Source organism: Halopseudomonas maritima, from assembly GCF_021545785.1.
Classification (GTDB): Bacteria; Pseudomonadota; Gammaproteobacteria; order Pseudomonadales; family Pseudomonadaceae; genus Halopseudomonas; species Halopseudomonas maritima.
The window spans coordinates 517,204-574,874 of the sequence record NZ_CP079801.1; the positions used below are offsets into that span (position 1 = coordinate 517,204).

The 57,671-nt window shown below is 58.0% G+C and carries 50 protein-coding genes and 1 tRNA gene (2 of these 51 only partly in view); 34 read left to right on the plus strand and 17 right to left on the minus strand.

Features of this window, described 5'->3' with window-relative positions; all coding sequences use genetic code 11:
- Positions 1 to 98 carry the 5' end (the start) of an ATP-binding response regulator gene (locus HV822_RS02340; RefSeq protein ID WP_238872062.1) on the minus strand. Its footprint begins 1,696 nt before the window's first position, so the window shows 98 of its 1,794 coding nt (coding positions 1-98); it begins with the start codon at positions 96 to 98; the stop codon falls past the left edge of the window.
- 157 nt (positions 99 to 255) lie between these two features.
- On the opposite strand from HV822_RS02340, the gene HV822_RS02345 reads away from it, so the two are divergent.
- Both HV822_RS02345 and HV822_RS02350 read left to right on the plus strand, forming a co-directional pair.
- Positions 256 to 804 carry a hypothetical protein gene (locus HV822_RS02345; RefSeq protein WP_238872063.1) on the plus strand — a complete coding sequence of 183 codons (549 nt, stop codon included), beginning with the start codon at positions 256 to 258 and terminating at the stop codon, positions 802 to 804.
- Positions 805 to 911: 107 nt separating this feature from the next.
- Positions 912 to 1,946, plus strand: coding sequence for an NADP-dependent oxidoreductase (locus tag HV822_RS02350; RefSeq protein WP_238872064.1), 1,035 nt, complete (start codon positions 912 to 914; stop codon positions 1,944 to 1,946).
- 15 nt (positions 1,947 to 1,961) lie between these two features.
- Here the strand turns inward: HV822_RS02350 and glpD are convergent, their stop codons facing one another.
- On the minus strand, positions 1,962 to 3,506 hold the full coding sequence (gene glpD, locus HV822_RS02355; RefSeq protein ID WP_238872065.1) for a glycerol-3-phosphate dehydrogenase: 1,545 nt from the start codon (positions 3,504 to 3,506) through the stop codon (positions 1,962 to 1,964).
- Positions 3,507 to 3,874: 368 nt separating this feature from the next.
- Between glpD and ybaK the strand changes: the two genes are divergently transcribed.
- Both ybaK and glpK read left to right on the plus strand, forming a co-directional pair.
- Positions 3,875 to 4,345, plus strand: a complete 471-nt coding sequence (gene ybaK, locus HV822_RS02360; protein ID WP_238872066.1) for a Cys-tRNA(Pro) deacylase — start codon at positions 3,875 to 3,877, stop codon at positions 4,343 to 4,345.
- A gap of 35 nt (positions 4,346 to 4,380) precedes the next feature.
- The gene (gene glpK, locus HV822_RS02365; protein WP_238872067.1) at positions 4,381 to 5,862 is read left to right on the plus strand and encodes a glycerol kinase GlpK; all 1,482 of its coding nucleotides are present in this window, start codon (positions 4,381 to 4,383) and stop codon (positions 5,860 to 5,862) included.
- Between the two features lie 105 nt (positions 5,863 to 5,967).
- Here glpK and efeO read toward each other — a convergent pair whose 3' ends face one another.
- The 6 genes from efeO to moaB all read right to left on the minus strand — a co-directional run bounded on the left by efeO (position 5,968) and on the right by moaB (position 12,252).
- Positions 5,968 to 6,801 carry an iron uptake system protein EfeO gene (gene efeO, locus HV822_RS02370; RefSeq protein ID WP_238872068.1) on the minus strand — a complete coding sequence of 278 codons (834 nt, stop codon included), beginning with the start codon at positions 6,799 to 6,801 and terminating at the stop codon, positions 5,968 to 5,970.
- 32 nt (positions 6,802 to 6,833) lie between these two features.
- Positions 6,834 to 8,156: an iron uptake transporter deferrochelatase/peroxidase subunit gene (gene efeB / locus HV822_RS02375; RefSeq protein ID WP_238872069.1), complete on the minus strand. Its 1,323-nt coding sequence runs from the start codon at positions 8,154 to 8,156 to the stop codon at positions 6,834 to 6,836.
- Positions 8,157 to 8,167: 11 nt separating this feature from the next.
- Positions 8,168 to 9,295 carry a cupredoxin domain-containing protein gene (locus HV822_RS02380; RefSeq protein WP_238872070.1) on the minus strand — a complete coding sequence of 376 codons (1,128 nt, stop codon included), beginning with the start codon at positions 9,293 to 9,295 and terminating at the stop codon, positions 8,168 to 8,170.
- Positions 9,296 to 9,349: 54 nt separating this feature from the next.
- Complete coding sequence (efeU, locus tag HV822_RS02385; RefSeq protein ID WP_238872071.1) at positions 9,350 to 10,186, minus strand: iron uptake transporter permease EfeU; 837 nt, start codon at positions 10,184 to 10,186, stop codon at positions 9,350 to 9,352.
- Between the two features lie 324 nt (positions 10,187 to 10,510).
- Positions 10,511 to 11,716, minus strand: a complete 1,206-nt coding sequence (locus HV822_RS02390) for a molybdopterin molybdotransferase MoeA (protein ID WP_238872072.1) — start codon at positions 11,714 to 11,716, stop codon at positions 10,511 to 10,513.
- The gene (moaB, locus tag HV822_RS02395) at positions 11,713 to 12,252 is read right to left on the minus strand and encodes a molybdenum cofactor biosynthesis protein B (protein ID WP_238872073.1); all 540 of its coding nucleotides are present in this window, start codon (positions 12,250 to 12,252) and stop codon (positions 11,713 to 11,715) included. Before moaB ends, HV822_RS02390 begins: the two co-directional genes overlap by 4 nt.
- 106 nt (positions 12,253 to 12,358) lie before the next feature.
- On the opposite strand from moaB, the gene mobA reads away from it, so the two are divergent.
- Together mobA and HV822_RS02405 are read left to right on the plus strand one after the other, a co-directional pair.
- Entirely contained in the window at positions 12,359 to 12,949 is a 591-nt protein-coding gene (gene mobA, locus HV822_RS02400) for a molybdenum cofactor guanylyltransferase MobA (protein ID WP_238872074.1), read from the plus strand.
- Positions 12,950 to 13,123: 174 nt separating this feature from the next.
- Positions 13,124 to 13,200 (plus strand) — tRNA-Pro (locus HV822_RS02405).
- 94 nt (positions 13,201 to 13,294) lie between these two features.
- On the opposite strand, the gene acnA is transcribed toward HV822_RS02405, so the two are convergent.
- Complete coding sequence (gene acnA / locus HV822_RS02410) at positions 13,295 to 16,024, minus strand: aconitate hydratase AcnA (RefSeq protein WP_238872075.1); 2,730 nt, start codon at positions 16,022 to 16,024, stop codon at positions 13,295 to 13,297.
- Between the two features lie 327 nt (positions 16,025 to 16,351).
- Here acnA and HV822_RS02415 point away from each other — a divergent pair, with 327 nt between their 5' ends.
- The 15 genes from HV822_RS02415 (at position 16,352) to galE (ending at position 37,237) form a co-directional block, all read left to right on the plus strand.
- The gene (locus HV822_RS02415) at positions 16,352 to 17,911 is read left to right on the plus strand and encodes a methyl-accepting chemotaxis protein (protein WP_238872076.1); all 1,560 of its coding nucleotides are present in this window, start codon (positions 16,352 to 16,354) and stop codon (positions 17,909 to 17,911) included.
- Positions 17,912 to 18,309: 398 nt separating this feature from the next.
- The gene (glmS, locus tag HV822_RS02420; protein WP_238872077.1) at positions 18,310 to 20,136 is read left to right on the plus strand and encodes a glutamine--fructose-6-phosphate transaminase (isomerizing); all 1,827 of its coding nucleotides are present in this window, start codon (positions 18,310 to 18,312) and stop codon (positions 20,134 to 20,136) included.
- An 893-nt stretch (positions 20,137 to 21,029) separates the two neighbouring features.
- Positions 21,030 to 21,464, plus strand: coding sequence for a low molecular weight protein-tyrosine-phosphatase (locus tag HV822_RS02425; RefSeq protein WP_238872078.1), 435 nt, complete (start codon positions 21,030 to 21,032; stop codon positions 21,462 to 21,464).
- Positions 21,465 to 21,506: 42 nt separating this feature from the next.
- On the plus strand, positions 21,507 to 23,735 hold the full coding sequence (locus HV822_RS02430; protein WP_238872079.1) for a polysaccharide biosynthesis tyrosine autokinase: 2,229 nt from the start codon (positions 21,507 to 21,509) through the stop codon (positions 23,733 to 23,735).
- 37 nt (positions 23,736 to 23,772) lie between these two features.
- Positions 23,773 to 25,596: a glutamine--fructose-6-phosphate transaminase (isomerizing) gene (gene glmS, locus HV822_RS02435; RefSeq protein WP_238872080.1), complete on the plus strand. Its 1,824-nt coding sequence runs from the start codon at positions 23,773 to 23,775 to the stop codon at positions 25,594 to 25,596.
- Positions 25,597 to 25,639: 43 nt separating this feature from the next.
- On the plus strand, positions 25,640 to 26,791 hold the full coding sequence (wecB, locus tag HV822_RS02440) for a non-hydrolyzing UDP-N-acetylglucosamine 2-epimerase (RefSeq protein WP_238872081.1): 1,152 nt from the start codon (positions 25,640 to 25,642) through the stop codon (positions 26,789 to 26,791).
- Between the two features lie 9 nt (positions 26,792 to 26,800).
- Positions 26,801 to 28,087, plus strand: coding sequence for an oligosaccharide flippase family protein (locus HV822_RS02445; RefSeq protein WP_238872082.1), 1,287 nt, complete (start codon positions 26,801 to 26,803; stop codon positions 28,085 to 28,087).
- Positions 28,036 to 29,151 (plus strand): polysaccharide pyruvyl transferase family protein, encoded by a 1,116-nt coding sequence (locus HV822_RS02450; protein ID WP_238872083.1) that lies wholly within the window; start codon positions 28,036 to 28,038, stop codon positions 29,149 to 29,151. The genes HV822_RS02445 and HV822_RS02450 overlap by 52 nt, the downstream gene beginning before the upstream one ends.
- Positions 29,141 to 30,304: a hypothetical protein gene (locus HV822_RS02455; RefSeq protein ID WP_238872084.1), complete on the plus strand. Its 1,164-nt coding sequence runs from the start codon at positions 29,141 to 29,143 to the stop codon at positions 30,302 to 30,304. The genes HV822_RS02450 and HV822_RS02455 overlap by 11 nt, the downstream gene beginning before the upstream one ends.
- The gene (locus HV822_RS02460; RefSeq protein WP_238872085.1) at positions 30,282 to 31,298 is read left to right on the plus strand and encodes a glycosyltransferase family 4 protein; all 1,017 of its coding nucleotides are present in this window, start codon (positions 30,282 to 30,284) and stop codon (positions 31,296 to 31,298) included. Before HV822_RS02455 ends, HV822_RS02460 begins: the two co-directional genes overlap by 23 nt.
- Positions 31,291 to 32,040, plus strand: a complete 750-nt coding sequence (locus HV822_RS02465) for a WecB/TagA/CpsF family glycosyltransferase (RefSeq protein WP_238872086.1) — start codon at positions 31,291 to 31,293, stop codon at positions 32,038 to 32,040. The genes HV822_RS02460 and HV822_RS02465 overlap by 8 nt, the downstream gene beginning before the upstream one ends.
- Positions 32,033 to 33,124 (plus strand): UDP-N-acetylmuramate dehydrogenase, encoded by a 1,092-nt coding sequence (murB, locus tag HV822_RS02470; protein WP_238872087.1) that lies wholly within the window; start codon positions 32,033 to 32,035, stop codon positions 33,122 to 33,124. Before HV822_RS02465 ends, murB begins: the two co-directional genes overlap by 8 nt.
- A gap of 63 nt (positions 33,125 to 33,187) precedes the next feature.
- Entirely contained in the window at positions 33,188 to 34,588 is a 1,401-nt protein-coding gene (locus HV822_RS02475) for a phosphohexomutase domain-containing protein (RefSeq protein ID WP_238872088.1), read from the plus strand.
- A gap of 206 nt (positions 34,589 to 34,794) precedes the next feature.
- Positions 34,795 to 36,210 carry an undecaprenyl-phosphate glucose phosphotransferase gene (locus tag HV822_RS02480; protein ID WP_238872089.1) on the plus strand — a complete coding sequence of 472 codons (1,416 nt, stop codon included), beginning with the start codon at positions 34,795 to 34,797 and terminating at the stop codon, positions 36,208 to 36,210.
- Complete coding sequence (gene galE, locus HV822_RS02485) at positions 36,200 to 37,237, plus strand: UDP-glucose 4-epimerase GalE (protein ID WP_238872090.1); 1,038 nt, start codon at positions 36,200 to 36,202, stop codon at positions 37,235 to 37,237. The genes HV822_RS02480 and galE overlap by 11 nt, the downstream gene beginning before the upstream one ends.
- 92 nt (positions 37,238 to 37,329) lie before the next feature.
- Here the strand turns inward: galE and pgi are convergent, their stop codons facing one another.
- The 4 genes from pgi to rfaH all read right to left on the minus strand — a co-directional run bounded on the left by pgi (position 37,330) and on the right by rfaH (position 41,937).
- Entirely contained in the window at positions 37,330 to 38,994 is a 1,665-nt protein-coding gene (pgi, locus tag HV822_RS02490; RefSeq protein WP_238872091.1) for a glucose-6-phosphate isomerase, read from the minus strand.
- 18 nt (positions 38,995 to 39,012) lie between these two features.
- Positions 39,013 to 40,299 carry a nucleotide sugar dehydrogenase gene (locus HV822_RS02495; protein ID WP_238872092.1) on the minus strand — a complete coding sequence of 429 codons (1,287 nt, stop codon included), beginning with the start codon at positions 40,297 to 40,299 and terminating at the stop codon, positions 39,013 to 39,015.
- 15 nt (positions 40,300 to 40,314) lie between these two features.
- Positions 40,315 to 41,208 carry a UTP--glucose-1-phosphate uridylyltransferase GalU gene (gene galU / locus HV822_RS02500; protein ID WP_238872093.1) on the minus strand — a complete coding sequence of 298 codons (894 nt, stop codon included), beginning with the start codon at positions 41,206 to 41,208 and terminating at the stop codon, positions 40,315 to 40,317.
- An 87-nt stretch (positions 41,209 to 41,295) separates the two neighbouring features.
- Positions 41,296 to 41,937: a transcription/translation regulatory transformer protein RfaH gene (gene rfaH / locus HV822_RS02505; protein ID WP_396264979.1), complete on the minus strand. Its 642-nt coding sequence runs from the start codon at positions 41,935 to 41,937 to the stop codon at positions 41,296 to 41,298.
- 475 nt (positions 41,938 to 42,412) lie between these two features.
- Here rfaH and HV822_RS02510 point away from each other — a divergent pair, with 475 nt between their 5' ends.
- The 8 genes from HV822_RS02510 to cysQ all read left to right on the plus strand — a co-directional run bounded on the left by HV822_RS02510 (position 42,413) and on the right by cysQ (position 49,576).
- Positions 42,413 to 42,712, plus strand: a complete 300-nt coding sequence (locus tag HV822_RS02510) for a hypothetical protein (RefSeq protein WP_238872094.1) — start codon at positions 42,413 to 42,415, stop codon at positions 42,710 to 42,712.
- 188 nt (positions 42,713 to 42,900) lie between these two features.
- A complete protein-coding gene (locus HV822_RS02515) occupies positions 42,901 to 43,941 on the plus strand; it encodes a polysaccharide biosynthesis/export family protein (protein WP_238872095.1) in 1,041 nt (346 codons plus the stop codon).
- A gap of 74 nt (positions 43,942 to 44,015) precedes the next feature.
- Positions 44,016 to 44,609, plus strand: coding sequence for a YjbF family lipoprotein (locus HV822_RS02520; RefSeq protein WP_238872096.1), 594 nt, complete (start codon positions 44,016 to 44,018; stop codon positions 44,607 to 44,609).
- The gene (locus tag HV822_RS02525; RefSeq protein ID WP_238872097.1) at positions 44,606 to 45,376 is read left to right on the plus strand and encodes a capsule biosynthesis GfcC D2 domain-containing protein; all 771 of its coding nucleotides are present in this window, start codon (positions 44,606 to 44,608) and stop codon (positions 45,374 to 45,376) included. The genes HV822_RS02520 and HV822_RS02525 overlap by 4 nt, the downstream gene beginning before the upstream one ends.
- Positions 45,376 to 47,511: a YjbH domain-containing protein gene (locus HV822_RS02530; RefSeq protein ID WP_238872098.1), complete on the plus strand. Its 2,136-nt coding sequence runs from the start codon at positions 45,376 to 45,378 to the stop codon at positions 47,509 to 47,511. The genes HV822_RS02525 and HV822_RS02530 overlap by 1 nt, the downstream gene beginning before the upstream one ends.
- A gap of 5 nt (positions 47,512 to 47,516) precedes the next feature.
- Complete coding sequence (locus HV822_RS02535) at positions 47,517 to 47,897, plus strand: VanZ family protein (protein ID WP_238872099.1); 381 nt, start codon at positions 47,517 to 47,519, stop codon at positions 47,895 to 47,897.
- 221 nt (positions 47,898 to 48,118) lie between these two features.
- Positions 48,119 to 48,745, plus strand: coding sequence for a transposase (locus tag HV822_RS02540; RefSeq protein WP_238872100.1), 627 nt, complete (start codon positions 48,119 to 48,121; stop codon positions 48,743 to 48,745).
- Between the two features lie 48 nt (positions 48,746 to 48,793).
- Positions 48,794 to 49,576 (plus strand): 3'(2'),5'-bisphosphate nucleotidase CysQ, encoded by a 783-nt coding sequence (gene cysQ / locus HV822_RS02545; RefSeq protein WP_238872101.1) that lies wholly within the window; start codon positions 48,794 to 48,796, stop codon positions 49,574 to 49,576.
- Between the two features lie 104 nt (positions 49,577 to 49,680).
- Here cysQ and grxD read toward each other — a convergent pair whose 3' ends face one another.
- Positions 49,681 to 50,001, minus strand: a complete 321-nt coding sequence (gene grxD, locus HV822_RS02550; protein ID WP_238872102.1) for a Grx4 family monothiol glutaredoxin — start codon at positions 49,999 to 50,001, stop codon at positions 49,681 to 49,683.
- 231 nt (positions 50,002 to 50,232) lie between these two features.
- Here grxD and argF point away from each other — a divergent pair, with 231 nt between their 5' ends.
- Both argF and HV822_RS02560 read left to right on the plus strand, forming a co-directional pair.
- On the plus strand, positions 50,233 to 51,138 hold the full coding sequence (gene argF / locus HV822_RS02555) for an ornithine carbamoyltransferase (RefSeq protein ID WP_238872103.1): 906 nt from the start codon (positions 50,233 to 50,235) through the stop codon (positions 51,136 to 51,138).
- A 4-nt stretch (positions 51,139 to 51,142) separates the two neighbouring features.
- The gene (locus tag HV822_RS02560; protein WP_238872104.1) at positions 51,143 to 52,249 is read left to right on the plus strand and encodes an ABC transporter ATP-binding protein; all 1,107 of its coding nucleotides are present in this window, start codon (positions 51,143 to 51,145) and stop codon (positions 52,247 to 52,249) included.
- An 89-nt stretch (positions 52,250 to 52,338) separates the two neighbouring features.
- Here HV822_RS02560 and HV822_RS02565 read toward each other — a convergent pair whose 3' ends face one another.
- Positions 52,339 to 53,574, minus strand: a complete 1,236-nt coding sequence (locus HV822_RS02565) for a serine hydrolase domain-containing protein (RefSeq protein WP_238872105.1) — start codon at positions 53,572 to 53,574, stop codon at positions 52,339 to 52,341.
- A 303-nt stretch (positions 53,575 to 53,877) separates the two neighbouring features.
- On the opposite strand from HV822_RS02565, the gene msrB reads away from it, so the two are divergent.
- From msrB to HV822_RS02580, 3 genes are all read left to right on the plus strand, one after another.
- The gene (msrB, locus tag HV822_RS02570; protein WP_238872106.1) at positions 53,878 to 54,399 is read left to right on the plus strand and encodes a peptide-methionine (R)-S-oxide reductase MsrB; all 522 of its coding nucleotides are present in this window, start codon (positions 53,878 to 53,880) and stop codon (positions 54,397 to 54,399) included.
- The gene (msrA, locus tag HV822_RS02575; protein ID WP_238872107.1) at positions 54,396 to 55,007 is read left to right on the plus strand and encodes a peptide-methionine (S)-S-oxide reductase MsrA; all 612 of its coding nucleotides are present in this window, start codon (positions 54,396 to 54,398) and stop codon (positions 55,005 to 55,007) included. The genes msrB and msrA overlap by 4 nt, the downstream gene beginning before the upstream one ends.
- A gap of 119 nt (positions 55,008 to 55,126) precedes the next feature.
- Positions 55,127 to 55,606: an FKBP-type peptidyl-prolyl cis-trans isomerase gene (locus tag HV822_RS02580; RefSeq protein WP_238872108.1), complete on the plus strand. Its 480-nt coding sequence runs from the start codon at positions 55,127 to 55,129 to the stop codon at positions 55,604 to 55,606.
- Positions 55,607 to 55,671: 65 nt separating this feature from the next.
- Here HV822_RS02580 and HV822_RS02585 read toward each other — a convergent pair whose 3' ends face one another.
- On the minus strand, positions 55,672 to 57,549 hold the full coding sequence (locus HV822_RS02585; protein WP_238872109.1) for an MFS transporter: 1,878 nt from the start codon (positions 57,547 to 57,549) through the stop codon (positions 55,672 to 55,674).
- 111 nt (positions 57,550 to 57,660) lie between these two features.
- On the minus strand, positions 57,661 to 57,671 hold the 3' portion of the coding sequence (locus tag HV822_RS02590; RefSeq protein WP_238872110.1) for an MFS transporter. Its footprint extends 1,441 nt past the window's final position; the window shows 11 of its 1,452 coding nt (coding positions 1,442-1,452); its start codon lies off the right edge, out of view; its stop codon occupies positions 57,661 to 57,663.

The following is a 57,671-nucleotide window of genomic DNA, read 5'->3' on the forward strand; positions in this document are numbered from 1 at the left end:
AGCGGTGCTCTGAAGCGCAAACGGGCAAAGCCGCGCTGTTGCGCCAACAGCGCCGGCTCGTCAATGCCCGGTACAGCGGGCGGTATCTCTGAATTCATACGGATGTGGGCCCATTGTTGTTATGAGTGAGGCCAATATGCCGCGCAGTTATATAGTGAACCGCCTTCGGCCCTAAATATTTTAAAAACAAGGATTTACTTAAGTTAACTACAGCTATGCTTGAAAATAGGACGCTAATCGACAGGACGTACCCGCATGTCTGCCAACCTCGTCTGCCCCTTGATACATCCAGCGCCATCGCGCGCCAATGCCCCGCCCCCATCGTTCGACCAGCTGCTCAGTAATGCGCAAGGCCGCCTGCTACAGCCCGCCATGCAGTACCTGAACATCACCTGCCCACAGCTGCAGCAGCTACTGCTTGGCACGCTGCTGTGCACCACGGCCCTGCCCGCCAGCCGGCGCGCAGCTGAAGCCATCGGCCCCTTCGGCATTCCTCCGCGCCTGCACACCCTGATCTGGGATGACTATCTGGCCCTTCAGCCGGATCTGGCCAGCAAGGTACGCGGCCTGGCCAGTCAGCATTGCTTCCTGACCGATCCGCATGCCGAGCTGGGCTACAACCTCGGTTACGCGATGGCCATTGCCTGGCTCATCTACCAACGCCAGCACATGCTGCCCAGCCCCGACAACGACCTGGCTAGCCTAGCGCGAATCTGGGAAGCCTCCTACCCCCATCGGGGTGGTCGCGCACGGGACTATCAGCGTGCCTGGCGCGAGGCCCAGCGCAGCGCCGCAGCCAACTGAATACCCTACTATCAAACGCGCTGAGATCAGCTTGACCCCGCTCTGGGGCTGGCGCATTGTCCGACACACAGTCGTCGGCCGACGGCCCTGAGCAGAGGACAAGAACAATGCCGCAAACTTCCGCCATCAATCGCCAGATACTGCTGGAATCACGCCCGGTTGGCGCCCCCACGCAAGCCAACTTCCGCATGGTAGAAACGCCCGTCCCCACCGTGCAGGCCGGACAGATGCTGCTGCGCAACCGCTGGATGTCGCTGGACCCGTACATGCGCGGACGCATGAGCGACGCCAAGTCCTATGCCGATCCGGTACCGGTGGGTGGCGTGATGACCTGCGGCACCGTCAGTGAGGTTGTCAGTTCCGAGCTGGAAGGCTACGCACCGGGTGATCTGGTCATGTGCTTTGCCTCCGGCTGGCAGGATTACACCCTGTCCGATGGCAGCATGGTGTTTCGTCTGGACCGCAACATGCCAGAGCCTTCACAGGCCCTGGGCGTACTCGGCATGCCCGGCTTTACCGGGTACATGGGTCTGACCGACATTGGCCAGCCCAAGGTGGGTGAAACCGTCGTGGTAGGCGCCGCAACCGGCCCGGTCGGCACCGTCGTGGGCCAGGTGGCGAAAATCCTTGGCTGTCACGTCGTGGGTGTCGCCGGCGGCGCAGAGAAGTGTGAATACGCGGTCAAGGAACTGGGCTTTGACGCCTGCATCGACCACAAGGACCCGGCGCTGGCCGAGAAACTCGCCGCCGCTTGCCCCAAAGGCATCGACGTGTACTTCGAAAACGTCGGCGGTAAGGTATTCGACGCGGTTATGCCGCTGCTTAACGCCCACGCACGCGTTCCGCTGTGCGGCCTGATTGCGCAATACAACGCGACCAGCCTGCCGGAAGGCCCGGATCGCATGTCGCAACTGATGCGCCTGATGCTCAGCCAACGCATCCGCATGCAGGGCTTTATCATCTTCGACAACTACGGCCACTGCTTCCCCGAGTTTCTCAAGACCATGACGCCCTGGGTGGCAGAGGGCAAAGTGCGGGTGAAGGAAGATCGTGTAGACGGCCTGGAAAACGCGCCCGACGCCTTTATCGGCCTGCTCGAAGGTCAGAACTTCGGCAAGCTGGTGGTGAAGATCGCTGACTAACCCGGCGCGCGCCCGTCAAATGGCGGGCGCCGCCTCCCACTCTCGATTGCTCATATACGCCTTCACCCGCTCGCGTTGCGCGGCCGTCAGGTGCAACCCCAGCTTACTGCGACGCCACAGCAAGGCCTCGGCATCGCTGGCCCATTCGCGCTCGCGCAGATAGCGTATCTCGCGCTCGGTCAGCCCCGCGCCGAAGTCCTCGCCCATATCCGCCGCACAGTTCATCCCCCTGAGAAACACCTGGCACAAGGTGCCGTAGCTACGCGCATAGCGGGCACGCTGCTGCTCGCTCAGCCAGGGATAACTCTGCGCCAGCTCGGCCTGCAGCCCGGCTTGACTGTCAAAGTCGCCGCCGGCCAGAGCGTGCTCGGCCGTCCAGGCCGCGCCGGCGTTCGGAAACCAGGGCTGCAGACGGTCCAGTGACTGCTCGGCCAACTGGCGGTAGGTAGTCAGCTTGCCGCCAAATACCGCCAGTAGCGGCGCCTGACCTGGCTCGGCGTCCAGCGTCAGGCTGTAGTCACGGCTGACCTCGGCGGCGTTGGCAGTGGCGCTACTGATCAAAGGCCGCACGCCGGCAAACCGGTGCACGATATCTGAGGCACGCAGCTGGCGCTTGAAGTGCGCGTTGACCACCTCCAGCAGATAATCCACCTCGGCCTGCTCCGGCTCGACCGCCGCCGGGTCGCCCTGAAAATCCACATCGGTGGTGCCAATCAGGGAGAACTCCCCCTCGTAGGGCAACACAAAAACAATCCGCTGGTCTTCGTTCTGCAGGATGTAGGCCTCGCTACCACGATGCAGCTGCGGCACCACGATATGGCTGCCCTTGACCAGACGCACCCCATGCGGCGAACGGGTGTTCACCACCCGCTCCATCACCCGTGCCGCCCAAGGCCCGGCTGCGTTGACCAACGCCCGCGCCAGCACCGTGCGACGTACCCCGGCGGCGCTTTCCAGTTCGATTTCCCAGAGGTCATTGCGGCGCTGCGCAGAGATACAGCGGGTATGCAGACATATCTCGGCGCCCAGACTGGCCGCCTGTACGGCATTAAGGGCGACCAGACGTGCGTCGTCGGCCCAGCAATCGGAATACTCAAAGGCATAATCGATAACCGGGTTCAGCACGCCCTGCCCGTTCAGCGCCTTGCCGGTCGACCCCGGCAGAGTGCTGCGACGGTGCAGGTGGTCGTACAGAAACAGTCCGGCGCGCAACATCCAGCGCGGGCGCAGGTGTGGTCGGTGCGGCAGCACAAAGCGCAGCGGCCAGATCAGGTGCGGTGCCTTGGCCATCAGCACCTCGCGCTCGCCCAGTGCAGCACGCACCAGGCCAAATTCGTAGTGCTCCAAATAGCGCAAACCACCATGTACCAGCTTACTGCTGGCCGAGGAGGTGTGCGCCGCCAGATCATGCTGCTCGCACAGCAGCACTGACAATCCGCGGCCGGCGGCATCATTGGCAATGCCTGCACCGTTTATACCCCCGCCTATCACCACCAGATCCAGCACAGCTGCCGCGGGCGCGGCCGCGCGCGGGCGTTCATCGCGATGGGGTGAGAGCATGCGGATTCCTCGATGGTGTGCATTCCTTGACCGCACCAGTGTGCAACGAGCACTGTGTCAACGACAAGACATCTGCTGTGACCTCGCGCGCAGTCTGCACACAGCTCTTGGCCCCCGCCCGCCCGCGGTTTACCCTTAAGGAAGAACTGATCAATTCCACACGCCCTCTGCGAGTGCTCAAGCGTGCAGATGCAAGGCGCGATGTGCAGCCAATAGTGGTTCTATTGGCAAGCAGCGCAACACAGCAGATGCATGCTTGCGCGCTCGCCCTGCGGGGCGTACAGGCTGGGGCATGCGGAATTGATCAGTGCTTCCTTAACGGCAGCGCACACCGCTAGCCAGCTCTCGACACCTGCAGCGGACGCCACATGACCCCCGCAACAAAACTGCTCGACAAGGCCAAGGTCGCCTACCACCTGCACCGCTACAGCCACGACCCGCAGGCCGAATCATACGGCGGCGAGGCGGCCGACAAACTTGGCCTGGAGCACCGCCGCGTGTTCAAGACTCTGCTGGCCGCCACCGAGACCGGTGAGCTGCTGGTAGCTGTGGTGCCCGTGTCGGACAAACTGAATCTCAAGGCTCTGGCCGGCGCCGCCAAAGTAAAGAAAACCGCTATGGCCGATCCGGCAGCGGCGCAGCGCAGCACCGGCTACCTGGTGGGCGGCATCAGCCCACTCGGTCAGAAGAAACGCCTGCGTACCTTTATCGACAGCAGCGCCGCCGACTGGGACAGCATTTTTGTCAGCGGCGGCCGACGCGGGCTGGAAATCGAACTCAAGGCCAGTGACCTGCAGGCCCAGACCAACGCGCAGCTGTGCGAGCTGTGCCGCGATTGACCCACACCAACATCCACTTGATCAGGACACCCGACATGGCCAAGCCGATCCTCGCCATTGACCAGGGCACCACCAGCAGCCGCGCTATCCTGTTTGCCGCCGATGGCAGCCCGCAGCACAGCGCCCAGCAGGAGTTTGCCCAGCACTTCCCCGCCGACGGCTGGGTTGAGCACGACGGCGAAGACATCTGGCAGTCCACCCTCGCCGTGTGCCGTGAGGTACTCGACAAGGCCGATATCAGCGCCAGCGACGTGGCCGGCATCGGCATTACCAACCAGCGCGAAACCACCCTGCTGTGGGATGCCCAGAGCGGTGAGCTGCTGCACCGCGCCATCGTCTGGCAGGATCGCCGCACCGCGGAGTTCTGCGCCCGCCTCAAGGCCGACGGCCACGAGGCACTGATCAGCGAACGCACCGGGCTGCTGATCGACCCCTACTTTTCTGCCACCAAACTGCGCTGGCTGCTGGATGAGGTGCCCGAGGCCCGTCAGCGCGCCGAGCGCGGCGAGTTGCGCTTTGGCACCGTGGACTGCTTCCTGCTCTGGCGTCTGTCCGGCGGCCAGGTCCATCGCACCGATGCCACCAACGCCTCACGCACCCTGCTGTTCAACATCCATACCCAGCAGTGGGATGAAGAGTTGCTCAAGCTATTCGACATTCCGGCCAGTCTGCTGCCCGAAGTGATGGACAGCGCCGCCGACTTTGGTCAAACAGACGCCAACGTGCTGGGCGCCAGCGTGCCCGTGTGCGGTATCGCAGGTGACCAGCAGGCCGCGCTGATCGGCCAGGCGTGTTTCAGCCCCGGCATGGTCAAGAGCACCTACGGCACCGGCTGCTTTATGGTGATGAATACCGGCGACACACCCATCCGCTCGCAGAATCGGCTACTGACTACCGTTGGCTATCGCCTCAAGGGGCAGACCACCTATGCGCTGGAAGGCAGCATCTTTGTCGCCGGGGCTGCGATTCAGTGGCTGCGCGACGGCCTTAAGCTGATCCAGCACGCGGGCGAGACCGAAGCACTGGCGCGCCAGGCCGGCGATCATACTGGCGTCTATCTGGTACCCGCCTTCACCGGCCTTGGCGCGCCCTATTGGGACCCAACCGCCCGCGGCGCCATCTTCGGCCTGACCCGCGACACCGGCATCGCGCAGATCGTTGCCGCCGGCCTGCAGTCAGTCTGCTTCCAGACCCGCGACCTGCTCGACGCAATGCAGGCAGACGGCGCGCAAAACACCGCCGCCCTGCGCGTGGACGGCGGCATGGTCATTAATAACTGGGTTGTGCAGGAGCTGGCCAACATCCTGGGCGTGACCGTTGACCGCCCCCAAGTCACCGAAACCACCGCCCTGGGCGCCGCCTACCTGGCTGGCCTGCAGCTCGGCGTGTTCAACAACCTGGACGATATCGCCAGCCACTGGGCGTGCGAACGCACCTTCTCCCCGTTAATGGCCGAAGAGCAGCGCAGTGCACTCTACGAAGGCTGGCTGGATGCCATTCGGCGAGTGCGCGACTAACCTAAAATCGGGAAGGTTTGGTTCCACAAACCATAGTGCAGAGACAAGCCCCCGGTAGCTCCAGCTTTCGCGTGAACGACGGGGGCTAAGCGCACCGGGAGCGGGTTAATCCAGCCCCAGCATACCGCGCAGCGTGGACAGCTCTTCGGCCAGCACCGTGACCGGCCCAACCAGGGCGCGGCGGTCGCGTTCGCTGACCTTGTCGTAGGTCTGGAAGCCTTTGCTGGCGTCGCCTTGGCTCAGGTGGTAGTTGGCCAGGGTGTCATCAAGCGCGGCAAAGTTACTTTCAATACGCGCCACAAAGGCCGGAGCGTCCTGCTCTACCAGGGGTTTGACCAGCTCGAAGATCTTCTTGGCGCCATCCAGATTGCCCTGAAAATCCCACAGGTCGGTATGGCTGTAACGGTCTTCCTCGCCGGAGACCTTGGTTGCCGCCACTTCTTCCATCAGCGCAGCAGCGCCACCGACAACCGCTTCCGGCGGAAAGGTGAGGCCCTGCACGCGCTGCTCCAGATCATTCACATCGCTCATGAGGCGATCAGCATACGCATCCATACCGTCGGTGCTGCGCTCATGGAACAGGCCGTACTCCAGACGGTGAAAACCGGTAAAGGTCGGGTCTTGTACGCCGTGTTCATAGTCGTCTTCACGGGCGTCGATGCTGGCGTCCAGATCGGCGAACAGCTCGGCAATGGGCTCAATACGTTCGTAGTACACGCGGCTGGGGGCATACAGCGCCTGGGCGCGCGCGAGGTCACCGGCCTTGACCGCCTCAGCAAAGGCGCGGGTGTGCTCGGTGAACTGCTCAAGGTTATCGAGTACATAGAGTTTGTAATCGGTAATCGGCGCCACCAACGCCTGCGGCGCAACGGCAGCCTGGGCCTGCAGTGCGCCCAGACTCAGAGCGGCGGCAAGCAGCACACCACGGGAAATCAGCATATTGGTCTCCTGAAAGATCGGATGAATATCAGTCACGCACCACGGATTGCATCGGCAGCAGCCAGCATGCCGCTGCCCAGATAATCGCCAGCCTGCACGCCCGGCAGAGTGAAGAAGTAGCCACCGCCCACCGGCTTGATGTATTCCTCCAGCGGCTCGCCATCCAGGCGCTTCTGCACAGTGATAAAGCCCGCTTGCAGGTCAGCTTGATAGGCGATGAACAGCAGCCCCATGTCCAGCTGGCCGTTGGCTTCAACGCCATTGGAGTAGTTGAACGGGCGACGCAGGATCAGGTTGCGCTCGCTGCCGTGGGTACGCGGGTTGGCCAGACGGATATGCGAGTCCAGCGGCGTGATGCTGCCGTCCGGGTCACCGGCGTACTGCGGCAGGTCGTGCTCGACACCGCCGTGCATCGGCGAGCCGCTGTCACGGCGGCGGCCGAAGATCGCCTCCTGCTCCTGCAGGGGCGTGCGGTCCCAGCGCTCGACAAAGTTGCGGATCAGCCGCACCGCCTGATAACTGCCGTTGTGCGCCCAGGCCGGCTCGTCGTTGTTCCGGTCGACCCAGACCAGTTGCTGCATCAAGGCGCGGTCATCTGCGGGCGGGTTGGCGGTGCCATCGCGAAAGCCAAGAAAATTGCGCGCGCTCTCGGTCTCGCCGTCCGGACGCGGCGCCATCACCGGCACACTGCCCTCTTGCTTCCAGCGCACCATCAACAGGCCGGGGGTGTTCTTGATGATGTCGCGCAGCGCGTGAATGGTGGTGCCTTCGCTATTGGCGCAAAACTGCAGCGAGATATCGCCGTGGCAACGCGCGGCATCCAGCGCATCATTCGGAAACGCCGTCATGCGTTCCAGCTGCCGTGGTTTGACATCAGCCAGGCCAAAGCGCTCATCAAACAGCGAGGCGCCAACCGACAGGGTGATGGTCAGCCCATCGGGGTCGATGGTTGGGCCAAGAATGCCGGAGTCGACCGGCGGATAGCGCGGGTCACGCTGCTCGTAACTGCCACCCCGGGTGAGAAAGGCAATGCGTTCGCTCAGCGTGCGCAGCAGTTGCTCCAAGCCGGCGCGGTCACGCGCCAGCACATCAAAGGCCACCAGCATGCCCACCGCCGGGCGCGGGGTAGTGATGCCCTGCTGCTGCTCACCGTGCCAGGGATAGGTTTGGCCAGTGGTTGCGCTGGTCGGTGCATCCGCTACCTCGGCAACGTGTGCTGGCTGGCTCGCCAGCGCGCCACCGCTCAGGCCCGCAGCCGCAATACCGGCACCAGCGGTGCCAAGCCCCTGCAGAAAACGTCGACGATCCAGCCCGGCAAACGGGCAACCTTGGGATGAAGTGTCATGCTTACTCATGCAATACAGTCCTAATTGGCCGCCGCAAGCAGCGGGTTGACGTTGGCCAGCTGCGCAGCCAGCGCCTCAGTCAGCGGCAGCACGCTTGGTGCACTGCCCTCAGAAACCCCTGCGGCCAGCGCCTGATTGGCCTCGGCCAATTGCGCCGCCTGCTCGGGATGCGCCTGTTCAAGCACCGGCACCACCAAGCTGACGACCTTGTCCACGCCCTGCTGCAGGTTCATCAGGTCGGCCTGCGCCAGCTCACTCAGCTGCGCTTGCCCCTGCTGCTGGTCATGCCAGGCCTGCAGCACCCGCCCGGCACCACGCACCAGCTGCGGCGCCGGCACGCCCTCGGCGCGCAGTCCTGCGCGCAGATCAGCCACATCGCGATTGAGCTGTTCGGCTACCGGCAGCAGTCCGTCCAGGCTTTGCTGCTCAAACAGGCCATAAGCCAGGCGCTGAAAACCCATGAACTCAGGGTCCTGCTCGCGCTGGGCAAAGTAGTCGGCGCGGGCGTTGAGGCGCTGATCCAGGTCGCTGAACAGGCCAACGGCCAGGGCCATCTGCTGATCCGCCGCCCGAGCATCTCGATACGCCTGCTGAGCAGCCGCCAGATCACCATCGGCGATCTGCTGCTGCAGCTGCTCGGCAGCCTGCGTCAAAGCGCGGCCCCGCAAGGTCAGGTACACCCGGTATTCGGCAAGCGGCCCGATCAGTGCGCGGGCAGACACCTCGGTCATGCGCTCACTACCATCGCCCGCGGTAACCGTCAGCGTGCCGCGGGGGTTGCTCAGCAGGCCGCAAGTCATCGCGTACTCACCGGGTGTCAGCTGCGCGCTGAGCTGCTGGTGCATACCAGGCGCAATATTCTCGCGCTCCTCCAGCACCATCACACCATCAAGAATCTCCCACTCGATGGCCCGCTCCGAGCCGTTGATCACGGTGAAACGCCGTTTGCCCGCCGGCACCGAAATGGCATTGGGCTCGCAGCCCTTGGCGGTCACCGTCACCTCGGTGCTGTCGGCGGCCTGCGCAGCCGATTTGCCGCCCAGCGAGAAATAGAACAGTGCCAGCGCGCCCAGCATCAGCAGCGCGGCCGCCACCAGGCCGGCCCGCAAGGCCAGGCGACTGGGCGCGGAAACAGGAGATTCAGACATCAGAAGACACTCGCAAGCAGTTTAAAACCGCAGTTGAAAACAAAGCTCGGCCAATCAGCCCCGGGCCGCAGCTGGCGCCGGCAGCGCCTGGCCACGCGGCCAAAAGAAGGCGCCGAGCGCCACGGCCAGATACCCGAGGTACGCCACCAGTTCGCTCACGCTCGGCGTGGGGTAATAGCCAAAGATGCCGGCAAACAGACTGCCCAGTGCGGTATCCAGCGCCAGCCAGTCACTCAGATCAAAGACCACGGCCTGGGCGTGATTCCACAGGCCCGCTTCATGCAGCGCACGTACCGAACCCGCAAGCAGCCCGGCGGCCACCAGCAGGATGAACAGCCCGGTCAAACGGAAGAAGTGTTTGAGGTTCAGGCGCAGGCTGCCTCGGTAGAAGGCCCAGCCCGCCAGCGCCGCGCAGAGCACACCCAAGAGCGCACCTAGCGGCGCAGCATGGCTCTGGCTTTGCTGGAATACCGCCAGCAGGAAAAAGACTGACTCCAGCCCCTCGCGGGCCACCGCCAAAAACACCATGCCGATCAGCGCCCAGGTGTGCTGGCGGCCGTGGGAAAACGCCTGATCCAGCGCCCCGATCAGCTCGCCACGCAGCCCCTGGGCGGCGCGGCGCATCCAGAACACCATCCAGGTCAGCATCGCCACGGCAACAAAGCCCACCAGCGCTTCAAACAGCTCCTGCTGGCGTTGCGGAAACTCCGCGCTGACAAACTGCAAGCCGGCACCGGCCAGCAGCGCAAGGCTAACCGCCAGGAAAATACCGATCCACACCAAGGGCATCCAGCCAGCGCGGCCGGTCTGCCGCAGATAGGTCGCAATGATGCCAACAATCAGCGCGGCCTCAAGGCCTTCGCGCAGCATGATTAGAAAGGGAATCAGCATGAGATAAAGTCGCAGATGAGAATTAATCCGCAAGAATGATACATGTAACAAAATATGTAACAAGCCGTGATCGCGTATCCAAAATGGAAACACTGCTTTCTCGTCTGACGCCGCAAGGAAGACATACAGTAGTAGGGCTGACAAAGCCGCAGGCGTGTCCGCCGGTCAGCCTCAATGCCGACATGGATGGTTTGAGCGCGGCGCTGTTGGTGGACTAGCGCAGCGTGGTCCACCAGAGCCACACCGCATCACCCTGCCCAGCGGACACGCCTGCGGCGTTGTCCGCCCTACCCGCTAGAACAGCAACAGAGCGCGCCTGGCGCTCTATCCGAGCAGCCCGGAGAACGGTAGATAGCGCACCAAGTCCCCCGCCGCAAAGGTCTCTCCTGCCGGCACACACAGCAGCCCCGTGGCCTGACTGGCACTGCTGAGTACGCCGGAGCTTTGATTACCGGCCAGCTGCACCACACCCTGCTCAACCCGCGCGCGCAGATACTCATCACGCGTGCCGGCCTCGCCCCAGGCGAAGGCCGCCGGCAACGCAAAGTGCGCCGTGGCGGTGTCCAACGCCCCTAGCCGGGCCAGCAGATACGGGCGCACCAGCAATAAAAAGGTAACCAGGGTGGCCGCCGGGTTGCCCGGCAAACCGAGTACGGTGGTATCGGCGTAGGTGGCCAGGGTAAAGGGCTTGCCCGGCTTGATGGCCAGCTTCCACAGATCCACACTGCCGCCGTCTCGCAGCGCCTGCCCCAGACAATCAGCCTCGCCAACCGAAACACCACCGGAGGTGATGATCACATCGGCCTGCGCACTCAGCTCGCGCAGGCGCGCGTGGGTAGCAGCCAGGTCATCCGGCAGGATGCCGGCATCCAGCACGGTCTGGCCCATGCCCTTGAGCAGTCCGGTCAAGGTGAAGCGATTGCTGTTGTAAATTTGTCCCGGCGCCAGCGCAGCGCCCGGCTCCACCAACTCATCGCCGGTCGACACCACCGCCACCCGCAGCGGCTGGCGTACCGACACCTCGGCCAGGCCAACCGAGGCGATCACGCCCAGCTCTTGCGGGCGCAGGCGCACACCGGCGGCGATCACCTCTGCGCCAGCCACAATATCCTGCCCGCGGCGGCGCACGTTCTGGCCGGGCACCACAGGCTCCTGCAACTGCGCAACCGCTCCCTGCTGCGCCACGTTCTCCTGCATTTGCACCGCGTCGGCACCGGCCGGCAGCGGCGCGCCGGTAAAGATGCGGGCACAGCTGCCGGCTTGCAGCGGCAGTGGCGCCATGCCTGCGGTAATGCGTTGGCTGACCGGCAGGCCGGCAGCCATCGCCGCAGGTAGATCACTGCTGGCCAGCGCGTAGCCGTCCATTGCGCTGTTGTCCCAGGGCGGCACGTCCGCCACAGCAACAACCGGCTCGGCCAACACACAGCCCAAAGCGTCGGCCAGCGGCACCTTGGCAATCGCGGTCGGTGGATGTGCAGCAGCGCTGGCCAGCAAGCGCTGCAGGGCGGTGTCGACCGGCAGCAGACTCATGCGCGGCGACCACACTGCTCGGCACTACCCAGGTGCTGCACAAAGTTGCAGGGGCGTGTGCGACTATCGAGTTGCGGCTCAAGAATACGTGCCCAGGCGGTGCGACAGGCGTTGGTCGACCCCGGCATGCAGGCCACCAGCGTACGATTGGCCAGGCCCGCCAGTGCGCGGGATTGAATGGTCGAGGTACCGATATCTTCTACCGATACCTGGCGGAACAGCTCACCAAAGCCCTCCACCTGCTTGTCCAGCAAGGGGGCGACGGCCTCCGGCGTGCTGTCTCGCCCGGTAAAGCCGGTACCGCCGGTAATCAACACCACCTCTACCTGCGGATCGGCGATCCAGGCCGATACCACAGCGCGAATACGATACAGGTCATCGGGGTAGAGCTGGCGATCTGCCAGGCTGTGGCCCGCCGCCTGCAGGCTATCGACCAGCAACTGGCCGGAGCTGTCGGATTCCAGTGTGCGCGTATCGCTGACGGTGAGTACCGCGATATTGAGGGGGCTAAAGGGGGCGTCTGGCTTGCTGCTCATGGCGGGAATCCTTGTTGAAGAAAAATCATGAAAGCGCAGACAGACCTATTTGTCCGCAGCTTCCCGCGCTGTTATAACACAGGGTAGCGCAGCCCGGACTCCTCCCATGCCCCATCCTTTCACCCTTAGCACCCTGTTCCTGGCCGGCGGCCAAGGCAGCCGGCTGGGCGGTATCGACAAGGGTCTGATGCTGTTTCGCGGCGAGCCGGTGGCCGCGCGCTTGAGCCGCGTTTTGCAACAAGTGGGCAGTGAGGTGCTGATCAGTTGCAACCGCAATGCTGACCAGTACAGTCAATGGGCCAACCGCCTGGTAAGCGACCCACAACCCGCCTACCCCGGCCCGCTGCTCGGCGTGCTCAGCGCGCTGCGCGTCGCCAAGGGCAGCCACCTGCTGGTAGTGCCCTGTGATATGCCCTTGCTGGACGTGCCATTGTTACAGTCGTTGATCGCCCTGGCCCGTGAGCACCCCGAGCAAGCGGTTGCGCTGCAGAGCGGACAACAGCTGCAGCCGCTGGTCTGCGTGCTACCGCTCACCCTGCTCAACGCGCTGGAGCGCGCCTGGCAGGCCGGCCAACGCAGCCCCCGCCGCTGGTTGATCGAACAACAGGTGCTCACCCTGCGCATCGCCGAAGACGACCCGCGCCTGCTCAACGCCAACACCCCCGGCGAATGGGAAACCACCTCGACACCCTCGTAATCATCAAGCCCGCCACGCGAACAAGCCTGCGGCCTTGCCCGCCCTACGCGATACCACAGCAAGCGCGCGCTGGGCCTCGGCACGCGGGATCAATCGCTAACTCCGCGAAAAACGGCAATTTTTTTCGATTGCCTCTTGTGCCAACAGCTCGTTTAGGTAAAATGCCGCCCACAACGGAGCGTAGCGCAGCCTGGTAGCGCGTCTCGTTCGGGACGAGAAGGTCGCTGGTTCGATTCCAGTCGCTCCGACCAACAGCAAAAAACCCCTGACTCATTGAGTCAGGGGTTTTTCTTTATGTGCTCCCAAAAAAGCAGACGACCGGGCATTCACCCGGCCGCCGCTCCGTCAGTCCAGCATCTCGCGCAGCACGTGGTGCAGAATGCCACCCGCCTTGAAGTAGGCAATCTCGTTGGCGGTATCAATCCGGCACAGCACCTCAAACTCGACTACCTTGCCCTCCGGCGTCGTCGCCTTCACCTGCAGGCGCTGCCCCGGCTTGAGGTTGTCATCAATGCCGAGAATATCGACCTGCTCGTGCCCATCCAGCCCCAGCTCAGCGACATTCTTGCCATCGACAAACTGCAGCGGCAACACGCCCATACCGACCAGATTAGAGCGGTGAATACGCTCGAAGCTCTCGGCCAGCACCGCCTTGACACCCAACAGGTTGGTGCCCTTGGCGGCCCAGTCACGGCTTGAGCCGGTGCCGTACTCCTTGCCGGCCAGCACCACCAGCGGCGTACCTTCGCTCTGGTAGCGCATGGCGGCATCGTAGATCGACAGCCGATCGCCGGAGGGCACATGGATAGTCTCGCCACCCTCTTCGCCACCCAGCATGCGGTTGCGGATACGAATGTTGGCGAAGGTGCCGCGCATCATCACCTCGTGATTACCACGACGCGAGCCGTAGGAGTTGAAGTCGTCCGGCTCAACGCCTTGGGCTTGCAGGTATTCCCCGGCGGGCGAGCTGGCCTTGATGTTACCGGCCGGCGAGATATGGTCAGTGGTGATGGAATCACCGAACACCGCCAACACCCGCGCCTGCTCAACCGGCTGCAACGGCGCCAGCGGCTGGTCGATGGTTTCAAAGTACGGTGGATGCTTCACGTAGGTGGAGTCATCGTTCCAGGCGTAGGTTTTGCCCTCGCCCACGGCTATCGAGCGCCAGTGCTCATCGCCGGTAAACACGTCGGCATAGCGGCTGCGGAACATGTCGTCTTCCACCAGCGCGACCGCCTCGGCGATATCCTGATTGCTCGGCCAGATGTCCTTGAGAAACACCGGACGGTTGTCAGCGTCCAGCCCCAGCGGCTCTTCGCGCAGGTTGATACGTGTATTGCCGGCCAGCGCGTAGGCTACCACCAGCGGCGGCGACGCCAGCCAGTTGGCCTTGACCTGCGGATGCACGCGGCCTTCAAAGTTACGGTTGCCCGAGAGCACCGCCGATACCGCCAGATCGTGTTCGCTGACCACCTTGGACACGGCATCGGGTAGCGGGCCGGAGTTACCGATACAGGTGGTACAACCATAACCCACCAGGTTGAAGCCCAGCTGGTCCAGGCTGTCGGTCAGGCCGGCCTTCTCCAGATAATCGGTCACCACCTTGGAGCCCGGCGCCAGCGACGACTTGACCCAGGGCTTGCGCATCAGGCCGCGCTCAACGGCGTTTTTGGCCAGCAGGCCGGCGGCCATCATCACGCTGGGGTTGGAGGTGTTGGTGCAGGAGGTGATAGCGGCAATCACCACTGCGCCGTGATCCAGCACGTGCTCTTGGCCATCTACCACGATAGATGCCTGCGCGTTGGGGCCACCCACCGCAGTGCCGCCACCGCCCTCGCCTTCCAGGCGGGCCTGCTCGTTGTCAGCTGGTGTCACCTGCAACGCCAGCAGCTCTTCAAAGGCGGCAGGCACATCCGGCAACGCGACCCGGTCCTGCGGGCGACGCGGGCCTGCCAGACTGGCCTCTACCTCGCCCATGTCCAAGTGCAGGGTATCGGTAAATTCCGGCTCGTCACCCGGCTCACGCCACAGGCCCTGCGCCTTGCAGTAAGCCTCAACGCGAGCAACCACCTCATCCGGGCGGCCACTCAGGCGCATGTAGCGCAGGGTTTCCTCATCCACCGGGAAGAAGCCGCAGGTCGCGCCGTATTCAGGTGCCATATTGGCGATGGTAGCGCGGTCAGCCAATGGCAGATCCGCCAGGCCATCACCATAAAACTCGACAAACTTGCCGACCACGCCCTTGGCGCGCAGCATCTGGGTCACGGTCAGTACCAGGTCGGTGGCGGTCATGCCTTCACGCAACCGGCCGGTCAGCTTGAAGCCGATCACCTCGGGAATCAGCATCGACACCGGCTGCCCCAGCATGGCGGCCTCTGCCTCAATGCCACCCACACCCCAGCCCAGCACCCCCAGGCCGTTGATCATGGTGGTGTGGGAGTCGGTACCCACCAGCGTATCGGGCCAGGCCCACTGCTCACCATCCACCTCAGCGGCCCAGACGGTCTGCGCCAGATACTCCAGATTGACCTGGTGGCAGATACCGGTACCCGGCGGCACCACGCGGAAGTTGTTGAAGGCCTTCTGCCCCCAACGCAGAAACTCATACCGCTCGCCGTTGCGCTGCATCTCGATCTCGACGTTCTGCGCAAAGGCCTCATCGCTGGCGAAGCGGTCAACCATCACCGAATGGTCAATCACCAGATCGACGGGCGAGAGCGGGTTGATCTGCTCCGGATCGCCGTTAGCGCGCGCCACCGCATCGCGCATGGCAGCCAGATCAACAACCGCCGGCACGCCGGTAAAGTCCTGCATCAGCACCCGGGCCGGACGATACTGAATCTCCCGATCAGAGCGGCGTTGCTTGAGCCAGGCTGCCATCGCCCGGATGTCCTCAAGCCCAACGGTGTCCCCGTCCTCGTTGCGCAGCAGGTTTTCCAGCAGCACCTTGAGCGACTTGGGCAGGCGGCTAATCTCCGGCAACTGCTCGGCCGCCTGCGGCAATGAATGGTAGTGGTAGGTCTGTTCGCCTACGCTGAGCTGCGCGCGGGAATTCAGGCTGTCAATCACGGACATCTTACTCTCCTTAAGTCTAACGCTGGCCGCGATTCTGGTTGCTATAATGGCGCGGTTCCAGCACGTGCAAACGGTCCTAGGGCTTAACGGCTCTTACCGAATCAGGTCATCCCTCCGTAGCGGACTAACTTACAACCCAAAAACAAGGGCTTACCCTTCGATAAGCGCCATTCGTGCCGAGAGCGTTTTCTGCGCTCCCTGTTCGGAGGACCACCCTGCGACGAGAACGTTCATGCGATAGGCGGCAACACTGCGTTCGCCCTCGTTGACAGCATAGCCAAGTCGCCCCACTTACACCGCCGAACGCCAACCAGCTAAGAGTCACACATGCGTAACAACCAGCCCGCGAGCCAGCGCGAGCGCACCTTCTCCGAAACCCAGCGCCTGATCTCCACAACCGATCTCAAGGGCATCATTACCTACTGCAATGACGCTTTTGTGGAAGTCAGCGGCTTTACCCGCGATGAGCTGATCGGTAGCCCACACAACCTGGTACGGCATCAGGACACTCCGTCTGCCGTGTTTGCACATATGTGGAACGACCTCAAGCGCGGACGCGCGTGGATGGGGATCATCAAAAACCGCTGCCAGAACGGTGATCACTACTGGGTGAACGCCTTTGTCACGCCGATTTATGACGGCGGCCAGGTGCAGGGCTACGAATCGGTGCGGATCAAAACCACCGCCGGCCAAGTAGCGCGTGCCGAAGCGCTGTATCAACGCATCAACCGTGGCGGGGCTGCACAGCAGCACGACTGGACCGGCATCGCCCTGCACCTGGCCCCCAGCACACTCATGCTCGCCGTTGGCGCGGCCTCTGGCGCCCTGCTCGGCCTGCCCGGTATCGCCCTCGGGGCAGCCCTGGGCATACCCGCAGGCCTTGGCCTCAAGGCGCTGCTGGATCGGCGCCTCAGCCGCATCCTCAACGCCGCAGAGAGCACTATCAGCGACCCGCTGCTGGCCCAGATGTACACCCCCTTTCAGGGCACCCTGGGGCAAATTGAAATGGCCATTCACAGCCAGCAGGCCCGTCTGCAAACGTGTCTGACGCGCCTGGGAGACAGCGCCGAACAGCTGCGAGCGCAAGCCGGCGAAGCCAGCACTATCGCCAGCCACAGCAGCGACCGCCTGGCCCGCCAACGGGCAGAGACCGATCAGGTTGCCACTGCCATCAACGAGATGGCAGCCGCTACGCTGCAGGTGTCCGGCAACGTACAGAGTGCGGCGCAGGCGACCCACGACGCGGCAGAGCTGGCCACGCAAGGCAAGCGCCTCGCAAGCCACGCCCGCCAGGCCATTGAAAGCCTGTCCGGCGCAGTAGACTCCGCCAGCACGGTCACCCACCAGCTGGCCAGCGATGCGCGTGAGATTGGCAGCGTGGTGGATGTCATCAAGGGTATCGCCGAACAAACCAACCTGCTGGCGCTAAACGCCGCCATCGAAGCCGCCCGCGCTGGCGAGCAAGGTCGCGGGTTTGCCGTGGTTGCTGATGAGGTACGTGCCCTGGCAGGCCGCACCGCCGGCGCCACCGAGCAGATACACAAGCTGATTGCCAACTTGCAGCACGCCGCACAAAGCTCCGTCGACAGCATGCGTTCGGGCAGCGAGCAGGCCGAGCAAGGCGTTAGCCGAGTGACGGAGGTTGACGACGCCTTGGACGGGATTCGCCAGGCTATCGAGCAGGTCAATGAGATGGCAGGCCAGATCGCCAGCGCCGCCGAGCAGCAAAGCAGCGTTGCCGAGGAAATCAGCCGCAACGTCACCAACATCGCTGACCTGGCCGATGGCACCGCTGACGAAGCGCGCCGCAGCGCCGAGCTAAGCGGCGAGCTGGCCGGCACCGCGCAGCATCAGGTCAACTTGGTTGAACGATTCAATCGGCGCTAGCGGCAGCCGCAACACTGTGGCACCGGCAGAAAACGCCTGTGGCTGCTGCAAGGCACGCTCCATCGCCAGCCACCTGCCCTGAGCATCACCTGCCGGGGCATTCCCGACATGCAGCCGGCCAAACGCGGCCAGCGCTACAGCCATGGCTGCGCGCCGCTCAGCACGCCCTACCTGTTTTATGCTGTATTGGGACAACCGCTTGTTGAACGGCAGCTTGCATAACACGTGACTACCCCAGGGGACGCAAGCCAAACAAAAGTACGTGGCTGATCCGCTGCACAACAACATCAAACAGTCGTTTTCAGGCCACCTCCGCGGGCAAACCCATCGTTCCGACTGCCCGCAGCGGCAACGCAGTGATAAACTGCCGTCTTTGTTTGTCAGCCAAGGACACCATCATGTGCGGAATTGTCGGCGCCACCGCCCAACGCGATATCACCCCCATCCTGCTTGAGGGCCTCCGCCGCCTTGAATACCGGGGCTACGATTCGGCCGGCGTGGCGGTTTTACGTGCAGGCAACGGCGTTCAGCGTGTGCGCGCGGTCGGCAAGGTTGCCGAGCTGGAAAGCGCACTGCAAACCACGCCCGTCGACGGCACTCTCGGCATCGCCCACACCCGCTGGGCCACCCACGGCAAACCTGCCGAGCGCAACGCCCACCCGCATATTTCCAACGGCCTGGCCGTGGTGCACAACGGCATCATCGAAAACCACGCGCCACTGCGCAAACGCCTGCAAGAGCTGGGCTTTGAGTTCACCTCCGAAACCGACACCGAGGTGGTCGCCCATCTGCTGGCGCACCATTACGCCGACAGCCAGAACGTACTTGCGGCCTTCCGCGCTACCCTGGCAGACATCCACGGCGCCTACGCGCTCGCGGTGATCCATGAGTCCGAGCCAAACACCCTGTACTGCTCGCGCATGGGCAGCCCACTGGTCGTCGGCGAAGGTAGCGGCGAACACTACCTGGCGTCCGACCCGCTGGCCCTGCTGCAAGTCACCGACCGCTTCCGCTATCTAGAAGAAGGTGATTACGCCCGCGTTAGCCGCGAACAATGCGAGATCTGGGATCGCGAGCACAACAGCGTCGACCGCCCAATAGCACGCTATGAGCACGCCGCCCACAGCCTGGACAAGGGCGAGTATCGCCACTTCATGCTGAAAGAAATCTTCGAGCAGCCCCAAGCCATCAGCGACACCCTGGCCGGCACCCTGGGCGATGATCATGTGCTCACCGCCATCCTCGGTCCCGAGGCAGAAACCCGCCTGACCGATATCGCCAATATCCATATCGTCGCCTGTGGCACCAGCTACCACGCCGGCCTGGTTGCCCGTTACTGGATCGAAGAGCAAGCCGGCCTGCCGTGCCAGGTAGAAGTGGCCAGCGAATACCGCTACCGCACCGTGGTCGTGCCCGCCAACACCCTGCTTATTACCATCTCGCAGTCTGGCGAAACCGCAGACACGTTGGCTGCCCTGCGCTACGCCAAAGACCAGGGCTACCTGGCCACGCTGGCCATCTGCAACGTCGCCGGCAGCTCGCTGGTACGCGAAGCAGACTGGCGCCTGCTGACCCACGCCGGCCCCGAGATCGGCGTAGCCTCTACCAAGGCCTTCACCACCCAGCTGGTTGCCCTGCTGTGGCTGACCACCGCCCTGGCGCAAACACGTGGTCGCACCGACTTTGTCGCGCGCAACGTCGATGCCCTGCGTGCCCTGCCGGGTCAGGTCAAGGCAGTACTCAGCCTGGAGCCCGCCATTACCGAACTGGCCCAACGCTTTGCCAACAAGCACCACGCCCTGTTCCTCGGTCGCGGCCCACACTACCCCATTGCGATGGAAGGCGCGCTCAAGCTCAAGGAAATTTCTTACATCCACGCAGAAGCTTATGCCGCTGGCGAGCTCAAGCACGGTCCACTAGCCCTGGTAGATGAAGACATGCCCGTGGTCAGCGTCGCGCCCAGCGACAGCCTGCTGGAAAAACTGCGCTCCAACCTGGAAGAAGTCCGCGCCCGTGGCGGCCAGCTAATTAACTTCGCCTGCGAAACCATCGAGCCCAGCGGCGACGCCAGCGTGCAGACCGTCGGCCTGCCGTGGGTGGAAGAATGCGTCTCCCCGGTACTGTATACCCTGCCCCTGCAACTGCTCAGCTATCACGTTGCACTGGTCAAAGGGACAGACGTGGACAAACCCCGTAACCTGGCAAAGTCAGTGACCGTCGAATAGGTACGCTTCTTGCCTTACCCAAATGAGTGCAGCGTGTGCGGTTAGCAACAGGCCAGCTAGCCACCTGCACGGCCACTGCCTGACTCTCGACGGTCAAAAACAGTGCCTAACAAGGTACACTGTGCACCGCCGTGGAATCAGGCAATCGAGCAATAAGCATGTTGCCCCGCAACAACAGGGCAATGTCAGAAGATTCGGAACCAATCCGGACACCCCCTTTCAAAGCCAAATCTGCGCAGCCCATGCCGAGCTGCACGGCATCATTTTGTGCTTTCAAAGGGTCAGTTACACACAGGCAAGGTCACAGAAACTTAACCTTACCTAAACATACTAAGTCGGCTTAAAATGTGGCACGGTGCCACGCAAGGCACCTAGGGTCTGTACGAATAGTCGCTGCGCGAAGGTCAGGCAAGGCAAAAACAGGCGAAGAAGCGGAGTCTACGGGTTGTAAATGCGCACTCTGAGGCTGTTTTTAACGCAGCATAACCGATGATGCTCAGGCACTTTTCGTACAGAGCCTGGGCAAGACCAGCTAGTACTTAAGCAGTCATCCCCGCGCAGGCGGGGCCGTGTACCTCAAAGCATCGAGGCACGTGGACTCCCGCTTTTGCGGGAACGGCGCAAGGCAACAACCTGCTCAGGTAACGGCCATTGCGTCCAAGCCATGATGGCACAGGCAAAGTCCTCAGGATGAAGACTGTAAATCCTGGGGCGGTAGCGTGCCTGAGCACCCCATCTTGTTGGAGCAATACACACGTCATATTGACGTCATTTAACAGTCACCCCGAACTTGACCCCCACCCAGGGCATGGATACAGTCAAAACGCCTCCGCTGAGGCACCACCAGCGTATCAGCGGCCAGGCGCAGCAACTCAAGGCAGAGACAGCACTACATGTTCAACTCCATTCTTATCGTCTGCGTGGGCAACATCTGCCGCAGCCCCATGGCCGAAGCCATGCTACGTGCACAGCTCGCAGGCAAGAACATCCACGTCGCCTCCGCCGGCGTCGGCGCCCTGGTAGACAAGCCCATGGACGCCACTGCTCTCGAAGTACTGCGCGACCACGGCGGCGACCACGCCGAGCATAAAGCGCAACAACTTACCCGCGAGATGGCCCATCAGTACGACCTGATCCTGACCATGGAGCCTCGCCACGTACAGGACATCCTCAAGATAGCGCCCGAAGCACGCGGCAAGACCTTCTTACTTGGCAAATGGCAAGGCGATCAAAAGATCCCCGACCCCTACCGCCAGCAGCGCCCAGCCTTTGAGCACGTTTATCAGCTAGTCCAGCAGGGTGTCACCAGCTGGGCTAAGCACCTATAAGCCGCACAGAAGAAACCAACTCCTGATTTCCGAAGGGACTACATGCAGAACAATACCCCCACCACTGCAGCACAACACGACAGCGACGAGATTGATCTACTGGCTCTACTCGGCGCATTAATAGATGGCAAGTGGGTAATCATTGGTTTTACCTTCTGTTTCGCATTGATCGGTGTTGCTTATGCACTGCTGGCAACGCCGATCTACCAAGCAAATGCGCTGATACAAATTGAAGAGAAATCAGGCAGCACACTCTCTGGGCTTGGTGAACTGTCAGATATGCTCGGCAGCACGCCGGAGGCCGTAACGGAAATCGAACTGCTGAAATCCCGCGCTGTCATCGGGCAGGCGGTAGAAAACCTCAAGCTTGATATTATTGTAGAGCCCAACTACTTCCCCGTTATTGGTCGCTGGATGGCCCGACGCTTCGAGTCAGAAACCAGCAATGAAGTGGCCTCGCCGCTGCTCGGCTTCGACAGTTACGCCTGGGGGGGAGAACGCGTCGACATCTTCCAGCTTGAGGTGCCGGGCAAGTACCTGAGTGAGCCCTTGGAGCTAGTTACCGGCGAGAACAACACCTACACCCTGTATAACGAAGACGGCGACGTATTGCTGCAAGGAGCAGTGGGTGAGCAAGCCAGCGGCAATGGCTTTACCATGCAACTCAAGACGCTCAACGCCCGTCCAGAAACCCGCTTTGATGTCACCAAGCAACGCCGACTCAACACCATCCTCGATTATCAGCAACAGTTGGGCGCTTCGGAGCGCGGCAAGGACTCCGGCATTATCAGCCTCAGCATGCAGCATGAGGAGCCGCAGTACGCAATTAACATTCTCGATGAGGTAAGCCGCCTCTATGTACGCCAAAACGTAGAGCGCAACTCTGCCGAAGCCGCCCAGAGCCTTGAATTTCTGAAAGAACAGCTGCCGCAGGTACGTAAAGAGCTGGAGCGTTATGAACAAGCGCTCAACGAGTATCAAACCAGCACAAAGTCCGTTGATATCACTATCGAGACGCAGGCCATTCTGGACCAGATCGTCGAACTGGACACCCTCATCTCAGAGCAGAACCTCAAACGGGCCGAAATGGAGCGACGCTTCACCCGCCAGCACCCGTCTTATCAGGCCTTGCTGGACCAAATGGAGCAACTCAAGCGCCAAAAGGCAGAGCTAACCAGCAAAGTTGAGTCGCTGCCAGCCACCCAGCAAGAACTCTTGCGCCTCACCCGTGACGTGGCCGTCACCACCGAGGTGTATACCGCGATGCTGAACAGCACCCAAGAGCTGGACGTACTGCGCGCAGGCACTGTAGGGAATGTCCGCGTAATCGACACTGCAGACGTTAATGTTGAGGAGCCGGTCCAACCCAAGAAAGCACTGATCGCGATCATCGCCACCCTGCTCGGCGGATTCATCGGCGTAGCCTTGGTACTGCTGCGCAAAGCGCTTAATCGTGGCGTGGAGGATCCAGACGTCATTGAGCAACTCGGACTGCCCGTTTATGCCAGCATCCCCTTTAGCCGAGACCAGGAAGTAGTGGAAGGAGCCCCCAAAAGCCGCCGCCCTGCGGGAGGCCACGCGTCCTCTGCCCTACTGGCGGTCACCAACCCTGCAGACCTGGCCATCGAAGCCCTCCGCAGCCTGCGTACCAGCCTCCACTTTGCCCGGCTGGAAGCAAAAAACAACATCTTGATGATTTCCGGCCCCAGCCCGGGCGTGGGCAAGTCATTCGTCTCTGCCAACCTTGGCGCCATCATGGCCCAAGCGGGTCAACGCGTACTGCTAATTGATGCAGACATGCGCAAGGGCTACCTGAACAAGCTATTCAAATTACCCGCTGAAAATGGTTTGTCAGAACTTTTGGCCACACGCATCACCAGTAGCGACGCAATCTATAAAACAGAGGTAGAGGGGCTCGACATTGTCCCCAGAGGCCAAATTCCTCCTAACCCCTCTGAGCTGCTGATGCACGCCAACTTCACCAGTTTTTTGGACAACGTCAAAGACGAATATGACATTGTAATTGTGGATACACCGCCCATCCTCGCCGTAACCGATGCCGCCATCGTGGGCCGTCAGGTCGGCATGAGCCTGATTGTGACTCGCTTTGCCGTAAATGCAGCCAAAGAAATTGAAGTGGCCATGCGACGCTTTGAGCAAAACGATATTCAGCTTAAAGGAGCAATCTTTAATGCTGTGGAGAAAAAAGCCTCTGCGTATGGATATGGAAATTACGGCTACTACAACTATGAATACAAATCAGACAAATAACCCTCAAGCCCAACCAGGCAAAGGATTGCCCTAAATTATGTGCGGAATCGTCGGTGCCACAAGCAATAGAAACGTTGTCCCTATTCTTCTTGAGGGGCTCAAAAGACTTGAATATCGCGGATACGACTCCGCGGGCATTGGCATTATCAAGGGTGAAACAATTCACAGCTGGAAAGCCACTGGAAAGGTCAAGGAACTGGAAGCTTGTATTGCCGAGACGCCCCTCACAGCTCAAACAGGTATCGCACACACTCGCTGGGCGACGCATGGCAAACCGCTCAAGCACAACGCACACCCCCACTGCTCAGAAAGGCTCGCCGTGGTGCACAACGGCATCATTGAAAACCATTCGGGCTTGCGCGAGAAGCTACAAGCGCAAGGATATGAATTCAACTCAGACACCGATACCGAGGTAGTCGCTCACTTACTTGCCAGTCAATATCGTAAAAGCGGCGACTTACTCACCGCATTGCGCAATACGCTCAACCAATTGCGCGGTGCCTACGCCATAGGGGTGATTCACGAAGACCACCCACAGATGCTCTACTGCGCCCGCCAAGGCAGCCCTTTGGTCATCGGGGTTGGCAGTGAAGAACACTTTATAGCCTCCGACCCACTCGCCTTGCTTCAGGTGACCGATACCTTTGTCTATCTAGAGGAAGGTGATCACGCTGTTATTAGCCCGTACGGTATTAAGCAATGGGACGCAAGTAACAACCTTAAACAAGTAAATAGTCAACGCTACGAGCATGCTGAACACAGCATGGAGAAGGGCGAATACCGACATTACATGTTGAAGGAAATACACGAACAACCCACGGCGCTACGCGACACTTTGACAGGCCTGTTTACCGAAGATCGCGTTTTGACCGCCACCCTTGGGCCTGAAGCAGAAAAGCGATTACCCGAAGTACAGAATATTCATATTGTCGCCTGCGGTACTAGTTATCATGCTGGCCTTGTCGCCCGCTACTGGATTGAAGACATTGCGGGGCTCACCTGTAATGTTGAGATCGCCAGCGAGTTTCGTTACCGCCGCGTCGCTGTACCTGCCAATACATTAATGGTCTGTATTTCTCAGTCCGGCGAAACAGCAGATACCCTGGCCGCATTGCGCCACGCCAGGCACGGTTACTTGGCTACCCTAGCCGTTTGCAACGTACCTGGCAGCTCGTTAGCCCGGGAGGCAGATTGGCGACTGCTGACCAAAGCTGGCCCGGAAATTGGCGTGGCGTCGACCAAGGCATTTACTACTCAGCTTTCCGCCTTGCTATGGCTAGCCGCCGCTCTCGCCCAGACCCACGGAGCGCCGCCAGAAATCACCGGTGAAGTTGTACGCGCCTTGCACGGCCTGCCAGCCCAAGTCGAACAAGCGCTCCAACAGGATGCGGAGATTCGCTGCCTGGCAGAGCGCTTTGCAAATAAACAACACACTCTTTTTCTGGGCCGCGGCCCCCTGTACCCCATCGCCATGGAGGGTGCACTCAAGTTAAAAGAAATAAGCTATATCCATGCTGAGGCTTATGCTGCTGGCGAACTGAAACATGGCCCGCTGGCATTAGTTGACGAAAGCATGCCGGTTGTATCTGTCGCGCCCAACTGTCAACTACTGGAGAAACTGAAGTCCAACTTGGAAGAGGTGCGGGCTCGCGGTGGCCAGTTGATTAACTTCGCCTGCGAGACAGCAGACATGCAAGACCAACATGGCATCACTCACATCCACATGCCTTGGGTGAATAGCTGCATCGCTCCTATTCTTTACACTCTTCCGCTGCAACTACTCAGCTACTATGTAGCCCTAGTCAAGGGCACAGACGTCGACAGGCCACGCAATCTTGCAAAGTCAGTAACTGTTGAATAGTTAGCACCCACACGCACCAACTCATTCCCGGCTATCAAAAGACATGACTCAACTGAAAACCCTTTGCGTATTCGGTACGCGTCCCGAAGCTATTAAAATGGCGCCGCTAGCACTGCAACTTGCGGAAGACCCGCTAGTTGACGCCAAGGTGTGCGTCACAGGTCAGCACCGCGAAATGCTAGATCAAGTGTTAGGTTTGTTCGACCTAAAGCCTGACTTTGACCTCAATATCATGAAGCCAGGGCAAGACCTAACCGATGTCACGTCTGCCATCCTACAAGGTATGAAAAAGGTATTGACCACCTGCAGGCCCGACATCGTATTGGTCCACGGGGACACTGCAACCACATTCGCCACGGCCTTGGCTGCATACTATCAACAAATTCCGGTAGCCCATGTGGAAGCAGGCTTGCGCACCGGTAATCTCTACTCTCCTTGGCCGGAAGAGGCCAACCGCTCACTTACCGGCGTGTTAACTGCACTGCATTTCGCCCCGACCGAAAGCTCGCAGGAGAACTTACTCCGTGAAGCAGTTCCAGCAGCCAACATCCACATTACCGGCAACACCGTGATCGACGCGCTGCTGCAGGTGGTTGAAAAACTAAAACAACCCGAACTACAAAACCAGTTTGACCAACAATTCGACTTCCTCGACTCCGGCAAAAAACTGATTCTGGTGACCGGTCATCGACGAGAGAGTTTTGGTGGAGGTTTTGAGCGTATTTGCCAAGCCCTAGTAAACACGGCCGCGAAGCATCCCGATGTACAAATTGTCTACCCCGTGCATCTGAACCCAAACGTGCGAGAGCCAGTCAACCGTCTGCTGAATGGTCAGCCAAATATCAAGTTAATTGAACCTCAGGATTACTTACCCTTCGTTTACCTGATGAACCGCGCCCACATCATTCTCACCGATTCGGGCGGAATTCAGGAAGAGGCTCCATCACTCGGCAAACCAGTTTTGGTGATGCGTGATACCACCGAACGACCAGAAGCGGTCGAAGCTGGAACAGTTCGCTTAGTAGGCACAGATAGCGAGCAGATATACCAAGAACTCAAACTATTATTAGATGATGCCGAAGCGTACAGAAAGATGGCCTTGGCACACAACCCGTACGGCGATGGAGCAGCCTGCAAGCGTATCATTCGAGAGATTAAGTTATGGCATCAAGAAAACCACAACTCATATAAATAGCAGCCCAGAATGCGTGACATTTTAAGCAACATATTAACCCCAAGGCGAAAAAACCAACTCAGCTCTGCCATAGCGAAAGGGTTAGAGCTATCAAAAGTACTAGCCCTGAATGTTATCGCTGCAAGAACACTTCAAATCGAACAATATGGCCTACTAAATCTTATTATATCGATAGGCGCAATACTGGGTGTAATTGCAGAATTCCGAGTACAAGAGATTGTAGTTAGAAAAATAGCTAGCGGCGCCGATCAAAGTCGAGTAATTTGCGAAGGCTTAGCAGTAGGATTATTCTTTAGCACAAGTGTAACACTCACGGTCCTAATTAGCGCTTCATTCCTAGCAGACAGCTTCAACTGGATACACTACGCAACCATATACTCACTTATACACATAACCTCGGCAGCAAAAATATTCAAATATGCGCTGCTCGCCAACAGCAAAAACTTCGACATCGCCATATCAGAGATTGCCTCAGCAATACTTCTAGTCGCATTTTTGTTATTCGCGATAATGCAAAGCTTCTCAATATCCAGCTATATCTACGCCCGCGTTATCGACATAGGCGCAAGCAGCCTAGTCGCACTAGCGTTATACAACAAAAGACATAAATTCAATCTTCAGGCCCCAAGCCTCAAGAAAACAGTCTCATTGTGCGTAGAGTGCTTTCCGTTAGTCATTTCCGGAGCCCTGATAATTTTTCTACAAAGAGCCGACCATCTAATGGTCAGCTACCTTCGAGGAAACCAAGAACTAGGAATATACAGTGCCGCAACCACAATCCTAACACTTTTCTGCGTTGCACCTATACTCCTTAGCCAAACAAATGCTCCAGAAATATTCAAGCTCAGAGGAACAGATGACGAAATAGTGGCCGGAAGAGTGGCATATCTAAAAGAAAACATCAGAATTGGCCTAACTCTATCTGCACTCTTAGGTATCTTGAGTGGGGTTTTGCCCAGTTTTTTGTTTGGTGAGGACTATGCCGACGCGTCTTCCATACTCGCTGCGTCATTCATAACCCCTCTCATAGTATCTATAGGCGCGGCAAGTAGCCAAATAATCATAGCAGACCGAAAAGGCAGCATTATATTTTACAAATCCCTATTGGCGATAGCTATCAATATCGCGATGAACGCAGCATTGATACCAGCATATGGCGGTTTAGGAGCCGCCATAGCGACGATAACAGCTCTATTCATTACCAACATACTCTCCAACCTAGTTATTCCAAAGTACAGATACATATGGAAAATCCAAATAAAGGCACTTACACCCCTAAACCAAAGAACGCCATGAAGAACAATATAGTTTACACGATAACGTTTCACTCAGTACTTAACCACGGCGCCGTCCTACAAGCTTATGCCCTGCAGGAATACCTAAGAAAATTAAACTACCAGCCCGTAATAGCAAATTACACTCCACCATACTTTATGGCCCAGGTACTCAGACCCGCAAAAGGAATTGGGAAAACCGCTCTCAAATACAAGAGACTTTATCTCTTCAAAAAATTCTCAGAGCAGCACCTCGTAAAAAGCACGCGCTATATATCGAGAAAAAAGCTAACCCAACTTCCTATCGCGCATGCAGCGATATGCGGTAGCGACCAAATATGGAACAAGCTTTTAACGAACGGAGCGCCAGACAAAGCATACTACCTCTCCTTTATTAAAGAAGGCACAAAGAAAATAGCCTACGGTGCTAGCGCTGGCGGCCACACGCTGGAGAGCTCAGAGCACGGGGCACTAGATTTGCTGAAAGACTTTGACGCTATCGGAGTGAGGGAAAACCACCTGTGTGAGAACTTAAAAAACCAACACACCTTAAAAAATGTACAGATGGTATCAGACCCGTCATTGCTTATATCCGACTACAACAACATAATGGACCATAGCAAAACACCCAAATCAAAATACATTGTCAGTTATGAGGTGAGCAGTGATGCCACTAGGGCCGAGTACAGCAAATACCTGAAAAAAGCACAAGAGCTTACGAAATTACCTGTCTATCATATCGGAGACAAGTTCTTAGAAGCTGCTGACCACAACATACTTGCAATCTCACCATCACAATGGCTCTCATTAATCAGCTCTTCCGAGTACGTGGTAACCAACTCGTTTCACGGCGCCATGTTCTCGATGAACTTCAAAAAGAAATTCTCATTTATAAAACACCTAGAAGAAGAAAAAAACGCGAGAACAATGAGTCTACTCAAGAAAGTACGCCTAGAGGAAAAAGCGGCAACAACGACAGACCAGCTAAGTGAAATATTCAAAGACTACCACACAGGAGAGCTACAAAAATTCATAAAAGAGTCTCAAAATTTTCTGATCTCAGCCCTAGAAAACAATGAAAAATAGCACGATACAAGCCGGAAAAATAATAGCCCTCGCCTCAATATTAATATGCTTTGACAGCCTGCTAAAAATAAACCTAGGGGCATTCCACCTACAACTTGGGATCGCAATCATTCTATTGGCCTCACCTTTAATCCTTCTGAGCCTGAGAAGCGAGCCAAAAATATTTGACGCCACGTACTTCGCCCTCCTAATCTACATACTTCTAAATTTTTTCCTCGCAATAAACAAAGACGTTTTTTTTGCAGGACTATCATATGTACTAATTTTCACCATAGCGTACAAAACAATCGGCAGAGTTAGTAGATTCGTAAACTGGGGCAAGATATCAACAATTGCACTACTAATATTAATCATCACAGGCTTCTTTCAGTACACACTAATAAACCTATTTGACTACCAACTTGAGCTCAGAGGAATAGACTCCAGCTATTATCAAAACAAGGGAAACCTTGGCTACCGGATGCGCGGATTCTTTTTGGAGCCAAACTGGTTCGGCCTAACACTATTCTCATGGTCTTTTTTATTTATATACAAAAAGAAATCCTTTTCGAACGTAGATTTTCTAATCTTATTTCTTACCGCAATATGTATATACCTTAGCGAAAACAGACTAATTTACATCCTCTATCTATACATAATAATCATGTTCTTTTTTTCAAAAAAAACAGAACGCCTTTCCAAGATAGTTCCGGTTTTTTCGGTTTCGTTCGCGATACTAATTTATATATTTATGTCGATAAGCGGTCTAGACCTAACAGATCGCTCCGCTGCCGCGAGAACCTATACGATGGCCCAGACGTGGAGTGTTTGGATTGAGAGCAGCCCACTAGAAAAGGTCTTCGGTTATGGGTTCTCTAATTGGGGTTACTATTCAAATCTATGGGAGCTAAGCTGGAGCAACTACAGGTTCGACCAAGCACTAACGAGGCGTGACAATGCGGAAGTTTATGTCTTCTTATTCGAGATGGGCTTGGCATCAATTATTCTTTTCATGATCGACCTGTTTTTCATCGGGCAAAAATCAAAAAACCCTATATTGCCGATATTTATTAGCTCAATTTATATCTCCAGCTTCTTCTACCCAATATTTAACTTTATGTTTTACCTGATACCGATGATGGTTGTACGCCATGAAATTCTTAAAAAAACCTAATCGCCGAATAACACACCTAATAAGAGACGCTAGGCGTCAGAGCGGCGGCGCTCAGACAATACTTCACCAAATACACGAGCACCAACAAAGAAACTTTTACAGCAGAATAATCTCCTTTACGAAAAACACCTCACCCCAAACAAACAGCGGTATTTTCTTCATAACAATAAAAACACTCGCAACCTTAATACTCAACAAGCATGACATATATATCATACACGACCGAATTCTATTGATACCCTTTTTATTCATAAGAAACCGGAAGGCTATCTTTGTATGCCATAGCACCTTCCCTGACAAGAACTACATCTTTAGATTTTCTTCGCACCTTCGGTTTATTGCGGTATCTGAAGCAAGTTTTTTGTTTTTAAAATCAGTCAACCCCAAAATTCTGCCAAGGCTAATACCGAATGGCATCCCCACCCCGCCTAAAGAAGAAATGCGAAGAAAAGCACCAAGCACCGAAATAAACCTAGGCTATGTTGGACGACTTTCCGAAGAAAAAGGTATTCTTGATTTAATAAATGCGTTTTCCAAAGTGGCTTTTTCGAACCAGACCGTAAAGCTTCACTTAGTGGGCGAAGGCCCGCTTCGCGAATTTATTGAGACCAGCATATCAGCCTCAAATCTTAGCGAACGGATTATTCTACATGGGCATCACCCTTTTCCCTTTTCCGTTCTCCAAAACATCAATGCATTAGTGGTGCCTTCTCATTACGAAGGATTTGGCCTGGTATACTACGAAGCTTTGGCACGTAATCACGTTGTAATCGCGTCACACCTACCCTCGTTTAAGGTCCTTCCCAAAGAAAAGAAAGTTTTCTTCTTTCCTGCAGGAGACACACTTCAGCTAGAAACCTTAATAAATCGATTTATTGAGGACTCTATAAAAATCGACACAATTGAGAGCATATCACCTAGACACACCTATTCGAGCGCAACGAAGATGGCCTCGAAATATTATGATTTCATAGGGGAAATCGAAAATGCCTAATATTTTGGGTCTAAACTATGACAACCTTAACCGAGAGCAGACCCTAGCAAAGATCTGCGGTCATATTGACAGGGGCGACAAGATCATCAGGGCGGACATAAATGTCGGCACTATCACGTCTAGTCAGAACGATAGAAAGCTACTAGACTTCATCAACGCCTGCGACATCGTGAATATGGATGGTGCCGGTGCCTTGATGGGAGCAGCTTTCCTCGGGCTACCGAAACCAGAAAGGGTCACAGGCGTCGATTTATTCTTAGAGCTTTTAAAGGTCTCAGAAAAAAACTCATACCCGGTCTATTTTTTGGGCGCGACAAAAGACACCCTAGATCTACTCGTAAAAAAAACAAAATCAAAATTCCCTAATCTCGATATTTGTGGTTGCCATGATGGCTACTTCTGGGGGTCAGAGTCTAAAGTAATCGAAGACATAAACAGCTCTCAACCCAAGATACTATTCATAGGAATAAAATCCCCAGAAAAGGAGTACTTCCAGACCGACTACAGGCAGGCGATCAACGCCAACCTCATCATGGGTGTAGGCGGCAGCTTCGATGTTGTATCAGGAAAAATCCGAAGAGCACCAGCACTTATACAAAGACTTGGTTTAGAGTGGCTTTATCGTATTTACCAAGAACCTCGAAGACTATGGAAGAGATACTTGAAATCCAACTCAAAATTTGCACTCCTGCTTGCAAGAGAAAAAATCAAACGACTTAACAATGGTGGGAAAAATGATTAACGCAAATCATCCAATTAAGAATTCCTTCGGCGTAAAGTCAAACTGCAAAAATCTCGTCTTCATCGAAAACGAATCCATGCTATCAGAATTGTGGGCCAACCACGTTTTTGAAGGCCCTATCATGGTGCTAGGCGCTGGTTATAACATAATTCCACCGTCTTTTTTCGATGGAGTTGTAGTCACCTCATCCATGACGTCTATATCGCATAAATCCGAACTAGACGATTCATCTCTAATCACAGTTGAGGCAGGTCTTTCGTGGGACGATTTTGTAGACTATGCCGTACAAAATTCTTACACAGGCTTGGAAAACTTATCACTGATACCGGGTACTGTTGGCGCGGCTCCCATAAATAACATTGGCGCCTATGGTGCAGAGATCTCTGAGCATGTTGAATCTGTGCACTGCTTCAACACAAAAACCGGGAAGTTCGAATCCCTCAATAACAATGACTGCAAGTTCAGCTATAGAAACAGCATATTCAAAGAACGCCAAGAACTATTCATCATCAGTGTAACATTTAACTTACAAAAAAAAGGAGCAGACAAAACACCACTTATCAGCAGGTCCAGAGATCTGGTGCGCGCAGCGATACTAGCACTTTCCTCAATACGCATTAAAAAGCACCCCAAGCTAAAACTTACAATCAGCTTTGATAAAATTCGCGAATTCTTAAACATTCGAAGCGTGCCAACCAAAGCCAAACGCGAAATTGTCAAGGCAATAAGAAAAAAAACACTAAACGACCCTAAAATCACCGGCAATTCAGGTTGTTTTTTTAAGTGCCCAATCATTCCCTCCGAAGAATTTGACAAGCTAAAACTAAAATTCCCGGATATTGAGTATTTTGATCACACACCCAGCGAAAAAAAGATATCTGCCTGCTGGCTAATTCGCTCAACAGGCTTTGCAGGAAACATATTCCAAGGTGTTACCTGTGATATAAACAGGCCCGTCGTACTTCTCAACGTCGACAATGCTTCCGCTGAAACTGTATTCCATCATGCCCTATCGATCAAAAGCGCAGTTAGGGAAAAATTTGGGATAAATCTTGAGGAAGAGGTCACTTTATTCTCCCCGTAATTTATCACCTTCTATTATAGAGCGCCCCCCCGAAGCTTTTAACCACAACAACCACTATTTTTCATGTATAAACTTACCGCCTTCAAGCCGTACGATATCCGCGGCCAACTCGGCACAGAGCTGAATGAAGATATCGCCTATCGTATCGCCCGCGCCTTCGCGCAATTCCTAAAGCCCAAACGCATCGTTCTGGGTGGAGACGTCCGTGCCACCTCCCCTGCGCTTAAGGCAGCGCTTGCCAACGGGCTGCGTGATGAAGGGGTAAACGTTCTTGACCTCGGCTTGGCAGGCACTGAAGAAGTTTATTTCGCCACGTTCCACCTGGGCGTAGATGGCGGTATTGAAGTGACCGCATCGCACAACCCCATCGACTACAACGGCTTCAAACTAGTGCGCGAAGGGGCTCGCCCCATCTCTGCAGACACTGGCCTTGCTGCCATTCGCGAAATGGCCGAGGCAAGTACTTACCAGTTGGTGGACGGTAAAGACCCGACAGTGGCTGAAGCAGCCCGTGGTAACTATGAGCTGGTAGATACCCGCGCAGACTTCGTGAAGCATTTGATGGGCTATATCGATGCCACCGCTTTTGACCGGCCGCTCAAGCTGGTCGTCAACGGGGGCAACGGCGCTGCGGGTCCTACAGTTGATGCGATTGAAGCGGCCTTCGCCGTCGCTGGCCTGCCCGTTACCTTTATCAAAATCTGCCACGAGCCAGACGGCACCTTTCCCAACGGCATTCCCAACCCCATTCTGGTCGAGAACCGTGACATTACACGTGACGCCGTGTTGGAGCATGGGGCGGACGCCGGTATCGCCTGGGACGGCGACTTTGACCGCTGCTTCCTGTTTGATGAGCAAGGCCGCTTTATTGAGGGCTACTACATCGTTGGTCTGCTTGCCGAGGCGTTTCTGCAGAAAGAACAAGGCGCTCGCATCATTCACGACCCGCGCCTGGTCTGGAACACCGTTGAGCAAGTAGAGAGTAACGGCGGGGTTGCGGTACAAACCAAAGCCGGTCACGCGTTTATCAAAGAGCGCATGCGCAATGAGGATGCCATTTACGGAGGCGAAATGAGTGCGCACCACTACTTCCGTGAGTTCGCCTACTGTGACAGCGGCATGATCCCTTGGCTGCTGATTGCTGAGCTGATGTGCCGCAAGGGGCTACCTCTGTCAGCCTTGGTCGGCGAACGCATTGCGCGCTTCCCGTCCTCTGGCGAAATCAACCTGAAGGTGAACAACGCTCCGGCCGTGCTTAAGGCCATTGAGTCCCAATACGCCAAAGACGCTTTAAGTGTTGATCACACCGATGGGGTAAGCATCGAGTTTGCTGAATGGCGCTTCAACCTGCGCGCCTCCAATACCGAACCGGTTATTCGCCTAAACGTAGAGAGCCGCGCTGACCAAGCCTTGATGGAGCAGCAGACCAAGCAACTTCTGGACGACATCAACGCGTTATCCTGATCCACCGACGCACTTCCGCCAGGGCAGGGATCGGCGCCACGCGAGGGTCGATCTCTGCGATACTATGTGACTTGTGTCACAGGCACGCCGTATTGCTTTGAACTGCTAGTCCTAATCCGTATCGAGTGAATCACTGCACTCCACCGCCCCCAAGCAGATCATGCCCGACAGTGTCTCAAGACGTTTTGCATTCCCAGGAATAGATCATGCCGCCTAACCAGAACGGAATCATCCGCTCCCACGAACCGATGCTCGCGGTCATGCACCGCTGGTTGGATCTCATCGTCATCGCCAGTGCACTCTTCCTGGTGCTCTGGTTTCAGGAAACCACCCTGCATCGAGATCACTGGATCAGTCTGCTGATCACACTCTTTCTGTTTTACCTCATCAACGACTTTAGCCATCTTTACGGCTCATGGCGCGGTGAACACTCCCTGCGCGAGCTGCGCCAGGTCGGCAGCAACTGGGCAGCAGCGTTTGCCGCAGCCTTTGTTACCGACTACTTCTTTTTCCAGAACACCCGACTGCCGGACATGGATAAACTGGCGTGGTTGGCACTGGGCCTAGTCAGTCTTTGGGGCTACCGGGTGCTGCTGCGCCGTATCATGCGTCACCTGCGCAGTCACGGCTATAACACGCGCTCGGTCGCTATCGTTGGCGCCGGTGAGCTGGGGCAGCGCTTGGCCAACAACATCGTCAGCACGCCCTGGATGGGCCTGAATCTGATGGGTTTTTATGATGACAAAACCAGCAGCCCAATCGCCTTGGCCGGCACCAGCATCGCCATGCCGATCAATGGCGACATGCAAACCCTGATCGACGATGCCAAGGGCGGCCTGATCGACAAGATCTATATCACCCTGCCGATGCGTGCAGAGCTGAAAATCAAGTGGCTGCTGGACGAGCTGAGCGACAGTACCGCGTCGGTTTATTTGATACCCGACGTATTCGTCTTCGACCTGCTGCACGCGCGCAGTGAGTCCATCAATGGCCTGCCCAGCATCAGTATCTTTGACACGCCAATGGATGGTGCCAACCGGATCGTTAAGCGCATCGAGGATATTGTTCTTTCAACCCTGATCCTCACGCTTATTGCCATCCCTATGCTGATGATCGCCTTCTGCGTGCGCATGACCTCACCCGGCCCGGCGCTGTTCCGCCAGAAGCGCTACGGCATCGACGGCAAGTCCATCGAGGTTTGGAAGTTCCGCAGCATGAGGGTGATGGAGAACGGCTCCAAGGTCACCCAGGCAACCCGCGGTGATAGCCGCATAACGCCCTTTGGCGCCTTTCTGCGTCGCACCTCGCTGGATGAACTGCCGCAATTCATCAATGTGCTGCGTGGCGAAATGTCCATCGTCGGCCCACGCCCGCACGCTATTGCGCACAATGAGGAGTACCGCAAGATCATCAGCGGCTACATGCTGCGCCACAAGGTCAAACCGGGTATTACAGGCTGGGCGCAGATCAACGGGTGGCGCGGAGAAACAGACACCGTCGACAAGATGGAGAAGCGCATCGAGTATGATCTGGACTACATTCGTAATTGGTCGCTATTTCTGGATTTGAAAATCGTCTTCCTGACCGTATTCAAAGGATTTATCAACAAGAATGCTTACTGACGCTTCCTCCCCTGCCCGCATTCTCGTCACCGGCGGCGCTGGTTATATTGGCACCCATACCTGCATTCAATTGCTGGATGCCGGCTATCAACTACTGGTGCTGGATAACTTCAGCAATAGCTCACCTGAGGCGTTGCGCCGCGTAAAGGCGATCACAGGTATTGAGGTGCCTTGCGTCCAAGGCGATATCAATGATGCTGCGCTGCTGGATAGCCTCTTTACGCAGCACACCATTGATGCGGTGATTCACTTTGCCGGCCTAAAAGCCGTGGGTGAGTCGGTTGCGCAACCTTTGCGTTACTACCACAACAACGTAAGCGGCACCGTTACCCTGTGCCAGGCGATGCAACGTGCAGGCGTATTCAACCTGGTGTTCAGCTCGTCCGCCACCGTTTACGGCGATCCAGCCTCGCTCCCCATTCGCGAAGACTTCCCTACCAGTGCGACCAACCCCTATGGTCGCTCCAAACTGATCATTGAAGAGATTCTGGGCGATCTGTACACCTCCGACCCGCGCTGGAACATCGCGTTGCTGCGCTACTTCAACCCGGTTGGCGCCCATCCAAGCGGGCTAATTGGTGAAGACCCAAGCGATATCCCCAACAACCTGATGCCCTACATTGCGCAGGTCGCTGTTGGACGTCGTGAGCAGTTGAGTGTGTTCGGTAGCGACTACCCAACCCTGGATGGCACAGGCGTGCGTGACTATATCCATGTGATGGACTTGGCAGATGGGCACGTCAAGGCCCTGACTTGGCTAAAACAAAGTCTGGGTATCAAAGCCTTTAACCTGGGTACGGGGCGCGGTTATTCCGTGCTGGAAATGCTCAAGGCTTTTGAACAGGCTTGTGGCAAGACGTTGGCATATGAGTTGGTAGCCCGGCGCCCAGGTGACGTAGCCAGCTGCTATGCGGACCCGGCGCTAGCCAAGCAGGAGCTGGGTTGGACAGCCACCTTGGGTATTGAAGCCATGTGCACCGACAGCTGGCGCTGGCAGTCACAAAACCCGGATGGGTATAGAAGCTGACCCTCAGAAGCCCAGTCCAGGGCTTACTAGCCCTCTAGCCACGATTGCGCCCGGCAGGGTGAAAAAACAACTTTTCACCCTAGCACGCGCCCCTATTGAGCCTTGATAAAATCGATCAGCCCGAGAGTGGAGCTATCCAGCGCCCCTGGGCCATCTTCTCCGCGAATAACGCTCAAGGTTTCAGTGGCGATCTTTTTACCCATCTCAACGCCCCACTGATCGAAGGGGTTGATGCCCCAGATCACCGCCTGAGCAAATACCTTGTTCTCATAGGCGGCAATCATGGCGCCAAGGCTTACGGGGCTCAGCTCTTTCAGCAGCAAGGTGGAACTCGGCTGATTACCGCGATAACGCTTGTAATGCGGTAACTCGCCCTCGCCTTCCAATGCCGCCTCGCCCAGGGCCAGCAGGCGCGACTGCGCCAGACAGTTGGCCAGGGCCAGCTCGTGCTGCCTGACCAGCTCCTCGGCATCTGCCGTGTGCCGCGCCTCATGGTAGCGCAGAGCTGGCGCAATAAAGTCGCAGGTTACGACCTCGGTCCCTTGATGCAGCAACTGGTAAAACGCGTGCTGCGCATTTGGGCCAACCTCGCCCCAGAGTACCGGACAGGTGTGCAACTGCACCTGCTCACCATCACGGTTGACCGACTTGCCGTTGGATTCCATTTCCAGCTGTTCAAGGTAGGCAGGCAGTTTTTCCAGACGCCCATCGTAGGGCAATATGGCGTGGGCGTTGATGCCCAGGCAGTTGGTGTTCCACACACCAATCAGCGCCATCAATACGGGCAAGTTGCTTTCCCAGGGCGCCGCGCGGAAGTGTTCATCCATCAGGTGGGCGCCGGCCAGCAATTGGCGGAAGCCCTTCATACCTATGCGTAGCGCGATCGGCAAACCGATGCACGACCATAACGAGTAACGCCCGCCCACCCAGTCCCATATCTGCAGCTGGTTCTCCCGGTGGATGCCCCACTCGCTCATTTTGTCCGGCTTGGACGAGACACCGATAAAGTGGCAGTGCATCAGGCCTGCGCACTTGCCCAGCGAGCGCTCCAGCCAAGCCAGCGCCGTATTGGCGTTGTACAAGGTATCGACAGTGGTAAAAGATTTGGAGGAGACGATAAACAGGGTGTTCTGCGGGCGCAGTTGCTGCAGCAGTTGCGCCATCTGGCTGCCGTCCATGGAAGACGCAAAGTGGATACCCAGAAACCCTGCCTTTTTCAGCGCAAAGTCGTTCAGCGCACGGCTAACCATCAGCGGGCCAAGGTCAGAGCCGCCAACCCCGATGTTGACCACATCGGTGATCACCTCACCCGTCATACCCCGCCATTGGCCACTATGGATCTTGTCTACCATGGCAGCCATGCGGTCGAGCTGGGATTGCACATCGGAATAAACGCCCTCAACGGGCTCTTTCAGCTCCGTGTCCGCGGGTACCCGCAGCGCCCAGTGCATGGCGGACCGTTGCTCGGTATTGTTAACCGTCTCAGCATTGAACAGCCGACCAATCCAGCCACGCAGATCAGCGCTATCAGCAAGGGCAAACAGCTTCTCCAGCGCCAGGGCATCTACACGTTGCTTGCTGTAATCCAGCAATAGGGGGCCTGCTGCGACGTTAAAGCCAGCAAAGCGCTGATCATCGGTACGAAACAACTCCGCCAGGTGCAGTGGACGCAGGCGCTCTGCCTGCGTATTCAGCTCGGCCCAAGCCTGTTGCTCAGCCTCTGTACCCGTATCGGGAATGGCTTTAAAAGCGTTCATATTGGCATCCCTGCGGGCTTAACGCCCCACTCCGTAATAGGTAAAACCGTGCTCGCGCATATAGGCCGGATCATACATATTGCGGCCGTCAAAAATGACCGGTTGCTTCATGCCTTTACGCAGACGGTCCAGGTCAGGACTCCAGTAGGCCTTCCATTGAGTGAGCACCAAGAGGGCATCTGCACCATCCACCGCCGCATAGGGATGGCTCGCGTAGTGCAAGCCGGGGTGATGCCCAAAGCGCTCCAGCAGTGCCGGCAGCGCTTCTGGGTCGTGCACGCGCGCCTTGGCTCCCTGCGCCCAGAGCGCTTCGAGAATGCGAATAATGGGAGCGTTATCGATGCGCCCGGTTTCCGGTTTGAAGGCAGCCCCCCAGATGGCGATAGTGCGGCCCTTGAGGTCTGTTTGATAGTGCTGCCAAAGTCGACGGAACAGGTATTCCTTTTGGCGCTCGTTGATCTCGATGACCTGGTTCAGCAACGATGAGCCAACACCAGAGGCGTTCAGGGTATCTACCAGGTTGATCACGTTGGTCGAGAACCCTGGGCCGCCAAAGCCGACACCGGGATAGAGGTAGGCAGGGCCAATGCGCGGATCGGCAGCCACACCCTGGCGTACGTTCTCGATATCAATGCCCAGCGAGTCGGCCAGGTTGGCCATGTCGTTCATAAAGCTGATACGCGTAACCAGCATCCCGGTGATGGCCAGTTTGGTAAATTCTGCCTCGCGAGGACTCATTACCAGAAAGTGATCGCGGTCACGATTGAACGGACGAAAAATCTCTTTTACCAGCAACTCGGCGTGCCCGTCGCTGCAGCCGAGGATAATCTGCGGCGGCTTGAGCATGCCATCGAGCGCCGTCCCCTCTTGCAGAAAGTCAGGCAGCGCAACCACTGAGCGCCGGGCAGTCCCGCCATTAGTGCGCAGCAGCGTTTCCAGATGCTCGGTAAAACCCACAGCAAAGGGGCTTTGGTTGACCACCAGCCATGCGCGCTCCGGAATCTGCGCCAGGCGACCGACAATCTTCTCCGCCAAAGCCGCTTCACTGGTATCCAACGCCAGGAACACTGCCCGGCTTTCGGCGCCGGGTAATCCCTCAAAATCGCCGTAAACAAGGCGCCCAGAGGTGTGGCAATCGCTGATCAGGCGCCGCAGCCCCGGCTCACTGTAGGCGGCCTTGTTGGCGATAATTTGCTGCCGCACACGCCCGTGCGGCATACGCAGCACAACGTTATGCCCAGTCGAGGCAAAGCTGCTTGCTGTCACCAACGCAGAAAGTGTGTCGCCATAAAGATCGATATGCACCAGAGCTGCTCCGCGTCAGTTGTTACATTGTCGTAGCAGCTCGACAAACTCGGCACCCACCTGCGGATGGCGCTGTGCATAGGCCAAAGTCGCCTGCAGATACCCAATCTTGCTGCCACAGTCGTAGGTTACGCCCTGCATGCGGTAGGCCTCGACGGCTTCTTCCTGCATGAGCGTGGCAATGGCGTCAGTCAGCTGAATTTCATTACCTGCGCCGGGGGCGGTATCTGCCAGCAGCTCAAAGATGCGTGCGGGCAAAATGTAACGTCCTACCACAGCAAGGTCTGAGGGTGCATCCGCCCGCGCGGGCTTCTCCACTACGCCGGTCATTACCTGGCTGGTGCCCGCCGCCGGCGCACTTCCGTCCAACGCAACCACCCCGTATTGCGAGACCTTATCCATGGGCACCTGCTCAACCATGATCTGTGCACGCTGACTGGACTGGTACCGCTGCACCATAGCGGCCAAATCAGGAGCAGTGCCGGCCGGCTGCAACTCGGCATCTACCAGCACATCGGGCAGCATCACCGCGAAGGGTGCATCCCCAACGACTTCGCGCGCGCACATCACGGCGTGGCCCAAACCGAGCGCCTTACCCTGGCGCACGCTAATCACGCGCACATCGGACGGCAGAATCGACCGCATGACCTGCAATAATTCCTGCTTGCCGCGGCGCTCCAGCTCGGTCTCCAGCTCATAATGCACATCAAAGTGGTCTTCGATTGCCCGCTTGGCCGAGTGGTTGACCAATACAATCTGCTTGATGCCAGCACGCACAGCCTCGTCCACTACATATTGAATGACGGGCTTGTCGACAACCGTGATCATTTCCTTGGGAATAGCCTTGCTGGCGGGGAGAAAGCGAGTGCCGAGACCGGCGACGGGAAGAACGGCTGTTTTGACTGCCACAGGAAACTATCCTTTGTCTGTAAACGAAATTCGGGTAGAGCACCGATTAGAACGCTCAGGCGGGTGTAATCTTATCGCTTAAAACTGTCAGGCATATTTCGCGCCAGCCAACCCCGTAGGGTAGCGATCTGTTTGCGCTGAAGGCCTCTGGCCGGAGGCTTTGATAGAGCGCAAAGGCATTTTCAAGTGCTGCTCTCGATGCAGCAGTGTAAGCAACAAGATGGCGCGCTCATCCCCATCGCTGCGCAGAAAAATAGCCTCTAGCTCGCTAAAAGGGCCTTCGGTGATACGAACCGAGTCCCCGCGAGAAAACTGGCAGGCTACCGGTGCTTCAGCTTCGTGAGCATGCAAGTAGTCGATCAAGTCCGATGACACCACAGCGGGCTCGTTACCAAAGGTCACCAGGCGCGCAACACCACGAGTGGAGCGGATGGAGTACCAGTTGTCTTGCAAACGATCAAGACACACAAACAAGTAACCAGGGAAGAGAGACTCGACCAGCTCGACCTGCTTGCCGCGCTTGACGTGCAGCGTGCGGCGCTGAGGGCGATAACATGTGAAGGACTGGTTACGTAGATTCTCTTCTGCCCGCTCATCCTGGCGAGGCTTACATTGAATCAGATACCAGTTGGACGCGCTGTTGACGTTATATCCAGACATCCTGTCACCCGAGCGATGCCTAGCGTCGCTTTCAACTAAACACGATGATTTGGCCCTCGCCTGGCGCATGATGACGTCACCTCGCACTCTCTGGTAAGGACTGCTGCGCCATCATAGCCACCACCCAGCCAACCGGACAAGACTTGACTACCAGGGCAACACATGGTCTCAGCGAGCCAAACCACTCATAACCTGGCGCACAGAGACAGTCCAATCTATTGATCGCCCACTCCAAAACCCATGAGCACTGTCTCAGACTGACAACAGACAGACAGCTTTTACGCCACGCCAGCCTTGTATTTGCGACGAGACTCGCAAAATAAACCACAATGCTCAGACGATTTTCTGTCACAAAACCGACTTGCCAGCCCACTAAAGTAGGCCTGCCGCAGAGGCCTCCCTGACCGGCGCGACACGGGCCGGGAGCACGCATCAGGATTGTCCTGATTGCACTTGCGCAACAAGGCTCTGTTCTGGGGGTTTTCATTCAACTCCATCTGCGTATAATCATGGTCGTATTTCCCACGTAACAAGGAGACGAGTTATGAATAAACAAGTACTTGCACTAATTGCCAGCGGCCTGTTGCTCGCCTCCGGCGCAGCTATGGCTCAGGGCACGACCGACACTAGCGCCAATGGCGCTGCTGGCGGTTCGGGTAGCGCAACAGGTGCCACCAGCGGAGCTGCTGCTGGCGGCGGAGCAGCTGCTGGCGGCCTTGGCGCCATGGGCGGCGTCGTCATCGGCGGCGCGGTGATTGGCGGCGCTGTTGCTGCAGCCAACGATGACGGCGATGGCTCTAGCGGCACTACCGGTACTACCGGCACTACCGGCACTACCCCCTGATCCGGGGCGCTTCTTAAAGGATACAAAGCCACCCACCAGCACGTACGCTTGGGTGGCTTTTTTTTGCATGACGTTATCGCCGCCTATTTAACTAATAAGAACTTCCGCTCATGACTCGCATTACTCTCGGCGCCCTCGGCGCAACGACTCTCTTACTGCAAGCCTGCATGTTTTCCCCAGGCATGCATATGGACACGGACCGTCTGATTGCTGAAGACTCTGTCGAGGCAAGCATGGTCGAGATGGTGCAAATCACCCCCAAGGTACTCGCACAGGAAAGCGTCGTGCGCCCCGAGCGGCAGATTCCCCAGGCACTACTGGACTACACCCCCGAAAACTATCGCCTTGGCCCCAATGATGCGCTCTTTATCACCGTGTGGGACCATCCAGAGCTGACCATCCCGGGCGGCCAGCAGCAACCATCCTCGGCCAACGCACGGGTGGTACGCGACGACGGCACCCTGTTCTACCCTTTCATTGGCAACGTAAAAGTGGAAGGGCTAACCCAGGAAGAGCTGCGCAAACTTATATCTGAGCGCTTGGCCCGCTACATTGAGCAGCCTCAGGTTGACGTCAACATCCTCGAGTACAACAGCCAAAAGGTGACCCTTAGCGGCGCCTTTGTTGAGCCTGGGTTCCGAGCAATAAACTCTCAACCACTTACCCTGCTTCAAGCCGTCGGCGAAGCAGGAATAGACCAGAACCGTGCTGACCTTTCTCGCCTGCAGATTCTACGCGACGGCCAAATCTATACCCTGGATTACGACTACCTTACCGGACACCCCAGCGCAGTCGGCAGCATTTACCTGAAAGACGGCGACAAGTTGCACTTTGGCCTGAACGATGCTCGCAAGGTCTTCGTCATGGGCGAGGTGCCCCGCCCGACGGCATTGGCCTACAGCACCAGCCGGATGACCCTGAGTGAAGTCTTGGCTACGGTGGGCGGACCATCCCCGACCACCTCCAGCGGCCGCGAGGTCTACGTCATTCGCGGCGTCGAAAATCTGGAAACCGACAAAGCCACCGTTTTTCAGCTGAACGCCCAGTCTCCTTCTGCCTTTATTTTGGCTGATCAGTTTGAAATGCAGCCGCAAGACGTCGTTTTTGTAGGGGCAGCCGGAATTACTCGCTGGAACCGCTTTATCAGCCAACTACTGCCTAGCGCGACACTCGTTGGTACCGCAGCAAGGGCAGGTAGCGATTACAACGACTTCACCGACGACAATTGATCGTGTACTGCAAGTGGACCCTGCGCAGCTGCGCCTTGCTCGCAGCTGCGATAACTGTTGGCGGCTGCAACTCGATGACCTCCAACGCCGTCGACAGTTTTCGCTTGGCGTGGCAGGGCAAGGTCAACGAAATACCTGACAGCCAAGTACAGGCCGTGACCGGTGATAGCCTGCTGATACGCGCAGGAGCAGCGGAGGCACTGTTTACCGCGCCGGCAGGCAGCACCGGCTGCATCGCCTGGTGGGGCATCTCCGAGCAAGTTGAGACGTGTTACGGGCGAATCAGCCAAATTGTCGGGCTCGAGACAGACGTTGCCCAGCATCTGGCCGCAGGCGACCCGTTCCAAAGCGGACTGTTAAATGTAACCGAGGGCCAGCAGGTGACTCGGCTGGTTGATTTTCCGCTCTCCTATCAAACCGGCATCACCCAAATTGCGACCTACTCTATCGGCCCACGCGAATCTCTCACCCTGTTTGGGCAGACTGCGCAATACCAGCGCATTGACGAACGCATCTGGATGCCGGAGCTGGACTACTCAGCACTCAACCAGTACTGGGTAGACCCTGCCACCGGGCAAGTACGGCGCAGCTTACAACACCCTAGCCCCGAGTTCCCGGTCTTTGAAGTCATCAGCACCCACAAGCATGGCAAGGATGCACAAGAATGATCGCTAGGCTGCTACTGGCTGCTTTGCTGCTCCACCCTCCGCTACTCGCTGCCGCTCCCACGTTCAGTATCGACGGTGCAGTAGACAAGCCTGGCACCTATAACTGGCAGCCTGGCGTTCGCCTGCTAGACGCCTCTGTAACCGCGCAGGTGAACCCCGACGCCTGGTACATGGGCGCCACTCTGCAGCGCGAGAGCGCCAAGCTGGAGCAGCGCAAACTTAAGGTAGGCCTGCTATTCGACCTGCGCAGCGCCAAGGTACGCTCGAGGCTGTCGCACAACCCCGAAGCCCAAGCACTGATTGAGCAACTGATTGCACAAGTCCAAGCCATGCCAGTCACCGGCCGCGTTATGGCTGAAATGAACCCTTTAAAACAGCGCCTGATCCGCCACAACCCGCTGCTGGAAGCCGGTGATAGCATCAGTTATGCGCACCGCCCATCCAGCATAACCGTAACCGGTGCAGTACAGGCAACGTGTCAACTTGCGTATTCTTACACCGCCACCCCATATGACTATCTGGCCGCCTGCCCGGCACACCCCCTGGCCTCTGCCGATAGCTTGTTCCTTATACAGCCTGACGGGGCAGTGATCCATTTGGGCAGCGGGCACTGGAATCAACAGACCGCCCCTGTTGCTGTTGGCGCCACACTATTAGTCCCTGTAAGCGAGGCGGTACTTACGGCTGCCGACGAGCCGGAAACCTTCAATGAGGACATGGCAGCCTTTATTGCCACTCAAACACCCGCACAGGAGCGCGCCAGGTAATGCAGCGTCCATTCCTGACAACCCTGTCCGCCGCTGCGCTACCGTCAATGCTAGTGGTCAGCTTAACCGCCACTGCCGACATCAATAGCCGCTACAGCACCACGCAGCATGACTTTGGTGGCGTAGGCCTGTTGCAAACACCAACGGCGCGCATGGCAGAAGACGGTAACTTGAGCTTTAATGCTAACCGCACCGAGCCTTACAGCCGTTACAGCATCTCGGCACAACCGCTACCTTGGCTTGAGGGCACTATTCGCTATATCGCCATCACCAACCGCAACTACGGACCAGAAGAATTTAGTGGCGACCAAAGCTTCAAGGACAAGGCGATTGACTTCAAGGTTCGGCTGCTGAAAGAGGGCTACTGGACCCCACAAGTTGCATTCGGTATGAGAGACGCCGGTGGTACAGGGCTTTTCTCCAGCGAGTACTTTGTCGCCAACAAACGCTTTTACGACCTGGACGTTAGCCTGGGTTTAGCCTGGGGTTACATCGGCAACCGGGGCGGGATTACAAACCCCCTAGGCTGGCTTAAGGACAGCTTCAAAGACCGCGGCGAGGTCACCGCGGACGTATCTCAAGCCGGCGACCTTGGCACCAACCGTTATTTCAAAGGGCCGATCGGCATATTCGGCGGTGTTGAGTACCAGACGCCCTGGGATCGCCTGCGCCTCAAAGTTGAGCTGGATGGCAACGATTACCAGTCCGAACCGTTGAGCAACCAGATAGATCAAGACTACCCCATCAACTTTGGGGCCACTTATCGCCTGGGTGAAAACATCGACCTGACCGCAGCGCTGGAGCGCGGCAATACCGCGATGTTCGGCATTACCTATCAAGCGAACATGAAGACCAACCCCGAGCCGAAAAAATACCTCGACCCCGCACCCGAAGCACGACGCAGGCTGCCCGTTGGCGTCAACGGTGGCCAGGTTGATTGGGCCGACATCAGCCGGCGGCTCAACGAGAATGCCGGTATCAAGGTGCACCAGATCTCGCTGCACGACGATGAGGTGATCGTCACCGGCGAACAGACCCGTTTTCGCAACCGCGCCCAGGGCATCGGTCGGGCCGCTCGCGTGCTGGACAACAGTTTGGGCGAAGGTAGCTATGACTGGTATACCTTGGTGTATCGCCCCCGCGGAATGGACGTTAGCCAGACCAGCATCAATGCCGACACCCTGCGCCGCTACGAAATGAATGAGGTCAACGCTGACACATTGCGCAAGGGAGTAGTAAATGCCGTGCCGTCGGTACTGGATGACGACGTCGTTTACACCGCCCCACTGGATAAATACAGCTTCGGTACCTCGCTCGGCTATACACAAAACGTCGGCGGCCCAGATGGCTTTCTTCTGTATCAATTCTTGTTGCGCTTTAACGGTGCCTACTACTTTGATGAGAACAAGTGGCTAAACGGCAGCGTCGGGGTCAACCTGCTGAACAACTACGACAAATTCAAGTACGACGCCCCGAGTAATCTGCCACGCGTGCGCACCGATATTCGCTCGTATGCCACCAGCTCAGATGTCCAGCTCAGCCGGCTGCAATACACACAGACCCACCGCCTGGATCGTGACCTGTATGCCATGGCCTACGCCGGTCTGTTTGAGTGGATGTACGGTGGTGTTGGCGGTGAAGTCCTGTACCGCCCCTACGGTGCAAACTGGGCAATTGGCGCAGACTTTAACTGGGTCAAGCAGCGCGGCTTTGAGCAGGATTTCAGCTTCCGCGATTACTCCACGCTCACAGGCCACGTGACCGGCTACCTGCAGACAGGCATCTATGACGTGCTGGCCAAGGGTAGCGTGGGGCGCTACCTTGCCGGCGATTATGGCGCCACGCTGGACTTGTCTCGTCGCTTTGACAACGGCTTCACGATGGGCGCCTGGGCGACCATGACTAATGTCTCCAAGGAGGAGTTTGGTGAGGGTAGTTTTGACAAAGGTGTCTATATCCAGATTCCGTTCGACGCCTTCTTCATTCGCTCCACCACATCAGTCGGCACCATCGCCTGGAACCCGCTTACCCGCGACGGTGGCGCTCGCCTTGCACGCTACTACCAACTCTACAACTTCACCAGCGACCGCGATCTAGATAACTTCAACGACGGCTTTCGCCGCCTCACCGAGTAATGTTGATGTGGCGCGAGCTGGAACGCTACCGCCTGATATGGCGACCGTTGTTTGTTATCGTGTTCTTCGCACTGCTGGCATTGGGGCTGTATCTGGGCATGCGCCCCACCCCGCCGCCTGCGGCCTATAGCTGGCAGGCCAGCCTGTATCATGGCGGCGGCATCTTTGCGCTGACGCTGTTGAGCTTCCTGGCTTTTGCACGCTGGCCCTGGTGGCTACGTGCGGTGTTGATGACAGCGGTGGGTGGAGCCGTGGAGATGGTGCAGGCGCTGCACCCCACGCGCTCGACAGACTGGAACGACATTATTGCCAACAGCATCGGACTGGTGATCGGCCTCCTTTTGATAGGCAGCTATCAATACATGCTGCGCCGCCAAGCTAACTAGCCGCCCCCTCTATAAAACACCCCACGACTCAATCGCCCCTCTGACAGACCTGACTTGGCCTGCGCCCGGGTGCTCGCACGGCACACGCCAACCCTCTGCAGCGTCAACATTCAGACCGCTTGTCGATATACGCTGTTTTTTGTCATTTTTGCGTCACACATCGCAGAGACGAATCTTCCTTACTGATAGTTTCAAGCCTGGAACATTGATAAGGAGCGTCCATGTCCATAGACGATTTCAAACCTCGCTTCACCCGCACGGAAATTTGGAAGGGTTGGCAGCGCACGCCACCCAAGCCAGAGCGCCAGATCCCCTATGACCTGCAGCTGATTACCTTGCGCCTGGCAGACTCACTGCCCGCCAGTGCGATGCTGTCGCTGCAGCAAGAGGTAAGAGCCCAGCCACCCCAAGAGCGCGTTCTGTACCGCCGCAAACGCCTGGATCACTACCTGCAGCAGGGCCATGGTTGCTGCCTGCTGAAGCACCCCAAAATGGCGGCCGAGCTGGCCGACGCGCTGGAAAGCCAGAACCGCAAGCGTTACAAGCTGATAGCCTGGTGCATCATGCCCAATCACGCGCAAATCCTGCTCGAACCCACCTACGCGACCCCGCGCATCATCCAGGGCTGGAAAACAGCCACCACCCACTGGATGCAAAGCAACAAAGAGGCGCTGGCTCTGGAGACGCCCGGCCGCCTGCTATGGATGCGCGACTACTGGGACAGATACATCAAGGATGAACAGGATCTGCACCAGAGCATTCAGGAGCTGCATGGCACACCGGTGTCTGCGGGCTTATGCGAACAACCGCAACAGTGGCGCTGGTCCAGCGCCTATGAGTCCGGGTGAATTGATCGCGCCCTGCGGGCATAATGATCGCCTTAGCCAGGAGACCCCATGCACCCAGACGAACAACAACGGCTGCTGACAGAATTAGTCAGCCTGACGCGCGCCGCAGGCGACGTGATCATGGATATTTATCACAGCGACTTTGCGGTGCGAGGCAAGCACGATGCGTCGCCCGTCACGGACGCCGATGAGCGCGCCGAGGCGCTGATTCTGGCCGGCCTGGCCGAGTTGGGAGTGGCCTTTCCCGTGGTGGCGGAGGAAGCCACCGCCGCCGGCCATGTGCCCGAGGTAGCTGACTGCTTCTGGCTGGTTGATCCGCTTGATGGCACACGGGAGTTCATCAACCGCAACGGGGAATTTACCGTCAACATCGCGCTGATTGAGCACGGCAGCCCCTTGCTTGGCGTCGTTTACGCGCCCGCTATCAACGCGCTGTACGCCGGATCACGCGCTGGCGGCGCTTATGTCGAAGATACCGAAGGTCGTCGCGCTATCCGGGCCCGGGCGCCTGCCTCAGAGGGGCTTGATGTGTTGGCCAGCCGCTCCCACGGCGATGATGCTGCACTCAAACAGCTGCTGGCCGAGCGTCCTATCCGTTCACTCATCAATGCCGGTTCTTCTCTCAAGCTCTGCCTGCTGGCGGCCGGCCAGGCCGACATATACCCGCGGCAGGGGCGAACGATGGAATGGGATATCGCAGCGGGCCACGCAGTATTGGCTGCAGCAGGCGGGCAGATACAAACCCTGGACGGCGGCCCACTGTTGTACGGCAAACCGGGATTTGAAAACCCTCACTTTGTCGCCAGCGGCGCTCAGCCGTTTTTTTCATAGCCCCGTTGTAGTAACGCAAACTCGGACGCGGGGCCTGTTGGCAGACAATAAAAAACGCCCGACAGCGGCAGCGCCGTCGGGCGTTTTAGCAACAACTGGGACGATCAGGCAGCAGGCTGCGCGGCCTTGACCATAGTCTGCAGCTCGCCGGACTCATGCAGCTCGAGAATGATATCGCTACCACCTACCAGCTCGCCGTTAATCCACAGCTGCGGAAAGGTGGGCCAGTTGGCGTAGCCCGGCAGAGTGGCGCGAATGTCCGGGTTTTGCAGAATATCGACATAGGCAAACTTTTCGCCGCAAGCCATCAGCGCCTGCGAGGCGCGGGCGGAAAAGCCGCACTGAGGGGCGTTGGGCGCACCTTTCATGTAGATCAGCACCGGGTTGTTGGCGATCTGTTCTTTGATGGTATCGATGGTATCCATGGCATTCCTCATGAGGTTGACGGCGTTCGGGCGCCTTGCAGACCGAACATTCTAACGCAAACTACCCTGCCTTGCGGAGGGGCCAAGCCCCAGCCATTTGCCAGCGGCCGGATTTTCCCTATAAGATCGCTGCTTCTCTTTATTACTGTGGCTGTTACCAGGCCGTCAGGCTTCTGGTAGGGCGACGTATTTCCGGTCGTCAGGCGACCGAGGTTACTAGGTAGTACCAATATGACTACACGGCACTTTTTATCGCTGATGGACTGCTCGGAAGTCGAGCTCATCAGCTTGATCAAACGCGGCGTTGAGCTCAAGTCCCTGCACCGCCAGGGCGTGGTCTACGAGCCCCTGAAAAACCGCGTATTGGGGATGATCTTCGAAAAGGCATCCACCCGCACTCGGGTGTCCTTTGAGGCTGGCATGATTCACCTGGGCGGCCAGGCTATCTTCCTGTCACCACGCGACACCCAGCTGGGCCGTGGCGAGCCGATCGAAGACAGCGCTCGCGTGCTCTCCAGCATGTGCGACGCCATCATGATTCGCACCTTTGCGCACGAGACCTTGGAAACCTTCGCCCAATACTCGAAAGTGCCGATCATCAACGGTCTGAGCGATGACCTGCACCCCTGCCAGTTGCTGGCGGACATGCAGACCTATCTGGAGCACCGCGGCTCGATCAAAGGCAAGACTGTTGCCTGGATCGGCGATGGCAACAACATGTGCAACACTTTCATCCAGGCCGCCATCCAGTTCGACTTTCAGCTGCGCGTTGCCTGCCCAGAGGGCTACGAGCCGGCTCAGCAGTTTCTGGACCAGGCCGGCGAGCGCGTGACCATAGTGCGCGATCCGCTGGAAGCCGTCGCGGGTGCACACTTGGTAAACACCGACGTGTGGGCCTCCATGGGCCAGGAAGACGAGGCCGCAGCACGTCTCAAACAGTTCGCACCTTATCAGGTAACGCCAGCCATGCTGGATGCGGCCGACGAATCGGTGTTGTTCATGCACTGCCTGCCCGCCCACCGCGGCGAGGAAGTCAGCGACGCCTTGATGGACGACCCGCGCAGCGTGGTCTGGGACCAGGCAGAGAATCGCCTGCACGCGCAGAAAGCGCTGGTCGAATTTCTGCTGGTCGAGTAACCCCATGACCACGCCAGTGCTGGAACTCGATTCACTCAACTGCGGCTATGGCCAGCAGTTGATCGTCAATGCACTGAGCATTCATTTGCGTGAAGGTGATATCGGCTGTCTACTCGGCCCCTCGGGCTGCGGAAAGACCACCACCCTGCGGGCGATTGCCGGCTTCGAGCCGATTACCGGTGGTGCGATCCGCCTGGATGGCAAGCCGCTGAGCACAACTCAGCTGCGCGTGTCGCCCGAGCAGCGACAAATCGGCATGGTGTTTCAGGACTACGCGCTGTTCCCGCACCTGACCGTGGCGGAGAACGTGAGCTTTGGCATTCACACATCGCCCGAGCGCAAGCGCATCGTCGATGAGCTGCTGTCGCTGGTCAAACTCGACAAGCTCGGCCGGCGCTACCCACACGAGCTGTCCGGCGGCCAGCAACAACGCGTCGCTTTGGCCCGCGCCCTGGCCCCCAACCCGCGCCTACTGTTGCTGGACGAGCCGTTTTCCAACCTTGACGGTGAGCTGCGCCGCAGACTGTCCGCCGAGGTTCGCGAGATACTCAAGTCGCGTGGCATCAGCGCCATGCTGGTCACCCACGACCAGGCAGAAGCCTTTGCCGTATGCGACCAGGTAGGCGTGTTGAAAGACGGCCATTTGCAACAGTGGGATACCCCTTACAACCTCTATCACGAGCCGACCACTCCCTTTGTCGCCAGCTTTATTGGGCAAGGATATTTTATTCGCGGCCACATGCAGGCGCGCGACACCGTGGCGACCGAGCTGGGTACGATTCAGGGCAACCGCGCCTATCCGATGACCGAGGGCAGCCCCGTGGACGTGCTGTTGCGACCGGATGACCTGGTAGGCGACGCCAGCAGCGCCCTGCGCGCCCGCGTGATCGACCGCACCTTTCAGGGCGCAACCATTCTTTACCGCATGCAGCTGTCTACCGGCACCCAGCTTGAGGCGTTGTTTCCAAGCCACGCCGATCATCAACCCGGCGACGAGGTCGGCCTCCGGGTCGCCGCCGAGCATCTGGTAGTTTTTCCTGCCCAGGGCAGCGTCAACCTGCATGCACAGCTACCGCTGGAGCAAGTGCTAGATACCGGCCGCTCTGCCTGAGCCTTTACATGGAGAACGCTGCGCGTTTCTCCATCCCACACAGTGCTGTCCGTAGGGCGGAGAACGCCGCAGGCTTCTCCGCCCCCCCGTCAGGGCTGCGCCGGGCCGTACAGCGCCCTGCTCGCCTTGCCATGGATCATGCGCGAGAGCCGGTAATCGGTATTTTGCATCATGCCGATGATGATCGCGTTGTTGCTCGGGTCAATCCAGCACCAGGCACCCTGGATACCCCACCACCAGTAGGTCCCCTCCGGCAGATAGCCCGCCGCCGGTGAGTCATTGACCACCGCCACATTCAAGCCAAACTGGTTACCGGGAAAGAACGGACCGATGTTCTCTACACCTTGCGGCAATTGATTGCGGCGCATCAGCTCAACGGTTTCCGGCTTGAGAATGCGGGTGCCTTCCAGCTCGCCGCCAGCCAGCAACATACGGGCGAAGCGCAGATAGTCATCCGCCGTCGAGATCAGACCGCCCCCGCCATTGAGAAAGCGCGGCTTACTGAGAAACGGCGTGTTAGGCACGGCCTTGAGCGAACCGTCTGGCTGCGGCTGATAGGACACAGCAAGACGATCCGCCTTGTCCTCTGGCGCATAGAAATCGGTATCCACCATCTTCAACGGCCCAAAGATCCGTTCTTGCAGATACAGGTCAAACGGTTTGCCGGACAGCACCTCGATCAGCGCAGCCTGGATGTCCACGGAGATACTGTAGTGCCAGACCGTACCCGGCTGGTGCAGCAGCGGAATATTCTCCAATTTGGCCATCATGTCGGCGAACGTGGAGTCGCGATTCTGAATATCAGCCTGCACGTACAGCTTGTCGACCTGGGTGTCGCCAAAACGGCCATAGGTAAAGCCCGCCGTGTGCGTCATCAGCTCTCTAACGGTCACGGGATGGGCAGCAGGCTCGGTCTTGGGCATGCCTTCCGGACCATCAGCCACCGCCACCTGCAGGTTCTGCAGCTCCGGAATGTACTTGCCTACGGGGTCATCCAGCTCAAAGCGCCCTTCATCGTAAAGCGTGAGCAATGCAGCACCCGTTACCAGCTTGGTCAGCGAAAAGATTTTATACAGGCTATCAGGCTCTAGCGGCCGCTGTTGCTCTCGGTCCGCGTAACCGTATTCACCACGCTGCAGCACGTCACCATCCTGGTACACCAAGGTGGCAATGCCGCCGATGCGCCCTTGGGCCACTTCCTGCTGCATGGCAGCAGCAAAGGCATCCAGCCGTGGTTGAGTAAAGGCCTGTGCAGCCTGTTCGGCCTGCAGCGTGGCGGAGAAGCCTGCGGCCAGCAGTACCGCACCGCCCAGCAGTTTACGCATGCTTGATTGGATCATTCTTGTTCTACCTTGCGACTGTTGTTGGCCTGTCTCCACTCCGCATTGCTCGTCGCTAACGTGGCACGCCTGCCTCGCGCTCAGCCGGGCACACAGCCTAGGCAGCCAGGCGAACGAAGACGGCAACAGCCTCAATGCGGGCGTCAACATTGCACCAAGACTAGCCATCAAGAGACAGGATTCCAAGCTGTCTCACCACTCATCAGGCGCAGTGATAACCACGCCCTGTTGTAACAAATGTCACCCAGTGGCGTCAGATGAGTACAGTCACCACACACAGGATCGACCATGAAACGCCGTACCCTGCTTGGCGGCCTGCTCGCCGCTCCCGCAATCCCCCTGCTGGCCCGCACTGCCAGCGCCAAGGATGCCTTTCACCTGCCACAGGTCGACGCGCTGGATGTACCCGCTGACTATTGGCGCGACAAGGTCTCGGACGCCGCCTGGCAGGTGCTGTTCGAGGAAGATACCGAGCGGGCCGGCAGTAGCCCGCTGGACAAGCTCTACGACCCCGGCACCTACCTTTGCGCCGCCTGTTACTTGCCGCTGTTCTCGTCGGAGCATAAGTTCGACAGCAAGACTGGCTGGCCCAGCTTTACCCAACCGTTGGTCGGCCACATCGGCACCCGGCAGGATTACACGCTTATCTGGCCACGCACCGAGTACCACTGCGCTCGTTGTGGCGGCCACCAGGGCCACGTGTTTGACGATGGCCCGGCGCCGCGCGGTGAACGCTGGTGCAACAACGGCCTGGCACTGACATTCATTCCTGCTGGCGAGCCACTGCCAGCATTGCGAGGTGACGCATGAAGTACGCTTTTACCACCCTGACCCTGCTGGCCCTGTCACCACTGGCAGTAGCCAACCAAGCGGTCACCCAAGGACCGCCCGGCACCGAGATGGCGGTATTCGCCGGCGGCTGTTTCTGGTGCACCGAGTCAGACTTCGACAAGCTGCCGGGCGTAGTCGAAACCCTGTCCGGCTACACCGGTGGCAGCGCCAAGACCGCCGACTATCAGCAGGTCTCCTCCGGCAGCACCGGCCATATCGAATCGGTTGCGGTGTTTTTTGACCCGAGTAAGACCAGCTACGCCGAGCTGGTCGAGGCGTTCTGGCCAACCATCGACCCACTCACCGCCAACGCCCAGTTCTGCGATCGCGGCCACCAGTACAGCAGCGCGCTCTACTACGCCAATGAGGAGCAAAAAGCACTACTGGAGGCCTCGCGTGATGCCATCAAGGCACGCTTTGATGAACCGATACAAACCCTGATTCTGCAGCGCCAGCCGTTTTACGCTGCGGAGGATTACCACCAGAACTACTACGAAAAGAACCCACTGCGTTACACCTTCTACCGCACCACCTGCGGCCGCGACGCCCGACTTGAGGACTTATGGGGCGAGCAAAGCAAGCGCTGATCAGCCTCCATGCGCTCTGGCCCTCTGGCCGGGTCGTAACCAAGGCGCGGCACGACCATGGAAAAGTCGCGCACGAGTCGGGATAATGACGGGCTTTGACAGCCCAAGCGGAAGCCACCATGCAGATTGCCGAAAAAACCGTTGTCCAGTTTCACTACGACCTCTCCGACACCAATGGCCCGATCGAGTCCTCCCGTGAGCACGACCCCGTGCTGTACTTGCACGGCCAGACCGGCCTGATCGATGGTTTGGTGGAGGCCATGGAAGGTCGCAGTGCCGGCGAAACCTTCAGCGTCACACTGCCGCCAGAGAAAGCCTACGGCGCAGTGCGCGAAGACGCACTGCAAAAGGTGCAGGCCAAACGCCTGGAAGGTGCCAAGAAGTGGAAGCCCGGCATGATCGCCATCCTGCAGACCGAGCAGGGCCCGCGTCAGGTTGTCGTGGTCAAGCCGGGGCTGTCACAGGTGCTGGTCGACACCAACCATCCGCTGGCGGGCCGTGAACTGACCTTCAACGTCGAGATTCTCGACGTGCGCGCCGCCACCGAAGAAGAACTGGCTCACGGCCACGCCCACGGCGTGGGTGGCCACAACCACTAAGCAAACAGGCGGTCATGAGCCATGACCGCCCTGTCAGATGCTGGACGCGCGCTGTCGCGTCCGCTTCAGCGCCGTTCCCCCCGTAAAGCCAGTACCTGCTCGTGCAAGTGCTCAGGCAACGCCGCGTCGGGCGATACCGGCTCACCCGCCACCAGACAGACACGCGACCACAGGCGACGAAAGAAGCCCTTGTTCGGATCGCGGCTGAAGAAACTGCCCCACAACCCCTGCAGCGCCATGGGGATAACCGGCACCTGGTCATTTTCCAGTATCCGCGTGATGCCCGCACGGAACACGTCCATCTCCCCGTCAGCAGTCAGCTTACCCTCAGGGAAGATACACACCACCTCGCCAGCCCGCAGATAGGCCGATATGCGCTCAAAGGCACGTTCATAGGTGGCCGCGTCCTCGTTGCGTCCGGCAATCGGCACGGTGCCCGCCGTGCGAAAGATAAAGTTGAGCACCGGCAACTGATAGATTTTGTAGTACATGACAAAACGCACCGGACGCCGCACAGCGCCGCCGATCAACAGCGCGTCAACAAAGGACACGTGGTTGCACACCAGCACGCAGGGGCCCTCATCTGGAATAGCCTCCAGGTTGCGGTGCTCGACACGGTACATAGAGTGCCCCAGCAGCCAGATAAGAAAGCGCATGCTGAATTCCGGCACCACCTTGAAGATGTAGCCATTGACCAGCAGGTTGAGCAGCGAGATGGTCAAAAACAGCGTCGGAATCGACAGCTCCAGCACACTGAGCATGACAATCGCCAGAATCGCCGAACACACCATTAGCAGCGCATTGAGAATATTGTTGGCGGCGATGACGCGCGCGCGCTCCTCTTCCCGGCTGCGCGACTGAATCAGCGCGTACAGCGGCACAATGTAAAAACCGCCAAACACCCCCAGCCCCAAAATTGCACCCATCACGCCCCAGGCGCCAGGCTGGGCCAGCAGGGTCAGCCAGTCATACGGCTCGGCACCGGCCGCAATACTCCCCGACAAACTCCAGATCAGCAGCCCGAACACGCTCAGGCCCAAGGAGCCAAAGGGCACCAGACCAATCTCTACCTTGTGCCCCGACAGCCGCTCGCAAAGCACCGAACCCAGCGCAATACCAACCGAGAACATGGTCAAAATCAGGGTAACCACGCTCTCGTCACCGTGCAGGTAGTCCTTGGCAAAGCCGGGAATCTGCGTCAGGTAAGTCGCGCCGAGAAACCAGAACCAGGAGTTACCCAGGATCGAGCGCGATACCGAGGGCACCTGTTCCTTAAGCCCAAGCCGCAGAATGGCCCAGGATTGGCGGAAAATGTTCCAGTCAATCGCCAGGTCCGGCAAGCCGGCACGCGCAGACGGGATGCGTCGCGCCGCCAGATAGCCGCCAATCGCCACCAGCACGACCGAGCCCCCCACCAGGCTTGCCCAGCCGCCGCGGGCCATGAGCACGCCGGCGCACAAGGTACCGCCCAGAATGGCCAGAAATGTGCCCATTTCAACCAACGCATTGCCGCCAACCAACTCGTCTGGCTCCAGCGCCTGCGGCAGGATCGAGTATTTGACCGGCCCAAACAGCGCCGACTGGGTACCCATGGCGAACAGCACGACCAACAGCAGCGGCAAACTGCCCAGCCACAGGCCCAGCGCCCCGAGCAGCATAATGGCCACCTCACCCAGCTTGATACGCCGTATCAGCAGATCCTTGTCGAACTTCTCGCCAAACTGCCCGCCCAGCGCCGAGAACAGAAAGAACGGCAGGATAAACAGCAACGCGCTGAGGTTGATCAGAAGGTCACGGTCAGCGCTGAAGCTGAGCTTGAACAGAATCGCCAGAATCAGCGCCTGCTTGAACAGGTTGTCGTTAAAGGCGCCCAGCAACTGGCTGGTGAAGAAAGGGAGAAAGCGTTTGCTGCCCAGCAAACTAAACTGCGAGTGTTCCGACATGGCGCTGCGTATCCTTCCGGTCAAGTTGGTGCAGCGGGCAGCATACCCAAAATCGGCAGGTCCCGGCGCGAAACCTGCCGACAATCTGGTCAGCCTGACTGAGCCCGCCGGCTAGCGCGTCG

Coding starts and splice junctions, on each gene's coding strand:
- HV822_RS02460 (WP_238872085.1), top strand. CDS start 30,282: ATGAAATTCTTAAAAAAACCTAATCGCCGAATAACACACCTAATAAGA.
- HV822_RS02520 (WP_238872096.1), top strand. CDS start 44,016: ATGACCTCCAACGCCGTCGACAGTTTTCGCTTGGCGTGGCAGGGCAAG.
- HV822_RS02515 (WP_238872095.1), top strand. CDS start 42,901: ATGGACACGGACCGTCTGATTGCTGAAGACTCTGTCGAGGCAAGCATG.
- HV822_RS02510 (WP_238872094.1), top strand. CDS start 42,413: ATGAATAAACAAGTACTTGCACTAATTGCCAGCGGCCTGTTGCTCGCC.
- murB (WP_238872087.1), top strand. CDS start 32,033: ATGATTAACGCAAATCATCCAATTAAGAATTCCTTCGGCGTAAAGTCA.
- HV822_RS02450 (WP_238872083.1), top strand. CDS start 28,036: ATGGAAAATCCAAATAAAGGCACTTACACCCCTAAACCAAAGAACGCC.
- glmS (WP_238872080.1), top strand. CDS start 23,773: ATGTGCGGAATCGTCGGTGCCACAAGCAATAGAAACGTTGTCCCTATT.
- HV822_RS02565 (WP_238872105.1), bottom strand. CDS start 53,574: ATGCGTAAACTGCTGGGCGGTGCGGTACTGCTGGCCGCAGGCTTCTCC.
- ybaK (WP_238872066.1), top strand. CDS start 3,875: ATGACCCCCGCAACAAAACTGCTCGACAAGGCCAAGGTCGCCTACCAC.
- HV822_RS02535 (WP_238872099.1), top strand. CDS start 47,517: ATGTGGCGCGAGCTGGAACGCTACCGCCTGATATGGCGACCGTTGTTT.
- HV822_RS02455 (WP_238872084.1), top strand. CDS start 29,141: ATGAAAAATAGCACGATACAAGCCGGAAAAATAATAGCCCTCGCCTCA.
- HV822_RS02475 (WP_238872088.1), top strand. CDS start 33,188: ATGTATAAACTTACCGCCTTCAAGCCGTACGATATCCGCGGCCAACTC.
- HV822_RS02585 (WP_238872109.1), bottom strand. CDS start 57,549: ATGTCGGAACACTCGCAGTTTAGTTTGCTGGGCAGCAAACGCTTTCTC.
- HV822_RS02430 (WP_238872079.1), top strand. CDS start 21,507: ATGCAGAACAATACCCCCACCACTGCAGCACAACACGACAGCGACGAG.
- HV822_RS02580 (WP_238872108.1), top strand. CDS start 55,127: ATGCAGATTGCCGAAAAAACCGTTGTCCAGTTTCACTACGACCTCTCC.
- cysQ (WP_238872101.1), top strand. CDS start 48,794: ATGCACCCAGACGAACAACAACGGCTGCTGACAGAATTAGTCAGCCTG.
- msrA (WP_238872107.1), top strand. CDS start 54,396: ATGAAGTACGCTTTTACCACCCTGACCCTGCTGGCCCTGTCACCACTG.
- pgi (WP_238872091.1), bottom strand. CDS start 38,994: ATGAACGCTTTTAAAGCCATTCCCGATACGGGTACAGAGGCTGAGCAA.
- HV822_RS02425 (WP_238872078.1), top strand. CDS start 21,030: ATGTTCAACTCCATTCTTATCGTCTGCGTGGGCAACATCTGCCGCAGC.
- msrB (WP_238872106.1), top strand. CDS start 53,878: ATGAAACGCCGTACCCTGCTTGGCGGCCTGCTCGCCGCTCCCGCAATC.
- HV822_RS02530 (WP_238872098.1), top strand. CDS start 45,376: ATGCAGCGTCCATTCCTGACAACCCTGTCCGCCGCTGCGCTACCGTCA.
- HV822_RS02480 (WP_238872089.1), top strand. CDS start 34,795: ATGCCGCCTAACCAGAACGGAATCATCCGCTCCCACGAACCGATGCTC.
- efeU (WP_238872071.1), bottom strand. CDS start 10,186: ATGCTGATTCCCTTTCTAATCATGCTGCGCGAAGGCCTTGAGGCCGCG.
- rfaH (WP_396264979.1), bottom strand. CDS start 41,937: ATGCGCCAGGCGAGGGCCAAATCATCGTGTTTAGTTGAAAGCGACGCT.
- glmS (WP_238872077.1), top strand. CDS start 18,310: ATGTGCGGAATTGTCGGCGCCACCGCCCAACGCGATATCACCCCCATC.
- acnA (WP_238872075.1), bottom strand. CDS start 16,024: ATGTCCGTGATTGACAGCCTGAATTCCCGCGCGCAGCTCAGCGTAGGC.
- HV822_RS02380 (WP_238872070.1), bottom strand. CDS start 9,295: ATGTCTGAATCTCCTGTTTCCGCGCCCAGTCGCCTGGCCTTGCGGGCC.
- argF (WP_238872103.1), top strand. CDS start 50,233: ATGACTACACGGCACTTTTTATCGCTGATGGACTGCTCGGAAGTCGAG.
- HV822_RS02525 (WP_238872097.1), top strand. CDS start 44,606: ATGATCGCTAGGCTGCTACTGGCTGCTTTGCTGCTCCACCCTCCGCTA.
- wecB (WP_238872081.1), top strand. CDS start 25,640: ATGACTCAACTGAAAACCCTTTGCGTATTCGGTACGCGTCCCGAAGCT.
- glpD (WP_238872065.1), bottom strand. CDS start 3,506: ATGCTCTCACCCCATCGCGATGAACGCCCGCGCGCGGCCGCGCCCGCG.
- moaB (WP_238872073.1), bottom strand. CDS start 12,252: ATGAGCAGCAAGCCAGACGCCCCCTTTAGCCCCCTCAATATCGCGGTA.
- efeO (WP_238872068.1), bottom strand. CDS start 6,801: ATGCTGATTTCCCGTGGTGTGCTGCTTGCCGCCGCTCTGAGTCTGGGC.
- HV822_RS02390 (WP_238872072.1), bottom strand. CDS start 11,716: ATGAGTCTGCTGCCGGTCGACACCGCCCTGCAGCGCTTGCTGGCCAGC.
- glpK (WP_238872067.1), top strand. CDS start 4,381: ATGGCCAAGCCGATCCTCGCCATTGACCAGGGCACCACCAGCAGCCGC.
- HV822_RS02560 (WP_238872104.1), top strand. CDS start 51,143: ATGACCACGCCAGTGCTGGAACTCGATTCACTCAACTGCGGCTATGGC.
- HV822_RS02445 (WP_238872082.1), top strand. CDS start 26,801: ATGCGTGACATTTTAAGCAACATATTAACCCCAAGGCGAAAAAACCAA.
- mobA (WP_238872074.1), top strand. CDS start 12,359: ATGCCCCATCCTTTCACCCTTAGCACCCTGTTCCTGGCCGGCGGCCAA.
- HV822_RS02540 (WP_238872100.1), top strand. CDS start 48,119: ATGTCCATAGACGATTTCAAACCTCGCTTCACCCGCACGGAAATTTGG.
- HV822_RS02465 (WP_238872086.1), top strand. CDS start 31,291: ATGCCTAATATTTTGGGTCTAAACTATGACAACCTTAACCGAGAGCAG.
- grxD (WP_238872102.1), bottom strand. CDS start 50,001: ATGGATACCATCGATACCATCAAAGAACAGATCGCCAACAACCCGGTG.
- efeB (WP_238872069.1), bottom strand. CDS start 8,156: ATGAGTAAGCATGACACTTCATCCCAAGGTTGCCCGTTTGCCGGGCTG.
- galE (WP_238872090.1), top strand. CDS start 36,200: ATGCTTACTGACGCTTCCTCCCCTGCCCGCATTCTCGTCACCGGCGGC.
- HV822_RS02415 (WP_238872076.1), top strand. CDS start 16,352: ATGCGTAACAACCAGCCCGCGAGCCAGCGCGAGCGCACCTTCTCCGAA.
- HV822_RS02345 (WP_238872063.1), top strand. CDS start 256: ATGTCTGCCAACCTCGTCTGCCCCTTGATACATCCAGCGCCATCGCGC.
- HV822_RS02350 (WP_238872064.1), top strand. CDS start 912: ATGCCGCAAACTTCCGCCATCAATCGCCAGATACTGCTGGAATCACGC.